Below are 57,671 nucleotides of genomic sequence, written 5' to 3'. Positions count from 1 at the left end.
CCGTTGGCAGGATTCTCATATTCCACTCTCGCTTCCTGTGTTCGATCCAGCTTTACAAATAACCCATTTCGATTGATCCGAATAATATCCTGCTTCAATAGCTTGTACTTCCGGCTCAGTAATCCGTGAATTTTGAGAAAACACCAGTATTCATAAAGCTGCGCCATATCCTTCATAGACAAATGAAACAAGTCACTCTGGATCGACAATCCCTTCATTAACATCAGGTACATACGGTAGGCATCCCGATAGCCCGGCGCCATCTGAAGCACCAACGAAACCGACATTTGTCGCATCGTACCCACGTCACGGAGGAAATCGATTTGTAACAAGCGCCTCAATTGACCTTGCATATTAATCATACGGTCCAATAAAACAGAGTCCTTCTTGTGATCCATTCCATTCAGTTGAGCGTGTACTTGCTTCAGCTTGGTTTCGATCCGTAGAAGCACCCATCGTAAAAACCGATTTTCCCCCGTATCATAATCCAGTTTTCGCTTCGTCTCAATCAAACGCTGGGGTCTATACATAGTACCCTTAACTTCAAGGAAACCTCGCCCATCATCTTTAATAAGGTAATGAGGGTTTCTAGTTAAAAATGCAATGTTTTCCCGCCCTGCCCGCTTCACTTTGGCCGCATCGGTAACTTTGTGTTCACTAAAAAGTCGAGTGTGTGGAGCATCTTTAATTCTTTCAATGGCATCCACCAACTGCTGAAACACATGCTGCAAAATCGCGAAAAATTCCGTCAAGCTCTGATTGTTGGTTTCCTTCAAGCCTGTTAAATGATACGTCTTCCGCATAAAATCAAAGGAAAGATTATAAATCTGTTGATTAACATCCTGCAATATGGCCTGATAGTCTGATTTGTAATCCAGTTTCGTTGGGAAAATCTCCAGTTGAACCTTCAGACACTCAGCTCCATCCAAAAGTATCGCAAGATCCGTATAGCCAATCTCATTTTGAAAATTGAGCATACCCGACAAAATATGACGACCCAGAGGTTTAATAGCTTGCCGCAAATGTATATGATCATGAAAAAACTCCAGCGTATGTGAGCTCTTGTTCTCGATTACTAGCTGGTAGGTTTGTGTCTCATAAAAGCAGGGTAGTATTCTTTCGCTATTGGCATCCATCATCTCACCTGTTACAGGAGAAAACACCTGGATAGCGTGAATCCGCAACAAATGATGGCGGGAGACAACATTTAGCGTTGCATCCACCCAGTCCTCCGCAGCATCCCGATGCAGCTTCAAGGTTTCCACAGTAGGATGAAACGGTTTGCCAAGAATATAAAGATCAAATAGATTCGTCTTGACACGCAGCAACTCAACCGCTTGATTAAGAAAGCCAGAAGGATGTAAAGCCATCTTCTTCTAACCTCCGTAGCATATAGGCTAATTTGCGGGCACTTTGCGGGTATACAGCTATAGGACTGGATGAACTGGAAGTTTTCCAAGGTTTATAGAGTTCCGATGGATCGTTCATCAGATCCTCAACTTTACCCTGTCTACCCAAACAAAATAACATAAGCTCCACAAGTACACGCTTCACTGAACTGCTGCTTCCTTGTACCCGCGGCAAAATCTTTTGTAGCAGCTGAAGGTCAAAGGCCTGTTGTTCCTCCATGAGCCCAAAACGTTGATTATAGATCATATAAAAGCTGACCGCATCTCTCACCCGAAACCCGATATGAGAATGATTTTCTTCCAAAATGGTATTGATCTTCACTAGCTTATCCGTTGTCCGTTTGATCAAATCCGCATATTCGGCAAAAGCATCCTGAAGCTGTAAATAGTCACTACTAAGGAAAGTATACGGAAGTGCTGCTTGATCTACGAGCTCTATATCACCATTTATAGATGGATACTCATCCAGCTTCACATAGTTAAATTCCAGTGTATTTGCTCGATCCAGTACCTTTTTGCTAAACGGATGTGTCGTCTCATCCATATTCACCGTTCCAATCAGGAACACATTACTCGGAATGCCCAAATCCTCCACAAAAGCACCATAGTCACTCGTGTTTAATGTATCTTTGAAAATAGCAGCATCAGTGATAATACGGCCATCTTTCCATTTTTGTGTTTCCAAAATACTTAGCATATCGCTGAAATAATGCTCTACCCGCGCTAGATTCATTTCATCAAGGCACACAAAATAGGGCTTATTACGGTTTTCCGTCCTGGAGGCTTCAAGTAAAACCTCTGTTAGCTTTCCTGCACGAAACGTGCCGGATAAATCCTTGTAGCCTAGCAAATCCGATGGATCGCTCCAGTCTGGACGCACAGGGATGAAAGTGAACTGATGGTTAGAGTCTGTTGCCCCCAGTGCTTCCGCAAACAGTTTCACCAGCTTCGTTTTTCCAGTTCCAGAGATACCTGCCAGGATGACAAATGGCTTTGTTTTTAAGGAAAGATAGAAGTTTTCTATCAAGAGCTCCGGGTATGTGAAGCCTCTTTGTTGGATATAAGTTTGGATTGCAGCAACCGCGGGTTTAATTTCAATGTCATTCATGGACGTATACTCCTCAACAAAAGCAATCGTTTTGGACTCTGCAATTTTTAAGTCATTATAATGAGAATCAGTATTTGAAAGATGCATTTGGTCCCAAATAGGACGAAATAACTCAAAATAACTATAGATCTTTTCTTCAAGGTTAAAGCCATCAGAAAGTAACTCATCTTTTTTGAAATATCTGGTAATACCTGATTTGGCCCCAGTCTTTTTGCGAACTCGATCAATATAGTTATCAATACTAGAAATTTCCTGACCTTCTTTTGCATTTAACCATTCAGCTGTTAAAACAAAACCCTCATGTGAAAGCATCCGCTCAACTATGTCACGATGAGTTGAATTTGAAAGTATTTCAAGGAATCTGTTTTCCATTGTTCTCATATTACTTTCTTTCTCTAATTTCTTTTTCTCCTCGATATTACCTGATGATGACCCCCCAGAGCCGAAACAAAAAGTAACTTCAAGCTCATCCTTTTGGAAAACCCATGAATATTGAAAACTAAATGACTTATCCTTATCAATAGAAATACCTGACCAAAGGTAGTCTTTCGGTTGGTTTCCATAATGAGTAGGACTACCGATTCTTGCGGTGATTACATGATCAGTTAGTTTATAATGTTCCATAAATGAGTTGGCGAAGCTAGAGGCTATTCCGTTATATTCTGTTAGAGTATTTTCATACTGATGTCTCAATTCTTTCATCAAGCTCTTTTTATCTTCAAGTGGCTTCTCGCTTCGTTGAATTTCATTAATACTTAATGATATGAGCTTGTATGTTTCGAACATTTCTTCTTTCAAAAGCTTATTTATGCTCACTTTGTCACACCTTCTTTTGATAATATGAATAAAACTCAAATAACCTACAAAAGAGAGTCACTTTTTTTTCAAAGTGTATTTCTTGCGGGTCGCAGTTCAATATATATTGCGAGCTGTTTTTTTTCTTAATTTACATTTTGAAATTCCCTTGTTTCTATTGCTTTATTCGTTATTTTAACTTCGGATTTAATGAGATTTATTTCTTTTATTATGTTACTGGCAAAAGCTAAACCCATCTTTACAGGTACTGCATTTCCTATCTGCATTGCTATCTGTTCTTTGGTTCCATTGAATACGTAGTTGATTGGAAATGTCTGAATGATGGCCGCTTCTCTAGCAGAGATAGCCCTGTTTTGGTCGGGATGGGCAAATCTTCCTTTTGCTACACTTAAACATCCCCCCGTTAAGGTCGGGGATACTAAGTCATAGTTCATTCTGCCATATACATCGCCATACCCTACATTCTCTTTATCTGGCTTATGACATGTTAGCCACAGGCTCTCTGGCCAATCTTTCCTCCCCCCGCCGTTATGAGGTGTATGCTCAAGTCTAATTTTGTTATCAAGTGATATTCTTTTAGAAAAATGTAATGGATCTGCAGCATGTGTCTCACCAGCTTGAATTTGTGGCAGATGCCCAATTACCTCCCTGAGAGAGACCCAAGGATTTCTACCTTCAGACTCATTTGTCTTTTTAGGATTACAGTGTGTAGCCCTTGGGTATATGTTTTCAATACGTTCACCATCATGTAGGTCCCTCCGCTTGCCGATTAATACGAACCTTTTTCTTCGCTGAGGAACACCATAGTCAGCCGCATTGATTGTATTAAATTGTATATAATATCCAGGGTAATTCTGTTGTTTGCGTTTTAATTTCGCAATAAAATCATTAAAAATCTGAGGATGTGATAGTATTCCAGGAACATTTTCAAAAAGTATATACTTAGGGGAAAAGTAACGCACAAACCTCAGGTATTCAAATACTAGTAGATTCCGTTCATCTTCCTTTTTCTCTCTTCTCTCATCTGCTTCTATTTCTGTAAAGAGGGCATTTTCTTCGTTCTTTTTGTTATTTTTATAACTGAATTGCTTTGAGAATCCCTGACAAGGAGAGCAACCCGCTAATAAATCTAGTTCTCTTGGTATTATTTTATACTTCTCTCCAAATTCAGCACAACTTACCTTGCGGATATCGTCTATCCACACATGATGCCCATGATTCTTTTCATATGTCGAAGCAAATACTTTGTCATATTCAATAGCACCCTGTACATCAAATCCAGCCGTCTTTAGTGCCTCGCTCATTCCACCAGCACCCGCAAACAAATCAATCGCAATTGGTTTTGTATTCGTAATTCTGTCTTTTTCATTCATATTGCTAAAAATCTCAAGGTGTAGCATATTCGAATCCTTCCCTATCTAGTATTTCTTCACTAGAAACTGTTGAACTTATTATTGTTATATATACTAACAGGTTTGGCTATCAAAGCACGAATATATTCCTCAGTAATTTGATAAAACGGCTCCTCTTCTGCAATTAGACCATTATATTGATTAAGCATATATGAATAAAGCTCATCTGCTCTTGTATATGTTACTTCACTATACTTGTAAGAATCTGACCTTTGATGATACTCCCAAAAAGGAAGTCTTTTAAACTCCAAACTATTTTTTAATGTAAAGAAATCAATAATCGGGATATGCGTACTATCCAACTCTTCAAAATTAAAACTAAGTTCCTGGTACCCATTAAAAAAGTAATGATTCATCAATAAAAATGGAGCTACTTTCTTCTCGTTGAGATTGATTCCGATCTTCTTACCAATGATGTCTCTTTGTTCGATATTTAATAATACTTGAGTACGTAATTCTAATTGTTTATATCCCTCATAAACCTTTCCCTTGAGATTATTGTAGGCCTCCATTATATTGGCTGGTTTAATCGTTGCTTTTGCCTCGAATATAAATATATATTCGTCCAATACAAACAAACCGTCTATCTCAGGGATACCATATTTATCATCCTTAGCAATCTGGTAAAGATTAATATTTAACTTTTCAAAATAGGATTTAATTTGGCTCTCAAATAAATAGCCTTTTGCATCATTATTATTCGTGATTAATTCAACTTCGGTAGAAAGGATTTTATCAATGCAAGACTCAACAGAAATATTTTCAATAAAATACGGGATAATATAATATATCTGGCCTACTCGAATTAAGGGCTTAGAGTGAACCACATGTGATGGGACTCGACGATCATCAATATTAAATGAAAAAAGCTCCAGTAGGTCTTTTTCTTGATTGGCCAAACCCAATCTCCGGAGTAGACCTTTTGCTCCATACTTTAATAGAATGTTTTTTTGACCATCCTCAAATTTTAATTGTTGTTGAAGTACTAGCTTTAATATTTTTTTGTACACATCCAGTAGCTCTTCCACATTATATGATCTTTTATTGTAAATAAAATTATTGCTTAGATCACCATATAGAGGTTGTAAAATTTGTTTCACCTTGTACTGTTCTATTTCTACATAAACATCTATATCCTTTGACTCATCCATATAAAGCAATTCCTTAGACAGTTCTTTAATAAATCCACTTTCCTTATATAGGTGGATCTCTTTTTCTTCAGCAATTTCATTATATTGACGCTGATAATTTAAATCTCGATATATCTCTAATTTCCTCCAGTAGTGGATGTTGTGTGATTTATTAAAGACTTGATCGACAATAATTTCTTCATGCTTGTAGTTTTCAATTCTTTTTATTCTTATCAGTTCCATCATCAAGGTGTTGAGATTACTTTTAATCGCCCCTTTTTTTGAAATCCTTTTACAAAGCTCTTCACTCGCTTTTGAGTAAGTATTACTTATTTCACCTTGTGGAATGTTATATGCCCGGATAACATCAATGAACTCATTCATACAATCAAGCACATGCTCGAAATGTGAGTTTAGTATTTCTGGTGGATATTTTTGCCCGTACAATTCATCGTAGCTATCTATCCCATATTTTAAATGATCGATATAGCCAAACAGTTTTTCTATGCTTAATCCCTTTTTATTACCTTTATATATTTGTTCAATTTCTGCATCATATAAGTTTCTTTTCTCCATCAAGTAGTGAATAAATACTAAATCCTCGATAATCTGATCATCGTAATTATCCTTGCTGAGAATTGAACTTATTAGTTCGAGAATCTGTTGCAGACTCATTGCATTTATAAAGCCGGATTTCATAATCAAAAGGTGAAATTTCAAACCATTTTTTAAATAATTTGCCACTATGTAATCGATGAAATAACTATCACCTTTTTTCAATTCTTTTTTTAGATTACTTTCTAGTTCTTTAAGTATTTGTCTATCAATAACTCTCATAGTAGTCACCCTTTATGGTCTGTTGAAAAAATTCATGAACTCATGTAAGATACAGAAATACGACATTTAAGACTTATATCCTGTACCAAGTGCTATTATCAATAAATACAGATATATCGTGAATCCAAAGCTTTTAAGGTATACTGCACAAACTATTAGGAGTACAATTATTTAAGCAACCAATCATTATAGAATCCTATCTCTTTATTCTCAAAAGTGCCTATAACAAGTGCTCTATCAAGAAATACGTTGAAGTCCTCACAACTTGTTTCAGGAAGCAATCCACAAGTATGACAAGCTGCAAGATTTAAAGCTTCACGCCCTTGACCTACACTGGAAATGCAAACCGGATCATTTGAACATAGTTCCGCATATTGCATGGCCTTTTTGAAAGTTCGAGGCAAACAATCCCAATAACCTTGTCGAACTAGCCCTCCAAGTGTCCCTTCTGAGTCGCCGCTCGCAGTATAAATCAGAATCCCAGACATCTCGTATTCATTATTGTCAATGTCACAATAAATTCGTTCACGTAGAGAAGCGGCCGTATAGCCGCACTCAAAACTAAGTTGTCTTATTAATAAATGAGAAATGGTATGAAGTAACACATACTTGGGCGTTATTTGCCGAGTGGTAACACTGCCTTGATACGATTTCTCAAAATTGTGATTTAATATATCTGCCCTATGATTAACTTGAGGATACTGCCTAACCCATTGATCAATCTCTTTGTTATCAAATTCGAAAAAGATTCCTTCTCCTCTTACCTCATAGGCAGGATACCATCTGGTTTCCTGCTCTTTAATTGAGATAAAACCAGGTATTTGTTCTCCTGATTGTTGAGAATCTGGAGGGTTAATTCGTGTAAAACCTGTAAGCGCCCGAACTTCTCGGATTTTATGAATAAGTGAAACGCTTTTTAGATACGGAATGTCATATTTTTGTATATCAGTCTCTTCTCTCAAAAAATCATTTCCATCAAGATCGTTACTTGTGATTCGACCAGTTAATGCCTCATATTCTTCAATACGATATTGCATACTATTTGCTTCAATATTGGTTGCTCCATCTTCCTTATTGAGCAACCGCCTTGTAATAATATGATTGATAACATTGACATCAGCATAAATTTCTAAAGCCATATCTTTAGACCATTTGTCTAATCGAGCTTTAATTAAATGATCAATCTCCTCCCCCTCAAATTGAGCAATGAAAACCAAACAATCTTTATATACCTTAGATTGTTCAATTTGGGCATTGATCTTATCTGAATAGGGAGGGATGACAAGCGAACTAACAATTTTAGGGAAGTATATAGAGGAGGCACCTCTTTGCATTGCCCTTGGGAAGGTGCCACAATCCACTTGTTTGTTTTTCCATGGCATATTTCCTGTGCATTCATAGCTACCTTTATGCTTTTTTTCCATCTTTTCCATTGCATCTTTGTTAAAGGCATTTGAAAGGGTTGCTTTTGCTTTACAGTTGCTGCATTCAATTACAAGTCCTTCGAGACCAGCTGAAGCCGTCGCCCCTGTTTTAAACAGCATACGGGGGTTTGAACAGATAGACTTGGTGCCAACGAAACTATTGTGGTGGGCCCAGTTCACCCAGGGAAAGTCATCTACATGGCCTTTTTCACATGCGATCACAATACGTGTTGGCACGAGACTTTGCTTACACTCCATGCATCTCGGCCTCTTCATATATGGATCTCTTTCTTTCTGTTTTTGAGAAGCTTTGTTTTTATATTCCTTCACCCACTGTGTTAATGGTTCAAATCTCCGACATTTTGGACAGAAATACCATTGGGGAAATCTAGTATACGCAATTCCCCAATGGTACTCATCACCCCCTGGCAAACCGAAGTAATCTACCTCCAATGCCTTCTCAAGCCGTTCATCATGAATTTGAATTACTCTAGCTCCCCAGTATTCTGGAGCAGCAGTCATAAGAGTTTGATCTGGAAAATCAACCATTGCCCCTACACCATACTGTAAAATTGCTTGAGCACTACGAACGCTATGAGTAATCTTGTTTAGATCGAGAATATCACGTTGTTGTTTTAATTCTGCCATTCAAATCACTCCCAGATTATTAATCCCGCCCTCACACTTCTGTCGACATTCCTCATTGAAGTCAAAGTCTCTTTCGCAGCATCGGAACTCTCTTGTCCAAAGGCCTTCATAAGCCTCTTGCTGTCGGATGGCGGTTCACTTGCGATATATCTATCACCATAGTAAAAGTTCTTACCCTCGGTAATTTCAACCTTTAATTTCCAATCACTCCAAAATTCACTCATTTCTTTCAATATTTCGTTAGTTTTATCCGTAAAATCAAAATCCAATCTATCATTAATTTCTTTTATTCTGCTTAATATATAGCTCTCGATATCTTTAATACCGTCCATGCCTTGTACGAACATTGCTGCATCAGTATCTCTCGATATCCCGTATTTGTGACGCATTAATGACACGATAATTGCATGTAATGCTCGGTCTCTTGCAGGTTTGGAGAACGGTGTTACACCAGTCGGCTCCACATATTTATAAAAAGATTCGTGGTAGGCCTTAAATTGTTCATAATGTGATCGATCCCGACTTTTTGATCCATCATACAATGTAAATGCAACACCTGGGTAAGTTCTCCCGATCCTACTTGATGCTTGAATATATTCGCTTGTCAACTTAGGTTGACCGACCAGCAACATAACATTGAGACGAGCCACGTCTACACCTACAGATATCATATTTGTCGCTAGCAAAACATTAATCGGATATTTTTTCTCCTCTTGATTGGATTTACTGTATTCCAGTTGTTCTAATTTTTCTAATGTCTCATTCAACTGAGAAGTTGATATTCTACTGGTAAGTTCGTCTGCTGAACCAATTGGTCTTGCCGAATTTGATCTTCCAAATCTTTGTGCTGTTCTTCTGATGAAATCTTTAACATCATCGTCGACCAACGTCATACATTTACTTAGGTCACGCAAGCTGTTGAAATATACCGCTAAGGTCCAAAACTTATCTTTGATTTCATATGGGAGATTCATCATATGCACGCGTTGTAGCAACGCTGCAATTGTACGGACTTCCATCATCGCTTTTGTTTTCCCGGAAGGCATAATTCCAACGTACATCCTACCTGGCTTTTCAATTTTATCTGCTTCATATGCGAAAAAGGAATCATTCGCATCAATACCAGGGGAAGGAAATTGCTTAACCTCCCTATTATAAAGACTTGAAACTTGATCCTTTGCCCTTCTTATCGTAGCTGTGGAAGCTATTATTTTAGGTTTCAAACCTTTTGAGCTACATAACGCGTCAATTGCCGTTTCATATAAACCTATAATTGTTCCTAAAGGACCAGATATTAGATGAAGTTCATCTTGTATAATAAGCTCGGGCGTTCTATTAAGGGATGAAGTAGCAAAAAAACTACCTGCGTCGTTCTTCCAAGGTAACATGGCAAACTTATCTACTGTTCCGAACAATAATGTCGGTGGATTATTATAAAGTTCTTCATCAACGACTTGAATTGGCAGTGCCGTTTCAAATTCACAACCCTCTTGACAACAAAACATCCGAAAACGTTTTTCGTTTTGCATCAGGTAGCCCCACTCACCTATTAACTTTCCAGTGGTTGAATCAACGTCTTTGACAAGTTTAGTTCCACACCATGGGCATTTTAATATTTGAAACTTATTATGTCTATCTTTCATTTCTCTTAAATCATTTTTATTAACTGCGAGTAAACTCTTTAAATGTTTTCTAGCATCTTCATTTTTATTAGGAGTATGCGTTCCACCGATCCATAAACCAATTGTTATTCTTTCTTTTCCTAACTTGTACGATGGATACTCCCTTCTTTTCTCACAATCTTTACGGATCGATTCACAGGCACATATTAGTGTCCCCGCTCTCAAAAATTGCTGCGCCGCTAACAATCTTAACGTATATCGCATAATAACTGTCGTACCACCAGATTTCTCAAGATCAGTAAGTCGACGATAAAATATTGTGACTGCTGTCAAACCGAGATAAGCCTCGGTTTTACCTCCACCAGTGGGAAACCAGATTAGATCAACCAAATCCCTCTCTTTGCACTCTGGTTCTACGATGGACCGAAGGCTCAAAAGCAAAAACGCTAACTGAAACGGTCTCCACTGGTGTTCTTTATCGTCACAGTCATAATAATTTAATGAGGCCATAGTATTCTGTAATTCCGAATCATCGGGATAGTAGTCGTTTTTTTGTATCCTAGCATGAATTCGTTGCATAAACATAGCACGATTAGCCAGTTGGAACGATACGTAAGCTTCCTCATTCTTTTCAAGTAAATCTAACCCATAGTACATCCTATTGCAAGAATCCAGACAATCTAAGATATGCCCTCTTGCGGTATCCTTGTATCGGTCATCAATTCTCTTACTCTCTTCCTGAATATCCGAAATCCATGAGGCATATGCATCTACTAATGTTCGCATGCTTATTATTTTGTCCTTCTTATCGGTGTTATCCAGATCAGATAAGAATTTCATAGAAAAAGCTTTATTATCAACTTTTTTACGACTAATATCAAAATCCATTTGAGGGACCTCATAAGTCGGCATATACTCTGTCGTAATACTTCCATGACCCGTATCATCTACATTCCAATTTACGGAGACACCGTGACCTGTAGCATAGATCTTTTTATCCCGGTATAATAACTCCAACGATTTTTCCTCAGAATCGTTGTTATTGGCATGTTCTCTATTTGAATATACTTCAAAATGTATATCTGGGTTTTCAACGGTGGATATTTCTATTACTGGTTGCATAATTGAGTTCCTACCGTTATATCCTCCTTGATGAGTATTCACCAACAAGGCTGTAATAGATTGTATACCTCCAATATGTTTTTTTCTAAGTATAACCATCTTAATTTCTTTATCATCAATTCCGGGCTTTTCGTAAACATCCTTATCACTAAGTGCCACATTAACTTGTAATTGATGTGGTTCTCGAACAAAACCCTTTTCAAATTGATTGCTTAGTCTATAAAGACAATCGATAAGATAAGGATCATCCATTTCTTCATCCTTAGTAATTTGACCAACGTCTTTACGCTTCAGTCTACTCTTTAGAGTCAACACGCCTATTTCTTTGGAATATTTCACTATTTCCGCAACCTTGTATGGGATAGCATAATCATCAGGATTTTCAGGGTGAAAAGGCAACATACAGTCTTCTAATATAGCGTTTCTATATGTACCAAACGAAACAGTAAAACGTAGTCTATTGACGTTTCCTTTCACAAAAAAGGTGAACCCCATTGATGAAGGCATGTTTTGCATAGATAGACCAATATCCTCATCCAATGTTCCCACATCGGTATCCTCGGCTACACTACCCGAATATCTTTTTTTCTCTACAATTTCGTCCTTAGTTTCATTTTCAATTATTTCCTCGTCTTCTAAGTCCTCAGGAGAGCTATTCATTTTTTCGGGAAGCTCGTTGTTGTCTGAACTTATAGGGTTTTTTTGAGGAAAAAGAACTCCAGTACTGTATCGAATTTCAGGTAAGTCAGTAATAATTTCATGGTCTTTATCCGGGATAGAGTACTCCGACCCTGGACCTAATAGTTCCCTTTTTAAATCTTCAATCAATTCAGCACGAACATTTAGAAGTTCAGTTTTGTTTTCCATATGACATACTCCAATCCTGTTTAGATATTAAGGGGTCTGTTTGCAAAATGGGATGGGACTGACATATCAGTTACGTCTAAAATATTCTCAATCTGCCCTAAAATGGACATTTTTGAGATATCCTCTGATAAATTCAAAAAAAGTTCGTCGGATAAAGATTCATTTCTTCCATATGACCTTTTGATGCTGGTTGCAATAAATCTGAGGATTCTAATTCGCATTGAACGAACTTCTTTAGAAGCGTTGTGATATGAATCTGGATCTTCCAGCATTTTTTGATCACATGTAAGTCGAGCAACTGCTGAATAGGACTCATTATCACGAGGGCCGACTATATGACTATCTTCATCTAGCCACGTCCGCAAAGTCACTTCATGTTTACCAGTTCCCAGTTCATGCATTTTATTTGAAAGATCTTTGAAGGATAGTCCGTGAACATGCATATATTCTCTAAGAATGCATTTCCAGTAAATAGACTTTTGGTGCCACTCTTTAAATTGCTCGTCACATTTATTTTCTTTTATCATCTTCTCCATAATTCGTTCCACAATATCTTGTGTCCCGGAATCATAATTAGTAAAAATAATCATATCTCCAGGATTCAGTGATGAAACATCCGATTCAATTACAATCTGTTTTTCGCTCTCAAAAACATAGGGTGTATAATGTCTTGTAAAATAAACACGTTCGCCTGTTTCTAGCGTGGCTACTCTGACGATTTCAGCAATTTGATTTCCGCTTGATTCTATTGTCTTCAGTGTTGATATAGCACCCACGCTATTACTCATTAAAGTTTCAAGTTCAATCCCTACATTTAACTCATCACTTTCATAAACGGCAGGCTCATTAGTTAAGGACGTCACAGTTTTAATCTTAGGGGCGATTAAACTGATACCTTCTAATTTTATCAAGTTGCTATCACTTAATGACCTAACCTGTCTGAATAGATTTTTTTCGTTCTTATAGATAATTATATTGACACTTCGAGCATTACTTAATGCATAAGGCTCTAATGTCTTCCAATCAAAGACTCCCACAAAATAAACTCGGTCATAAAGCTTTTCAGAATTGTATTTATGTGGTGTGAGAAAATCTATTTCCCCAAAAATTCCCTTCACTGACTCAGGCATTGATTCACGAAAGACTTGGGCGTAATAATTTTTAGGGACTACAATTGCTATAAGTTTCTGATAGTCTAAATTCTCTGACAAAACTTGTTTCAAAAAATCAAACTTGGGATTACTTGAATAGAATGCATTCATCATGTTCGATAAACTAGCTACAACGTAAGACATATCATTAACGACCTCAGAAATAACTTGTTTGTTTATTTCCTCTTTAAGTTCCGATAGAATTGAAGTAGGCGATAAGGCGTTAATTTTCCCGTTTGTAATAAGACTATTCATAATCTCTATTGGGAATATAGATCTTTGCAACAGATTAAGCAAAGAAAAACCCTTAGTAATAAAATTTTCAATTTCATTATTGCCGTTGGATTTAGATATTCTGAACAAAGCTTTTTTACATTCTAGGAAGACTCCTTCTTCCAATTTATCATCAATTTCTGAAACTTCCACGTTTCCATTAACAAAGTTATTTACAAATTCATACAACCTTTTGCTTTCATCTGAAAAGTAGTCCCTTACGGACTCATTGATATCTGGTATCTCTTCAAGGATTGAGCTCTTTGTCCAACCGTATACATCAACGTTTTCATATGTTTCGTAGTTTAACGAATTTATTCCTTTCGATAATTCCCCCATCATTATTATGTTTTGAAGTGATTTTCTGTTGTATATGCTACTCATCTCTGACGAATCATTTCCAAAGTAGTTTACTCCGTTCACTAATAAAGTCGTTATATTCTTATCGTCTATAATCAATTCTCTGGCTGTTGATAATTTACCAACAAATTTGACAACTGGATCTTGTTTTGAAGAATTACCAGAGTAATACACAGGTTCGCCTGAAGATGGATAATAGGCAGTCGGAAATAGTTCTCCAAAATTGAATGTTTTCTGACTTTCAAGACTAATTTTGAAATTGTCCATAAATCTATCCGCATCAGCTTTTTCACAAACTATGAGAATAGATTTTTTATATGTATTTTTCAATTCATCAAGTGAAAGACTAAATACATCTGCTAAAAAATTATATTTTGCTAGAGAACCTCTTTTCATGCCTCTACCATCTAAGGTTTTTGCATTTCCATTGTATGGTTTTAGCTTAAAGAATAATATCTTGGGAATATGAGTAGTATAAGGATTTTTCCTTTCTATTGTTTCAATAACTACTCTTCCTTCATTATCTATTTCAATAAACTTAGATCTCCTATCGCCATAAATGACTAAATCTTCTTTTTTAAGATCATTCAAAAATGAATAACTATCATTAACGTCTTTTAGAAAGACATTATATGTCGATATTGCTATTGCTAAGTATAGAGCTATGTTGGTCCCATGATGGAGAATAATACCTCTACCATTGTTATTTCCATTTAATATGTCTATGATTATTCTAGTATTTTTATTATGAAAATCGAACTTCCCTAATGGGTTTTCAATTAGCTTGAATATAGATTCTGTGTATGCATCCATTAATGATTCTGAAATACTTAAACCCACCTATACCCACTCCCGAATGTATCTAATAACCTTATAAATTCTTAGTATAATTCCCGTTCTTATCTAAATATTAGTTCAAAGTGTCTATATTGATATTCGACACAAAAAGCCCCCTATCCTTTCACATTTATCTAAATTGCCCTGATTTTGTCATATATTTGTTTGATTTGAAATTTAAAAATGCTCAGTGAGGGAAGATAATTTTGCGTAAAAATAATAACCATTACGTTCCCTATAAAATACAGATAACTAAATAAGCATCCCCCAGATCTTAACAAGACATTTTCATTTTCAAATGACTATCTGGTAGCCAAATAGAGCTAGCTCTCCATGAAAAGAAAAAGCACCCGTCCATTGGATGCTTAACTGAATTGATTAAGTTGATTCCACATTGCCAACGTCATCAGATCCGATATAATGTAATATAAAGATGCCCAACAACAGTGACGTTATCAGGCCCATCATCATTTTGTTAATCGTAGCACGCTTTTAGCTATATACAGCTTATATCTACCTGGGTAGCGCTTGAGGCTAAAATACTTTTTTCTAATCTCAAGTGCAATAGCTCTGTATGGAAATAACTACCTATATTGTGTATCAATGTAAGTATTTCTTCGGTTGTAATAGCATGGAAACCATCTCCATTCTGAACAATAGCATCAAGAACTGCTACAACACATGATTCACAGGTCTTAATTTTTTCAATTAACGTCTCTTCTTCTGTTATTAATAGTTCATACTGAGCTGTAAAACCACTATCCATATTTCTCCTCCCAGACATTAGTACATTTAATAGAATATCGTATTATACGTTTGCGCATAATGTGTAAATACATTCCAAAAAAGTTGTATAAACTGCTTGGAGGATCTTTTTGATGATGAAATTATCGGTAAAATTAAAGGAAGTTTTAAAACAACGAAATATGACACAGCTAGAACTATCCAAAAAAGCTAATGTTAGACAAGCGGCTATATCCGAGCTCTGTAGAAATGAAAGACAAGAAATCAATCTTGAACAGATGGAACGTATTGCCGATGCATTGGGAATTTCTGATATAGGTGAATTATTACAATTTGAGAAATCATAGCATTCAATCCTTATCGCATAACTTCATTCCTCGACGCTCCCAACCCTTTCCCCACTCTCAGCTCTACATACATAGTCAGCACAATCAAACAAATAATCCCTACAACAACAAAACTCGTCATCCATCCCCCTGTAAACCGACCCACTTCCATAAAAAGACCCATGAACAGGCTCGGAATCAAAGGCTCCCCGTAAGCCTTCCACCAATTGAGCGTGAAATTTTCCAAGTAAAAGAACCAGATCATACAGATGGCAGAGATGGACCAGCCGCCCGTATAGATCCATACCGCCAAGACAGGACGACTCGCGGCTGTAGTAGGAACCAGCGTGATCACGAAAATACCTGCTGCTTGAACAAGTTTTATTAGCTCAAATCGACCAGCAAGTTCATGTATTTGTCAATTTGAAAACAAACAACTGAGCTCCATACTTAACTTGTCTGCGTTTGATTTACCTCAATAAATCAAACGCTCACGGCACGATTGTTCAAGACACCATCTTAGATCCGGGTCGGCTTTATCCTTTAATGATCCCACCAGCACATTTTTGCTGACCAGCTTATTCTGGTAATAATCGCCTGAGCCGCGTGGACGGGTTGAACGTTCAAAAGCCTTTTCAGGACTATCCATAATGAGCTCATCCAGGAACTGCTCCATCAAACTCGTAGCATTCGGCAGAAACGGAAATGCCCCGATGTTTTCCCGCACACGCTCTATATTTTAAAACTCTATTCCATATATGAATTGGCGTTGATAAATACTCTCTATTGATGACATGAGAATATCGATTTTGGTCAGCAAATTAAGCATTTGCTGTTCAGAGGGTTGACGAATGAAAATGCTATCGTAGTGAATGGAAAGATATCCAATAGAATATAATAACAATTCTGCATCCATGTCCAATAAGTGTTTCATCCGTGAGTAATTCAACAACGCTTCGAAAGGAATATCAATTGGCAGCAGTTCATTGGTTTCATTAACATGGCAAGCTTTGAGCATTGCTGTTACAGCTAAATATGCTAAAGATATACATGATTCATACATACCTTGATTCAGAAAAATTCGCGACAGTTCCATTCGCTTATGAGCCATTTCATGACAGTACCGACAATATGACAATAATTCATAGGACTGATTCTGAATACACGCTTACCTCCATTCGGTCAAAAGTATGGCGTGAAGTCTCGATCAGATTGCTTCGATCAAATGACCCTTGAACCCATCTTTCCCCTGTTCTCTTGTACTTCAAAATCAATATCCTCGGAAATAACCGACGACTATAGTCACATAAATTTTAACACATTTTACCTTATGTGACCATAGTCCGTAGACCATTTGTCTCAAGAATGGAAATAATGGCCTCAAGGAGTTGGTAGCTTGTGAATATTGAGGCCTGTTTTGGAAGGCATTTGAGGAAAATTAGAGAAGAAAAGAGATTAAGCCAAGAAGAATTAGCTTTTCGCAGCAATCTTGATCGAACTTATATTAGTCTTCTGGAACGTGGCAAGCGCCGTCCTACTATTAATACGATTTTTGCTTTAGCGAAGCCACTAGATATTGCTCCTTCAGACATGGTTAAATTGATCGAATCCGACTTGGCGACCGATGTAGCAGAAATAAAGCAGTAGCGTGGATCGAATCGATCAATTAATCCTTCCATCTTTATAGGAAAAGAAAAAAGCACCCGTCAATTGGGTGCCTAATTAATTTAATTTAATTTAATTAAATTAAGTTGATTGCACATTGCCTACATCGTCAAATGCGATATAATGTAATGTAAAAATGCCCAGCAACAGTGAAGTTGCATTCTAACAAAAAAATGGTAAGGCCTGCTTGGAGGCTCATTTTTATGATGAAATTATCGGTAAAATTAAAGGATGTTTTGAAACAACGGAATATGACACAGCTAGAGCTATCTAAAAAAGCTAATGTTAGACAAGCGGCTATATCCGAGCTCTGTAGAAATGAAAGACAAGAAATCAATCTTGAACAGATGGAACGTATTGCCGATGCATTGGGAATTTCTGATATAGGTGAATTATTACAATTTGAAAAATCATAAAATTTAATTGAATACCATGTTCTATGGATTGTCCTGCTGGATATAGCAAGTTTATCTTACCTCAATTGCGCCTTGGTTCTCTACTCTTGGCACCACAGCGATTACATAGCTTCATCAGTCGGCAGCTTCACACGGTTCCCCTACTTTCTTTTCTATATAAAGTCAGGTTGATCAAACAGACAATGCCTATGATAACAAAGCTTGTTACAAATGCCCCTGTAATTCAACCCACTTCCATAAAAAGACCTCTACCCATTCTTAAATCAACAATTTGAGGCAAATGCTCAACCGCTTCTGATAATTCATCAAATCTTTGTAGTAGTATCTTCTTCAACCAGTCGCAGCACTTAGCGAACTCTCTAATGGCAAACGGGAGAACATTAACTTCTCTCATATCGAGAAAATCGCCGATGCATTAAGCATCAGCGACATTCGCAATCTGATTGATTTAGTTGAGGTTGAAGACGACGGGGTCTAGTATAATTCATCAAACCAGTATCTCGACGTCCATTATACAAATGATGCTATTTTCAACTCTTATAAGGTACTGCCTTAATGATGACTGGAGGCGATCCGCTCTTCAGCCGCAACGTATAGTACGAAGGACCGAACGGCGAAGGCTGCATCTCCTCACCGCATATCGTGCATGAGCGCACCCAATCAGGCAGCTTGACAACCGTGTCCGTATCTCTGTCCGCAATCAGTTCAGCTTGAAACTTGCCCGCTTCCCTATCCCACTCTAAGGAAACCTTACCCGTGTGGAATCTCCAGTCGGCCAGTCGGCCTCGCTTCCATCGTCCAGGCAGCGCAGGCAACAGCTTGACGAGACTCGGCGACACTTGAAGCAGCATCTCTTGGACAGCGTTCACCCAACCCATATTGGCATCGAGCTGAACCGGGGCCGTTGGCATATTCATCGAAACACCCATCCCCCGCCAGTCATTGTGCAGCGTGAACAGATTGGGCAGAAGACTAGATCTTGACAAAATGTTAAGACAATCCAGGGAGCTGTCACCGTCGTCCAGCCGGGCATAGATTGAAGCCATATGAGCTAGAGACCAGCCGCTTTGTGCCCCAATCTCTCGCCTGCGCACCGCCGATTCGAATGCGCCGAACAAGCTCCGATTGCTCTCGCGCGTCACTTCGTGCCCAGGAAAAACTGGATACAGATGCGACAGATGTCGATGGGCGTAGCGGTCCTCAAAGGCCGGATGAATCCATTCGCAGACAGCGCCGTCCTTATTCACCCGATACGTTGGCAGACGCTCCAGCATTCGGCTCCATTTCTGCGCATCCTCATGATAGCCGTCGATCGTCCGGTTCGCTTCGATCAGATGCTGCAGCAGTTCCTTCAGGATGGCCACATCCATCGTCGCATTAATCGCTGTAGGCATCGGGTGTGCCAAAGGCTTGCCGTCCATTGGCATGAAGTTCAGCGGTGTATTCTCGGGCGATACGGACGGGTACATTTTGTACAATCCGTCCTCGTCCGTCACGAGGAAATCCTCATAGAACTGCAGAGCCTCTCGCATGAACGGGATCGCCATTTCCTGCAGAAACCGCAGGTCGCCGGTAAATCGAAAGTGCTCGTCATAATGACGCGCCAGCCAACCTGCTGCTCCTGTCCAATTCAAGATCACCGGCACAATCTGATTGGGCACGCCGATGCCTGGTGTGGAGCCAGCCGGAATATAGATGCCCCGGCAGCCGTACAGCTTGCGCGCGTTGTCACGAAAGTCGTCCATCAAACCCTCGTAATAGCGGAACAAGGTTGGAACCAATTCGCCCAAACCGCCAACGTGCGCATGCCAGTACATCATCTGGATGTTCTCATTCGCCATGTTATGGCTCCATACCAGCCTATAATCCCCTCCCCACAGTCCATACAGGCCGAAGGGCTCGGCCTCCTCCGCAGCAGCGGTGCCGCTCAGGAACAAATATCGGCCATACGCCCACATCTTGCGTACCAGTGCCAAAGGCGCCTCTCCCTCATACGCATCCAGCAGCAGTCGTTCATTGGAACGCAGATCCTCCTGCTCGTCGTCCAAAATCAGAGAAGCGGAACGATAAAGCGGCCGATGTAACGCGGTATGCCGCTCCAGCAGCTGTTCGTAGGAGGTGCAGGCAGCAAGTTCGGCCAGTTCAAGCTTCAGCCGGGCCCAATCCCGTGACCGTTCACCGAGGACAAACACCTTTACTAGCACTTGTACACGTCTGGCCCCCTCGATCCGGATCATGCCTTCTGCCGCTTCGACGCGGCCTCCTTCTGGAATCACCCGCATTACCGCACCGAAATCGTTCCCATCGTCGTTAGTTCCAGCGTACCAGGCATAAGCTTCGTCGGCGCCTGTTTCTACCGACCGCTCCAGTTCCTTGAATTCTGGCGTATCGGCCCAGCGGTCGCTTGGGTGGAGAATCAAGCCGATCTCGCCCGTTACAACTGCTTCATCGCGGCCTTCAATCTCGTAGACAACCGCATCATCGGCACGCGAGACGAACAGCTTCCGCTGATACCGGTGAGCTCCGTCCAGCCATCCGACTGTTATTTCACCGCTGTCCATATCCAGCGTCCGGCTGTATTGGCGAAATGCGCTGCCACAGGGCATGACCAGCTTGATTGCAGCCAACGGGAATCGGGAGGCAAGCCGCGTCTCGTAGCCTCGTCCTTTCAATGCATCAGCCAGCTGCCAGCTGGCCTCGGAATAACGCTCCTCGTCCATCAACCGGCGGGTCTGGGCAAGCGTATCGCTCACATCCGGCAGTTCATCCTTTCGCCCCCAATGCCACAACCGAGCATGGTTGAGCAGCACTGTTTCCTCCTGTACGCCGCCGAATACGGACGCGCCCAGTATGCCGTTGCCCGAAGGCAGGGCTTCGCGCCACATATTCCGCCACCATGAAGCGGGGTAGTTCATCACGAGCTTATCTCTGTGCAGTCCATCCATGTGCTCTGGCATCTCTTCGTGTCTCCTTCTCCTGTTCAAGGCGTGAACAGTGGCAAAGCGGTGAAATCGTCCGGGATATCAACCAAGTAGAGGTTCCCATAACCGTTCTTATCGCTCGTGAACAGCAGTCGCTTTCCGTCCGCGTCAAAACGCGGGTGGGCATGCACCTTCTGTGAATGAAAGCTGCAGCGCAGCTCACACAGCATGCGGGGGCCATCATACACACCATCGATCATGCGCCACATACTTAGCGTCTTGACTGCACCTTTGCCATCTACAACCACCTGTCCCAAGCCATCCGCGTACCCATGCCAAGTATCGAAGGCGAATTCCGTCTCTTGCATCCCCGTATTGTCATAACGGATGCTGCCAAAGAAATTGGTACCGTTAGCACGGAAGCCGTGATAACCGATTGTCACCCCATCCGGATAGAAAAATTCATGTCCGACCTTCTCTCCAGGCTCCAGTCGCTCCCGTATTTTCCACACACTCCCTGTTCGTAGGTTCAGAACCCATATGCGGTGGTCGACCAGCTGCCACGGACCTTCGTGGCAGAACGTCATGAGCCATGGCTTTGTCAGCGACGCATTGATATGAGTGATAAAACGGTTCGTCTCGTATACAATCTCCGAAGTGCCCCCGCGAGCATCAATACGTACGATCCTACTATTGGGAGCAGCCTCCATTAGCTCCCGGTGGCCGACATAACCGTTACCCAGATCAAGCTGAATGCGGTGCGACATATCCTCCTGTACACAGGTTAAGACGGACAAGCTATCGGCCGTCGCACTGCAATTTCCAAGATGATAGCCCTCCGGCGCTTCATACCATAGCTCCTCCTCCAACGACTGCAGATCCAGCCGGATGAGGCGGCTCCCGATTTTGACAAACACAGCGCTCCCATCCGGCAGCAGGCAGGCATCCAGATAATCGTTGTCCGGGTAATCGGTTAATTGCGTCATAAGGCCGCTTTCCAGGTGCATGCTATACAGATTTGTGCTGTTGCCCCTGTCCGAGATAAACAATAGACGCTGTCCGTCGTCATACCACCCGCTCTCTGTAAAATAAAGATGATAGCTATGCGCTTTATAATCCGTCAGCTGTGTAACCTCAAGCCCTGTCAGCCGATCGATAATCCTCTTCCGTTCTGAGGGCCAGACTGTTCCTTTGGTCATGCTCTCGCCTCCTCTGGCATATTTTGCGTACCTAACTTCTCCATTTTCTACAGCCAGGGCTTCAGGCCTTCCCACTTCACCGACCATCTTCCATTCTGGGGAAAACCAGGGTTATATCCTTGCTGACTGCCGTTCCAGCCGCAAGCCATCATCGCAACGGCAGTCAGCAGCCCGCCGTTGCCCGGCAAGTAAGCCGATAAGCCTGGACGTTGATAATTATGACCATTGGTCAAATAAGTGTTCTTCGTAGCATCCAGCAGCAGGAAATCCACCGCAAGATCAGGCTCCCCGAGCCTTGCAGCCGTCATCGCGCACATCGGGAAGTCCCAACCCCAAGCTGAATCCCAATTCCATACGTCCTTGACCTTCAACAGGGTGTTCAGCATGACCTTACGGTCGATCAGCGTACCCGGCAGGATACCGAGCGCACCCAGCATAGACGGATGGTCGTGATTTTTGGCTGTGAAGGTGTCCTCACACCGCTCATGGGCAAGATAAACACCGTCCGCTTGCGGGGGCTCGGCTATTGCTTGGGCAACTTCTGCCCATAGCGGATTGGCCGCTACCTGCAGACGCTCCGCCCAGCGTGCAGCGATTTCCAGGCCGTACTTCCAATATTCCAGCTCATACGGCGGGTTTATACTGTCCTGCATAGAATGGCATTCCTGCGCCGGGATCAGCGGCGGCCCCAGATTATAGACGCGCTTCTCTTTATCCGGATGCGCATACGACACCATGAAATTAGCTGCTTCGAACACCAGGTCGCGGAATCGCTCCAGTGTCACGCGCGTCGGATCGGCTTGATAGCACAGCTCAGCAAGCGCCATCGGATGCGGCTGCTGCCAGATCAGGCCGGGAGCGACTGGTGACGGACAAGGCTGACCGTCAAAACCGACCATCTTGGGCCAGCGCGCTCCTTCATAGCCTTGGGATTGTGCCAGATCACGGGCGATCGGCAAAATCTCACAATACCAATTCATGCTTTTCAACAGGTAGCTCTCTCGGCCCCATAGTGGAAAATGTGCAGCATGCCACCAATGCATCTCCAGATGGGACTTACCGAACCAGCTGTTATACATGAGCCCCGTCTCCTGCGGCGGCAGCGAACCGCCACTATGTACAGCGCACAGATATTGCGACAGCACCACACGACGCTCCAGCTCATACGCTCTGGGATCGGCGCTTCCGGCGAAATCGATCGCCGCGCCGCTCATCCAGAACCTCTCCCAATGGCTCCTGCTTGCAGCCACGATATTGTCAACAGGTTTCGTCTGCGGTGTCCGAGGGGCAAAGCCGACGGAAAATTCAAGCACCTCGCTCTGTGTGTCAGGCAGCAGCGTGAATTCATGAACACCGGTTCTCTCTATCCGGCCTGCGCTCCATTCCCAGCCTACTTCATAGCTATCCTCGTCCATGCTCCTCTCCAGCAAAGCCCGCTGATCACCCGACTCGCGTAGCACCGTCCGATGCCTATCGTCATGGCCCCAATCCGGAAACACGGCCTTGGACCATTCGGTATGGGTCATATCGGGCGCAGGGAATTGGATGAACACCAGCAGCCGTCCCTGCCTGATCAACGGCGATTCCACACGTACACCTATGACGTCAGATACCGGATGGGATGCTGTCATCACGCGGATCGGCACATCCTGAACGCAGAATTCGCTGTTAAGAATTCCGGTCCATAAATTCATTTGCTGGCGGATATTCGTTACATCGCCCGCTTGTGCCTCTGCCCCTGATTCCAGCAATATCCGAAAGGAAATACGGCCAAGCTGCAGGCGATGAGGGTTCTGCCGAAGCCAGTGATAAGCCTCGGCCTTGTCCCCCGGTTTCATTGGATACCCAACCGGGCGGCCATACGTATCCAACATCTGATAGGCGGCATCACTAGCAGTGAACCGTCCGTGCCCACCCGTGTAATGCCAGCCCCAATTCGATTGTGTGCCGAGCGGTACCTCATACTGTTCCGGGAACGTCTGCAGGCCGGTAATGTCGGCGCTAAAAGCAAACTCCCCGTTACCTACAGAGAAAGGGGACCACGGGTCCCATTTATTCAGTTCCGGTTGATGTCGTTCCACGATCCGTCGTCTGTCCATGGCTCCTCCTTCGAGCTTGAATCGGAGGCTCCTCCTTGCTATTTACTCAAGCAAGGAGTCCATCCGGGTTCTCATCATCTCCCGGTACTTGCCCGGGGTAATATCCTTGAATTTGCGGAAACTGCGGATAAAACTGTTCTCATGCTGATAACCGACCATAACCGCAATTTCTGATATGCGCCATTCTGTCTTTAGCAGCAGCTCGGCCGCCCGTTCCATCCGCAGCTGAGTCAAATAGTTATAGATGGTCTCGCCCATTTCCTGCTTGAACACCTGACTTGCCAAACTACTGCTGATCCCGATCGATTCAACAATCTCGGGAATACCGATTGGCTCACTCAAATGCTGCTTCATATAGTCGATCATGCGCTGGCACACAATAAAATCCTTGCTCTCGATCAACCTGCGGAACCGCTGCGCCAATGGTATGACCCTGGTATTCAGCTCATTTTGAATATCCTGTATATGAAGTGTATCAAAACGCTCGTACATCTGTTCGGTAACGCCTTCTTCGGCTGGCCGAACCTGCGCGATACGCTCCGCAGTCGCCTGAAGGAAGGAAATTGCCGCTGAAGGATACTCATACTGACTGCGTATATGTGTGATGATTCGATCGACGGCTTCCAAGGAGGCAGTCTCATCGCCTGCCTCAATCGCGTGGGTCAATTCATTAAGCACAGACTCCATTGGCAGCGACTCCGTGACTTCGTGCCCCGACACCTCATGGAATAGGATCACCTGCCCATAACCTTGGTATAATCGGTAAGTAAGTGCATTCTCCGCTTCGAGCATGGCCTGCTTCAATCGGGTGATATCCGTTTGCGCTGTGCTAACCCCTACCGACACGCAGAATTTCAGCAGGCGGGACACGACTTCGATCGCTTCGACCAGTTTCCCCTTCAGCTGTGAGCCAGCAACGTGCGGCTGCAGTAGAATCGCTGTCTTGTCTTTGCCAAAATCGGCACAGACGATCCGACACTGCGGCTCGAAAAGCTCGGCGACAATGTTCGCGACTGCAAATTTCAGGAGCGACCGGTCACCATCAGAAAATGTCTGCGACCATGCTTCATAACGGTCGATTGACAGAATAGCAACAGTCACCGGTGTCGTTGACCATTCCCCAAAGTACCGGCTCCATTTCTCCTTGATATCCCGCTTCCCGGTCAGGTTGCCCGTATATATATCATGGAGCAGCTTGGAGGACGCTTCGGACATGGACTCCTGAACGAGTTGGGCCAGATGAGCGTGATTGCTTAGCAGCTCTCCGGCCAGCTTCTCCAAATCAATGCGCTCCGAGCTGCTGGACTTGCCGTCATAAGCCGAGAATAGCTGCCTCAGCCGGCGGACCGGACGGAATGCAGCGGCATTGATATAGAAGATCGTTACCCCACCCAGCCCGAGTGCGGCGATGGACACTAATAATACGGTATTTCGCACTTTCTTGGACTTTGCCAGCAGGCTGTCCTGCACGACGATGGACACATACTTCCAACCCGTCACCGGTGACTTGAGCTGATTGACGAGCAGCTCTCGGTTCTGATACGTAATGTCGCTGCTGCCATCCTCCTTCAATGCACTAAGCGCCTGCCGGATCCCCTCCTGATCGAAGGCATAATTCGAGACGGAGTACAGCACCTCGTCATGTTCATCAATGATATAGCGCATACGGTTCAAATTGTTCATGACCGGCGGATTCAGCTTCGCGAACAAATCCTCGTCCTTGAGATTGACAGCGATGATCCCCTTGAACTCACCCTGGATCACGATCTTGCGAAACAACGTAATATCAGATCCCTTGCCGCCAGCCCCTTCGGGCACCTGACGTTTCTTGATCAGTGTCATCTTATCGCCGAATTCGCCTGCTACGCTGACCCACTCGGAATCGACGAACATCAGCTTGCTGGAGCTGTACCCTTGTGGAAGAGCGACGAAGCTGCTCCGCGCAATATCGTAGACATAGATGCTTTTGACATACTTGGAACTGCCGATTAGAGTCGACAGCAGTTGATACAGCTCCGAGATGTTTGCATAAGAGTTTTGGACCTCGTTCGTCAAAAATTTGTAAATGTTGCCGTTCACCGCGACTTTGATCGCAATCTGATCGCTCTCTTTGATGGAATCATCAATCACATTCATATTGAGCTGCAGCATCTGGTGCTGCGGCTCGCTTAGCTCTTCCTGCAGCACCGACTTCGACGTATAGTAGGAAGTCAGGCTGACGGCCAGAATAATAAGGAAAACCGATACGGTTAGAATCAATATGAGCCGGATTTGTGTATTGGCCAAATTATATTTCAGCCATTTCTTGAGGGATTGTATCACGTTAGAGCCCCACCTTATGGAAGTATCTTCCCATTATATCTCGGTCCGGCCCTCATGACACCTTCGCCCGGTTTCCCCCTATCGTCAGTCTTCCACTTTCTTCCTTAATTCCATTTCCGCTACTTCTTCACCTTGGCGTACCATTCCTGAACACGCTTGGTGACGGTTTCGCCCCCTGCTTTTTTCCACCGGTCTACAAACTCATCAAACTTCTCAATCGGCCAGTCGCCGATAACTATTTTGGTTAAGTACTCCTGAAAGAGCTTATGAGATTGAATATCCGGAAAGCCTTCATACACCGTATTCGGCAGTCCATCTCCAGCGATTCGACGCGCATCAGCTGTGCTGACAGCAAAAATGTCCTGGACCATCTTCTGCATGTTCTCAGGGATTGTCTCCCTGATCCTGATGTCCATATCGGCCTTGGTCGTCAGATTACGCATACCCAGTGCCAGCGGTCGGCTATCCTCCGGCGGCAACAATATCTTCTTACCATTCACAATCTTATGCTGAAGCCCCTCTATACCGAAACGAATGAATTCGTCGTTGCTTTGATCGTAGAAGAAGTCCAACAACTTCAGCGAAGCCTCCGCTTTATTTTTGGCAGAGGCCGGGATAACCCACTCCGGTTCTCCCATGCTTTTTTGCGTGACAAAGCCTTGAAAGCCGTTCACCTTGGGTATCGGCATTCCGACGATATAGGCGTTCGGCGCCCCCTTCAGCATCGCGTTGTAGCGATCGACAACGTTAGCAGGAAGATGGTACCAGCTGCCGACCAGATTGTTGTTGATTTTGGCCTGCCAGACATCCCCCTTGTTCAGGAAAGTCTCGTTATCCAGCAGCTTCTCCACATACAGCTCACGGATATTCCCAATGGCGGCCTTCATGTTCGGGGTAACTCCCGCGTATTGAATCTTTCCATCATACTCATCCCACTCCGGGCTGCCTTCCCACATGGCAATACCGTACATGCCGAACAGATGATCCATCCACTTGCCGAATTCGCGTCCCGAGGTCGGCAGCTCGTCTTTGACACCGTTGCCGTTCGGGTCCTTGTCGCGAAAGGCCCGCAGAACGTCCTTATATTCCTCCATTGTCTTCGGCATAGGCAGACCGACCTTATCGAGCCAATCCTTGCGGATCATGGGTGCCCGTTCAGGGACGAGAAACACCTTCGGTATATAGTAGATGTGCCCATCCGGGGAAGCCGAGCGCACGATGTCCCACGCTTCCTTCGGAATGTTCTTCCATACATTAGGTGCATACTTGGGCAGCAGGTCATCCAGCGGCAAAGCTCCGCCCTGCTTGATCAGCGTCTGTTCGATGCCCCCGATCGGGCGGAGAATATCCGGCATATCGTTGGAGGCGATCATCAGATTGAGGAATTCGGTCGGTTCCGAGCCCGGAGGCGTCGTAATCAGCTTATATTCCACGCCTGTCTTCTCTGCCACATATTTGACATGCGGGTTGCTGCTATCCGGAATAGAGCCGGCGCCCATATGACTTTTGAATACTTTAACGGTAACGGCCTTGCCGTCCTTTCCGCTAGTATCTGAGGATGACGAGCTGTCTCCCGTATTGGTGCAGCCAGTCAGCGTGGCGATCGCCAGCAGCGAAGCCAGAGCCGACATTCTTGTCGGTTTCCGAAATAAACGTTTCTTCATCTGTTAATTCCTCCCTTTTTATAAAAAACTATCTATCCAACTTCATATCCGAAACCGCTCTTGCTTTAATACCGCTACTCTTTAACTGACCCGAGCATGGAGCCTTTGACAAAATATTTTTGTAAATAAGGATATACCAAAATTATCGGGACTGTTGCAAAAATAATGGTTGCCGCTTTCAACGTTGTCGTATTGAAATCGTAATCGCCCAGGGCCATGTTCACTGCAGCAAGCTCCTCCGGCGAAGTCAGATAAGCGCGAAGCTTCATTTGCAGTGGCCATTTGTTCGGATCTCGAATGAACAACACCGCCCGCTGGAACGTATTCCAATAGCCTACAGCATAGAACAAGCTGACTGTCGCCAGCACTGGTTTGGAGAGGGGCAGGTAGATGCGGAACAAGATCCCAGCATCATTGCAGCCGTCCATACGAGCCGAATCGTAGAGCTCCGACGGAATACCCATCAAAAAAGTCCGGATAATAATCATATTGAATGTGCTGATAAGTCCGGGCAGAATCAGAGCCCATACTGAATTCATCATGCCCAGCTCGCGAACCGTCAGGAAGAACGGAATTAGCGGTGCATTGAAAATCATCGTAATAATGATTCCGAACATGATTGGCTTGCGCACGAGAAATTCTTTATGGGACAACGGATAAGCCGTCAACACCGAGAACAGCATGCTCAGCAGAGTACCCATCACCGTAATATAAACAGTAATGCCAAACGAACCCCACAGCCCCTTGTTCTGAAGAATATGCTCCCATGATGCCACCGTAAACTCGATGGGAATCAGAAATACCTGCTTGGAATCCGCCGCAATGGGCGAGCTTAAGGATACGGCCAACAGGTGCACCAGCGGCATCAGCATGGTGACGGCCGCACCCGCCAAGCATACATAGTTCAATATGGAAAATATCTTGTCTCCATAGGTTTGCTTCATTTACCACAACCCCTGTTCTGTTTTTCGGGCCATTCGGTTGAAAATCCACAGCAAAGCGAACCCGATAATCGACTGAAATAAACCGATCGCGGTCGAAACACTATACTGCCCCTGCAGCACCCCGGCCCGATATACATACGTCTCGATGATGTCACCGACGGAATACGTCATCGGCGTCAACAGATTAAATATCTGGTCAAAGCCGAGCTCCAGGAAATTGCCGATGTTAAGCAGGAACAGTACCAGGATCGTCGGGAACATGGTGGGTAATGTGATATGAATCGTCTGCTTCCACCGATTAGCTCCGTCCATGACAGCCGCTTCGTACAGATTCGGATTAATGCCTGCGATAGCAGCCAGGTATATGATCGTTCCCCATCCAACTTCTTTCCAGATCCCGGACAGCACGACGATCAACCGGAAAAACTTTTGCTCCTGCATGAACAGGATCGGGTCAAGTCCAAACCAACTCCGTACCATGTTGGCCACGCCCTGAGTCGATAGCAGCTCGAACACAATACCGCCAACGACGACCCACGATAAAAAGTGCGGGAGGTAGAACAAGCTCTGCACCACCCGTTTGGCTAACATCAGCCTCACTTCATTTAACAGGAGCGCCAGGATGATCGGCGCCGGGAAGCCGAATAACAGCTTATACAGAGCGATGATCGCCGTGTTTCTCAATACATAGTAAAAATCTTGGTATGTAAAGATAAACTTGAAGTTATCCAGACCGACCCAGGAGCTTCCCATCATGCCCTTGAAAATCTGATAATTCTGAAACGCGATTACGCTTCCCGCCAGCGGTACGTATTTAAAAACAAGAAAATAAAGCACGCCGGGCAGGATCATCACATACAACATCCAGTGTTTTTGGATATTGGCGAGATACGGGTTCTCGTTAGATCTTAGCTTTCCCGCCGATGCTTTGGTGGTTCCGGGTTCCAATTGAGTATGCTGTTTTGCCACCACCTCGAACCTCCTTTGCTTCAGTTAACGTCATGTTACCTGCTTCAAAACGCTAATTCAATTGTTCAATCCTCCACGGAATGCGCAATAACGCGATACCGCCTAGTTGGACGGTTCGCGTATTCGATTAACAATAGGTTGATGGACACGCAGCTGCTCCAGTGCTACCCGGCAGTTCCTCGTGACAAGCCCAAAACAGCCAGAGCCACAGAATGGCGGAATTGTTGATGCAGTGGAGCATCGGTTCATCAGAGAAAGAACACATCGGAAAAACGTTAAAACAGATCCTGTTTTTGCTTAGTGAATGAATACTTAAGTAAGTTAGAGGCCTAAACATACTAAAGTATCTGTTTTATCTTACCTTTCCCTGTTATTTTATTATAAAGTGTAGGTATTATAAGGAGGTTAATCGTGTTGAGGAAGAGCACAAATTCAGGTAGAAGGTCTGCAGTAATTACTGGGGTGTTATTAATAGCCGGGTTGGTTACAGGTATATTTAGTGTTGTTCCTGTTATAGATGGAGCAGACTACCTTGTCAAGGCTTCTACAAATGGAAATCAGGTACTGACAGGAGCGTTTTTCCAGTTGTTAATGGTTGTTGCATATGTTGGTATTCCTATTTGGATGTATCCGATTTTAAGTAAGCATAATAATGGTTTAGCTCTTGGATCTGTTGCTTTCGGCATCATTGCGGGTGTGTTCATTATTATTGGTGTAATCATTCTTCTGTTGCTATTGACATTAAGCCACGAATTTGCAAAAGTTGGAACTCTGAATGTATCGTATTTTCAGACCCTGGGTGGATTGTTACGGGAAGGACGTGATTTGGTGAACCATGTGGCAACGACACTGGCATTTGTTTTGGCTATGTTCTTGTTTAACTGCATATTTTACCAAACAAAATTAGTTCCACGTTGGTTGTCAGTTTCGGGTCTTATTGGGTCAACATTGTCCATATTGGCAAGCTTATTATTTATGATTCGCTTCATCGGTCTGGATGCAACCTACATGATGTTGAACATTCCAATAGCCTTTCAACAATTGGTTTTGGCTATATGGCTAATCGTTAAAGGATTCAACCGGACGGAACAGGATTCTATATCCAATTAGATTATTTTATGAAGCTATTTTGTTCTCTTAAAGGCGTACAGTACAGGTTGCGGTTGCGACATCACATAACCTCATTCCTCGTCGCTCCCAACCCTTTCCCCACTCTCAGCTCTACATACATAGTCAGCACAATCAAACAAATAATCCCTACAACAACAAAGCTGGTCATCCATCCCCCTGTAAACCGACCGACTTCCATAAACAGGCCCATGAGCAGGCTTGGAATCAAAGGCTCTCCGTAAGCCTTCCACCAATTGAGCGTGAAATTTTCCAAATAAAAGAACCAGATCATACAGATGGCAGAGATGGCCCAGCCGCCCGTATAGATCCATACCGCCAAGACAGGATGGCTCGCGGCAATAGTGGGAACCAGCGTGATCACAAAAATACCGGCCACGATCATCACCCAGAAATTCGCTTTGGTTTTGCCAATCCCCGCTAATATATTGCCGCCTAATCGGCCAACTGACGAGAAGAACACCCCGAGCGCCAGCAGCCGGATATAAGTGGCCGAGTCCTCGCTCGTATAGCCTTCACCGAATAAATATCCATTAATCTGATCTGGATACAAACAAATCACAACCGTTAGAGGGTACAAGATCAGGTTGTTATATCGGATACACAAGGTCCCCCGCCTTTTGCTTTCCAGAGGGTCCTGATAGCTCGCCGCGACAAACGGAAAGGTCACAATCATGAACGCCCAAGTCACAATTCCAATAAATCCCGTTATACGAAAAGCGTTGCTGATATGTCCAACAGCAATGACCGAGCTGGAGCCAATGATCATTGTCACAAAAGGCTGTTGAAACGCCTTCGCGATATTACCAGCCCACAGCGGAACGCCATACTGCATCATCTTCCAGATTTCAGAAATAGACACGCTGCCCAACCATTTCGGATGATGCACTTTTTCTACCTTCCAACAAATGAACAGCGCAGCCAGTACCGATCCCATACCCATCCCAATGGACACTCCCCACAGGAAGCCATCCTCACCTACAGGCCATAGCACGCCTAATACCGTACCCACAGTGGAAAGCGTCGTTGTAATGACCATAAACAACGCCTGCGTGCCAAAATTGCGATTACCGGAGAAGGAGGATACCCCGATATTAATGATCGAATTGAACACCAGCATGATCGAGCTTATGAGGAGAGCACCTTGTAAAGAGGGCAGTGCATACGTCTGAGCGAGTAGCGGCGACAAGGCTGCAAGCAGGATGCAGACAACCACTCCAAAAAATACACTGCCCAGCATGGCCAACCGAAACTTATTTTCAATTGCGTCCTTCGAGTTCGTTGAAAACGTATACACCAATGAAGAATTAAATCCCAAATTGAGAAAAAGGTTCACCATCCCGAAAACCTGCAGCAATAAATTCACTTCACCAAATTTGCCAGGGTCATTCAATACACGCGCCACTACGATGCTCCCCACCGTCTGCAGCAGTTGATTGATAAAAAGACCCAGCACGATAATAGAGACACTTCGTATAAGAAACCGCTGATTGTCATTCAATTGCATTTTAGTATTTAGCATGTGACATCACCTTAGGCAAGCTGGATTATTTGGAAAAGAACATGTCAATACAACAATCATTGTGATTATATGCGATATCGTCATAGACAACAAATACTATCTTGTTACACAACAAATACTATCTTGCGAATTCATCATGAGAGAACAATGAAAACAAAAAATACCCCCTGCATCGCGGTACATCACGATTTGCTGGAGGTATGGGTTTATTTATCTATTCGGTTTACTACCTTTTTTGAACCACTCAGACCTGGGCTTGAGCTTCGGATTAGCCTTAGGGCTAGTCTTGGGCTTAGCTGGTTTGGAGACTGCCGGTTTCGATGGTTGTGCCGCCTTGGAGGGAGGGGCTGTATTCAGCATCGGATACGGATGATCCTTCACTTCAGGAATGGTCTTGCCGATTAATTTCTCGATATCCTTGAGATACGGAATTTCTTCATGCTCGCAAAAAGAGATGGCGATCCCGCTCAGTCCCGCTCTACCGGTACGGCCAATTCGATGAACGTAGGTTTCCGGAATATTAGGCAGGTTGAAATTGATTACATGCGAAAGCTCATCGATATCTATGCCTCTTGCTGCAATATCTGTCGCTACCAACACTCGCGTGACGCCACTTTTGAAATTGCTAAGTGCATTTTGACGGGCATTTTGAGACTTGTCCCCGTGAATGGCCTGAGCGGTAATATGCACCTTGGTCAGTGCTTTCACAACCCGATCTGCACCATGTTTTGTCCGGGTAAATACGAGCGCTGAAGCAATCGATTTATCCTGCAAAAGGTAGCTCAACAATGACTGTTTGTTTTCCTTATCTACCCAGTATACGGATTGTTGGATGCGGTCTGCCGTAGAAGAGACCGGCGTGATTTCAACTTTCACTGGATCTTTCAGCAGGTCTTTGACCATTTTGGATATTTCCGGAGGCATCGTGGCCGAGAAGAAAAGTGTTTGTCTTTTGGCTGGCATTTTGGAGATGATTTTCTTCACATCATGAATAAAACCCATATCCAGCATGCGGTCCGCTTCATCCAATACTAAGATTTGGACATGCTGCAAATCGATATGCTTTTGATTGATGAGATCGAGGAGTCTGCCCGGAGTGGCGATCACGATATCCGCACCCAAATGCAGCGCCCGCTCCTGCGCTTTTTGTGAAACACCACCTACGATAGCCGTGCAGCGCAGCTGGGTGTATTGGCTGTAAGCCACAATGTTATCTGAAATCTGTAAAGCGAGCTCTCTTGTTGGTGTCAAAATCAGGGAGCGAACTCGGCGCTGCGTATTGGGTCTGCCCTGCTGTTCACTTAACAGCTGGATAATCGGCACCGCAAACGCGGCCGTCTTCCCGGTTCCGGTTTGAGCGCAGCCCAGCAAATCTCTGCCAGCCAATACAGCCGGAATCGCCTGCTCCTGTATCGGTGTAGGCTTTGTATAGTTCTCCTTGGCTAGAGCTTTTAAAATCGTGGGTGTAATATTCAAGTCATTAAATGTCATGTTGTCTCCTTAATTGTATACCATGTATATTTGTATTCACGTATCTTTAACATATCTAGTACTGTCTCCACAAACCGTCCCTTTATGTCATAACACGTAAGGATAACACAAATATACGCACAAAAGAAGCGAGATTTTCAAACAAAATAACCCGACGCTACCAACTATCGGCAGAATCGGGCGGTTTTCCTCGTATTTCTTTTAGCCTAACCAATGGAATACCTTGTTTTTTGCAGATTCATTCGGAAGTCTGGTGCCCAAGGGAACGAATACTTGCGGATTCCACTGAGCGGTAGCGGCTGTCAGACCTGTATGATTGTTATCACGGATGAACACAACGGTTCCCTTGGGAATAAAAGGATATAGCTCCTCAATATCGGCATTTGTCATACGGATGCAGCCCAATGACAGATTGCTTCCGATGGAAGCAGGATCGTTCGTGCCATGCAAGGCGATCGCGCCCATTCCGAGGGCAGAGCTGCCGTACACGTTGGGATGCTTGCCTTGTGGCTCCTTCACCCTGTCCAATACGGAAAAACTACCTACCGGTGTCGCATCATCTGCCCCCAGTCCTACCTGCTTCTCCATCAGCAGCGTTGAGCCAGCTAACAATTGCAGAGAATGGTCGCTTTTCCCCACCACTACCCGGTAACGCTCAAAATTTGCCCGATGCGAATTCGGGTTCTCTACAGTATTAGGATAAAACATATCGCTATACTGCTTGGCCAACGGATCAAACACCCATCCGCCATCACCATCGTACTTCCCCACAATTTGATTAGAGCCCGACTGTATTTCCTGGGGGATGAAGCTTAAATAGTTTTGCGGGTAATCGGCTACCAGCTTGTCCAGCTTGTCTGGTGGAGTGCCGTTATCGGAAATATAAGCCTCCAGTGCAGTACGTACAAGATTAGCCCCTGCCTCCGCAAGCGTAAGCTTTCCAAAATCCGTATTGATAAAGCGAATTTTTACTGTTTGATCCTGGGCTGAATTGTATTGCGCCACTACGAATGCCTTAACCTTTTGAGTCTCATCCGTTAAAGGAACTAGTTTCTTATCGGGATTTTGACCATTGCTCGCGATTCCGTACAGCCAAATATTTTGTCCAGGATTGGTTTTGGCCAGGTCCAGAGCTTTGTTGTACAAATCATTCTCGATTTCTTTGTGAGGCTTGTCCTTTGTTAAATAAATAATATAAGGCATGTCCACGACCTCATAAGTAATCTCTTTCCCTACACCCCACAGCTGAAAAGCGGATACCGTTCTGGTAATCGAATCTTTTCCCCATAGGAGTCCCCATAGAAACACACTCAGCAGCAAAATCATGAATAGTATGATTTTCCACAAACGTGGAGACGTAGAACTGCTCTTGTAGATGATAGGGAAATCAGAAACCGGAAGCGATTCAGCCCCCTTTCCGTTACCTTCCAAACCTCGTATGGCGCTGGCCGAAGCAAAGTAAAAGGGTGATGGATAGGTCTTCCTGCATTCCTTGTAATGAAAAATCGCCTTATCCACGATGCCTTTTGCTTCAAACTTTTGACCTAGCTTATAATGCGCTTCAGGTGAACGGGGGTCCAAATAACGAATAACCTTTTCATAATACATCGGGTCACTGCGGTTGATATACAGATTTTTATGAAGATGCACCATCTCCTCATCCAAATGATTTTTAAAACGACCCTTGATGGGATTCATGTGAAAACCTCCTTTCTTTGAATCGGAATTTTGAAAAACGCTGGAAAAGAAGAAATAAGTATCCAGGCTGATCACGCAATTGATACATTTTGTATCATTAAATACATGGTTTTCCCTATAAATTTTTCCTCCTCCCTGCGAATTCACCTAAAATAGGCCAAACCTCTCAAATATAGCGTAAATATATCAGGCATATAAAAATATTACGATACATTTTGTAACTAGTCAATATTTCTTATATAGAGGTATCTGACATGCCCCTGTAAACCCATAGATCACTTCCATGTAACTTACTGAATATGAAGATAGCTCTTAAATATTACGTTGATCTTCGATATACTAAGAATATGAATGAGAACATAATCATAACGAGAAGGTGATAGTCTTGAACGTTCTTCTATTAGGTGGAACCGGTGTGATTAGCAGACAAATTGTATCGCAGCTGCTGCTCGCTGGTCATGAAGTCGTTATATTTAACCGGGGTTCCCGAAAGCTGCCATTTGCCGGTGACGTGGAATGGATAACAGGTGATAAATCAGATGCCCAGCGCTTTGAGGCATCTATGAGCAAGCGCACGTTCGATGTCGTGATCGATATGATCAGCTTTAATGAAGCTGACGCCCGTTCAACGGTTAACACCTTTAACCATCGTGCCGGACAACTTATCATGTGCTCCAGCATAGCTGCGTACAAACGGCCATACAAGACCAATCCGATTAAAGAGGATGCCGAGGAGCTTTTCGATAACCCGGAATTTGCCTATGCTTACGAAAAGGCCGAAATGGAGCGGTATTTGCAGCGTATTGCCGGGGAACAGCAGCTTCCGATCACGATTATCCGGCCATCGTTAACCTACGGAATCGGTGGCAGTAATCTGGGTGTGCTGAGACAAAATTACAACATAGTTCAGCGAATTCGCCAAGGCAAGCCGCTTGTGATGTTCGGGGATGGAACAACGCCATGGGCTTTTACCTTTGCCCCTGATTTGGCCAAAGCCTTTGTTGGCGCTGTTGGAAATACACGGACCTACAACAAGGCTTATCATGCCACTCATGAGAGTGTACACATCTGGAACGATTTGTATGTGGAGTTCGGCAGCATTATCGGGATCGAGCCGCAAATCGTCCATATCCCCTCAGAGCTTTTGGCAAAAGCAAACCCTGGTTTGTTTGCCCATCTAGTATTCGAGAAAAGCTATTCCGGGCTGTTCGACAATTCTCTTATTAAATCAGATATTCCCGGCTTCGAAGCTACTATATCGTTAAACGAAGGTCTTCGTATGATGCTCGATTGGTATGAGAGCGAAGCCAACACCGTAGATGCGGATAAGGACCTGCTGGAGGATCGATTGACGGAACTTTATTTCGAATGGAGCAGGCAGATGGAGGCTTTTCAGGTTTAGTACAATAGCTTCCTGACTTCCAAGATAACGAAAAATGACCATCGCATAAGATGGTCATTTTTCATTGAAGCATACACAGTGGGACGCGGATGCAAGTAGCTGCTTCACTTATGATTCGGACGGTACCACTTCATAATGGCAGAGCACTTCGATACGGGCAAACCGTACAACTCAAACTGAGCGCCCGCCAGTCGGGAAGCAACGGAGATGCCGATTGTCGCCAGCCCCCAACGCCGTTCCAAAGGTCCATGTTCCATCCGGCATGATTGGATCCGGTTACGCGGTACCCTGACAGTGGTTAACGCAAGCCGACGCATGCGAAGCACAAGCATGTCGTTGGTCAGCATACTTCCTGCATCCTTAAAGCTCCTATAACCGAGAAGAGCTGACCCCAAGCAAAGTATCGACCCGAGCCAGCCCCAATTTGTAAACCATACCGTCACCGCAGTCGCTATCGCAAAAATAACCGTCCAGGGCAGGACATAACTTCTCCAGGCTTTATGTGGCAGTGCTTCGAAGGCTAGTGTCGATTGTACAGCAAACCTGGGTGCCATTCGCTGCAGGAACCTTTCGATTTCAGTGCGCCGCAGCAGCGGGAACAGCAAGGTTGTCTCCCCTTTCTCATTACCGTATCCAACGCTTTCTACATGAATAGCAGCAAACCCGAACGGCTGCCACAGAAGATCCTCCACGATACGAATCGCCTGAATTCGGGCTAGGGGCAGCGTGACCTGCCTTCGCTCCAACAGTCCCCGCGAGATAACCAGCTCATCCCCCAAGCGAATAATAGTAAAATTAGCAAACTTAATAATCGATAGACACACTCCCAGAACCCAGGCAATCAACAAACCAGCCGCGACGATCAACGGGATAGCCGCAAATTCAAACATATCTACGACCATTTGAAACACCTTCAAGTCAGGAAAAATCTCATCCACTTTGGACATCAGGGCAAGAACTAACGCAATCGCGAGTCCCATACTGCCTGAGCTCATCCCCGCAATAAACAAGCTGCCCAGAGAGCTCTTGTACATAGGCTTCTGCTCATCCACTTCTGGCTTCGTCTGCCCTGTCCAATCCCCCGACAGATTCCCAACCTTGCCTGCCTCAAGGCTATCGGTCTCAGCAATGCCTTCATCCTGAGCATTGGTTTTGTGTGCACGCAGCTGCTCCCTCAGATGATGAGCCTCCTTCCGCGTTACCGCGGAGAGTACGACTTCAGGTTTATTGCCTCCAGCAGTCTGCACCTGAACCCGGGTAACCCGGAATATACGATGCAGCAGCCCTTCCGTCAAGTCAATCGTCTGAATACGTTCAATCGGAATGAACTGTCGCTTGGTCACCCAAATACCCTGTTCCACTTTGAGTTGCCCGTCGGATACCTCATAGCGGTAACGAAGCCAGGACAAGATACCGAACCCGAGCATGCAGACTACAATCGCAGCGATCACGATGATTCTCCAGTACCCTGCTCCGCTAGTCCCTTCCCCACGAAAAAACCACGTCGTTAACAGAACGACTAATGGAATCAACGCTTCTTTTATGAGCCCCATCGAAGAGAGAAGTGCTGTTAGTGGATGCAGTCTTTTACCGTTGTGAATAGACTCAGATGTCTTCATTATTCACCCTCGCGAGTTCAGCAATTCGGTTACGTACAAGCGCAGCCGTCTCGTCAGCAAGAGCAGGAATATGATGCTTGCCCGCAGCTGTGGAAAAGGTTACGCTTGTCAAACCGTATTTGCGTAGTATCGGTCCCTGATGTGTATCGACATGCTGGATTCGGACCATCGGAATCACCGTTCTTTTAACAAGAACAACGCCATGCAGCAGATCGATCTCCTCTTCCCTGATTTCATAACGCCACCGTTTCCATCTGAGCGGCGGGATGACGATAATATCCAGGTACATTTCCAGTATAATGGCAGCCCCTATGAGCACCGTAACCCAGCCGGGCCAATTATATTTAATGGCAATAATTATAATAACGGCACCAACCGCCGCGATACATAAGCTGGTAATCGCTGCACCCCACTGCCACGCTGTGATCGCACGCCGGTCTATGGTTTCATTGGGTTGTATATCCATCGTCAACAGACCTCCTTCATACTAACAACGGCTAACCTAGCTAGCCTGTTCGGGTTACATGGAGCTTAACTCCATCCTATTTGTGCGCTCCACAACCTCTTCCAGAGGGATATCGGGATTTTGAACGATCAAGGAATATCTTAAACCCTCCTCATCCCATACGAGCGCATGAATTTCGGCAAGATACTTTCCTTTCGATTCACGAATGTTGATAGTTCCGGCATCGTGTTCCAAACTTGTATCTTTCGGCGTTTTGAAAACACTTAACAGAAAAGAAGGCTCGTTATTTCGCGCATAATAGGCGGTGATTTCCGTATGCTTCAGCTCCCCCTGCAACTCGTGCATTTCTACTTTTGTCAGGGTCACATTGTTGTCATGTAACACTCGAAACGGTTGACCAAGAGCACGCTCCCCCTCTTCAAGCGTCACTTCCCTGATCGGATTGATATCCTGAAGCGATTGAATAATGACATGCTTAGGAATTTCCAGCCAAAAGGTTGCATCTGTATATTTCGGAGAAAAATCCACTTTCGTATAGGTGGACTCAATGGCAAAATCACCACTGGACGCGATTGATTTCAAGATAAACCATGTTTTCTGGTCGACCCAAAATTCCATGTCGCCTAGCATCGTATTAGCTGAATCGGCAGACACCTTCATATGATATGTGTTCATGCCGAGTATGCTCTCTTCCCCGACAACCTCAGATTTATGCGTCGATTGCATGGCTCTCAACATATTCATCAATTGCTCCCGCTGTGTCATTGAAGTGATTCCCATATCATTGGTAATATTCATCGAAAATGCGCTATCTTTCGTCCGATCGTAGACAATGACTTGCTTGCCATCATTAACAGACGTGACAGTCTCTTGTCCGCTGCTTCTGATGTCCACCCGTTTCTTTTTGCTGTCTGCATCATACCACTCTTTATACACAGACGCCTCGGTCTCCATATCTTTCTGCTTCACCAGCATCGTTCCTTCAGCGTAGTAGGAGTCGATTTTTTTCTGCGATTCCAAAACTTTGGAAACGATATCTGCAGGCGTAGCTTCTGTATGGTCCGTACAACCCGATACGACAAAAAGCAACGATATCCCGATTCCCAAACTGAGATAATTCCACTTCAAGCTTGATCCTCCTTCTTTCTCTGCAACCAACATACAACAAGGGTACCATACCCCGGCGCTGACCATAACTGAATCTTTCCATTATGCTTATCCATGATGATTTTTGCGATACTGAGTCCCAATCCCGATTGACCTGTTTTCGTTTTCGTACGGGATGCATCCACCTGATAAAATGGCTCAAACACTTTTTCCTGACTAGCGATCGGAATCGCCTCGCCTTCATTCTGAACCAGCAGGATAACGCCATCCGTACGCCACTCCGCTAACGCCTGTTGAAAAACAGGGAACACCCAATCCGGCAGCTTGAATGGATCAGATACAGCTCCAAGCCAAATCGTATCGTTCGGCAGCGTATGGCGAATTGCATTGTTCATTAGATTATCGATGATTCTGACCATTTGCGAAACATTAACGGCATATATCCCTTGAACGCAGCTTTCCTTATGTAGATCAATACTGTTTTGTGTGCACAACTCATCGTAGCCGGAGAGCAGCATGTCAAATAATTCGTCTCCATCCACGTCGACCCGCTCCATCTCATGATAAGACGATCGCAGCACGGTATACATCGTTAAATCGTCCAGCAGTTGTTTCATATAATCCATTTTCTCGAACAGCATGGAGAAGTACTCGATCCGTTCCTGCTCATGAAGCAGCTGCTTTCCTTGCATTAATTCGGTATAGGCACGGATCAAGGTCAAGGGAGTTTTCAGATCGTGTGATAATGAGGCGACGATATATTCTTTTTCCTGCTGCTCCTTCTTAATCGTTTCCCGTGATTGCATGATTTGTGACCGCATATGCATAAAATGGGTGATCAATTCGCCAATCTCGTCATGAGTCTTATGGAGAATGGGCTGAAAGGGTCGATCATAGGCAAACGAAGTCATCTGTTCCATTAATAAACGGATCGGCCTCGCGAATTTTCGATGGATAAAATAAATAACCGACGCATAGAGCACGATAAAAAAGAATACAAAACATAATCCAATCCATAATGTCCTGTACTGTACCCCTTGAAGCCACTGCTGCCGGGCCAGCTTGATTTCGTAAAAACCGAGCAGTTTCGATCCGTTAAAAACTGGTTTTTTGATTGAATATGTATAATAGCTTTTTTGCAATTCATACAAATGCGCATACAGGTTGTCTCTATTGATGCGAGGCAGGGAGGCAGCTAAGGAATCCGTTCCGGAAGTGAACAAAGTTACACCATCATACCGGTATAAACTAATTTTGACCGTACCACTCGCCAGCTCTTCGACGGCACCATATGGCTCTTTGGACTGAATTTCATAATATGAAGGGCTCTGCAACCTGGATTCAATCCCGCTGATTGTATTGGAAAATTCGATATACTCCAAAATATCCTGTCTTTGGTCATACTGACTTAACCATACATAGAAGGCGTACAGGGCTGCAACAGGTAGCAGCATGACAATCAAGAACACAAGCATTAACCAATATTTAAGCTTCATCGCAACGCTGCTCCCCTATAAACCGATAGCCGCTTCCCCACATGGTTTGAATAAACACAGGCTCCCTCGTCGTATCCTTCAGCTTGGTCCGTAGGCTTTTGATATGAACCGTTACGGTATTGTTGCCATCTACATCCGACTGCTGCCAGATTTGCTCGTAAAGCTCCTTCTTTGAAAATGTCCGATGCGGATGCTTGGCTAATAGCAGGATGAGCGCCAGTTCCTTAACTGTCAGCAGAACCTCTTCCCCACTCAGAAATATCCTTTGCGTCATCGAATCGATTGTTAAGCCGTACTGATAATCGATCTGATTGCCGCTATCTGCCAGCTCATTGCGAAATCGGCGATAGCGGCGGAGATGGGAGTGAATTCGAGCAGAAACCTCCACGAGACTGAACGGCTTGGTAATATAATCGTCCGCACCCAACTGCAGGCCGCTAACTTTATGATGATCTTCTTGATGGGCACTTACGATGATCATGGGAACGTCACTCGCTAAACGAATGTTACGGCATAAGGTAAACCCATCCATTTCGGGCAGCATCAGATCGACGAGCACAAGATGATACGTATCCCGGTTGAAATCCTCCCAACCCTCGAGTCCCGTAGAGGACCAGGTGACCCTGCACCCTTCTGTTGTCAAGTAATCACGGATTACGCGGGCGATTTCCGGCTCATCCTCTACGAGTAAAATATTGATTGTTTCCTTCAATAGCCCTCTCTCCATTCTCCTTCGCTATCATATCCTGTCAGCCGCCAGGCATCCCGGAACACGCTTATTGCTTACTGTCCTTGCCGCTTTCCTGCTCGAACTTCGCCTTCGTCATCTCCTGCTGTCCTTTGTCTTCGATTTCTTTTAAAGCATCCTCTATCGTTTTTTTCTGATCCAGCACCGATTTAAACTCTTGATTGACTATAGTATCAAAGGCTGTATAAAAGCTAAAAGGGATTGCTGTCAAAGTATTAAAATCGTTATAGCTTTTATCACCCGGCCGCAGCTTATAGAAGGCCTCCAGACTGCGGCCGTCCTTATCCTTCACGTAAGCAGTTCGGGTCAGAAGTTCAAACGTCGATTTCGATATGATTTTGGCGTATTCGTCACCGTTGAGATATTTGACCAGTTCCCATGCGGCAGCAGGGTCCGTGGTTTTGGAATTAATCGCCATAATCTGACTCAAAGCAAAGCTTGTGGCCGTATCCGGGTTGCTTCTGTCTATCGGCTCCGTGACCAATGCCCAATTAACAGGCTTCAGATCCTTGACAGTTTTTTGTGCCTCGGACATCAAAGCAATCATGTTGAAGCTATCTACGGTCATAGCAGCCTTACCCGATATAAAATGATTTTGGGTGAAGATGGAGTCCACTGCATTCATATTAGCTGCCGGATTGGAGGGCTCGGCGATAACGCCAGCTCTATACGCATCCACAGCGGATTGAACAATTTTTTTCCAGGGCTCACTGTTGATCTTGACAGCCATAGATTCCGAATCGACCATGCTCAGACCTTGCGTGTGACCCATATTATTCAACAGCTCATAGTACCCGCTTTGAAAGCTGCCCTGATGAAATCCATATATGCGATTGGGTCCCTCCCCACTCGTCGGGAATCGCTTGGCCAGTTGAAGCACCTCATCCCAGCTCATCCTGTCTGTAGGATAGGGCACACCATTTTGATCAAAAATATCTTTGTTATAATAAAGCGCCTTGGCGCTAAAACCCGATGCCAAACCGTACAGCATGCCATTTCCTTTTGTCTTCAACAATTGAGTGCTGGCTGGAAGCATGCTATCCAAATCGAATTTATCTTTTTTAATAATCGTTTCCAATTCAAGCAGCTTCCCATCTCCCGAAAGCTTTTCATACTGCTCCTGACTCAAGAACATGACATCCGGTGAGGTTTCCTCCAGCAGCTTGACCAGTTCTTTATTCTTATCCTTGTCTGGCAGCATCAATGAGGTCATAGGTATAACCTCTACCTCGATATTGGGGTATTTGGCGTTAAAGGTATTGCCATACAGCATGGCAAAGGCCTGCTCATTATAAAACAACACTTTGATTTTTGCCTTCGCATCCTTGCCCAGCGCTTTGAATCCGGTTGTACTTCCCTTCTCCTTGCTGCTAACGGATAATTCGCACCCTACTGTACCCACAAGCATAACCGCAATCAGCAACAAGCCAACTAACCATCTTTTCACATTTGTTACTCCTCACTATCTAATCTGGTGGAGTTTGCACCACTGTATGAAAAGTATAGCTTTGCTTATTTGGCTTTTTTCAGATTTAAGAAATACTTTATAATTTTTCATAATTTTTTAAAATCTTTAGCTGAAGCTTGAGCAGGATAGGATTGATCAATACCGCCATCAATAGAAATACTTACTTTGTCACCAATATGTATGGAATCGTTATCCGTATGTACCGTAATCCATATCGCATCCGGCTGAGCTTCCTTTAATAGCTGCGATACGGTTTTATTTTTGATTTCAGCGCTATTTGTATTTCGCACTACTAAATATTTATGATATTCTTTTGCAATTACGTAGCCTTCCCTATAGTCCCAAACCTTAGGATTCCCGTCATTTGGACTATTTGTTGAGCAGCCTGTCATACAAAGGAATATAGTCGCTACAAGCATCACATATTTCATCGGTACACCTCTACTTTTTTGCTAATCGTCACATCTACTTAACGACAACAAGCTCAATATGGTTGCAAAATAGTAAAATTATACCACGGCCATCTAAACATAGCTTGATTCCAACTTCTTATCATAAAAAAGGGTCACCCCACAAAGTCGCTTCTTCAACGCCCTGCAGAATAACCCTAATGAATAACCTATGTGGTATCCCATAGCTCTGTTTCAGTCGGCTGTCAGCGCACTCAGTACCTTGGCAATGCTCTCCGAGATGATATAGTTGGCTAATCCGTCCATAGGCGTGGCACTCTTATTAATTAACAGGAAGTGGTTCCCTTCATATAACCGAATTAACCCCGCTGCTGGCTGTACGGTAAGAGAAGTACCTGCGACGATCAATACATCAGCTTGTTGTATATATGCAGCCGCGCGTTCCAGTAGTTCCATGTCCAAGCTCTCTTGATATAAAACGACATCCGGCTTAACCAGTTCACCACACCGCTCACATAAAGGCACGGGGCCATGTGATCCAACGATCGACGCCAAAGGATATACCGCGTGGCAACCCATACAGCGATTCCTGTGAACAGATCCATGCAGCTCAAGCACATTCATACTTCCAGCAAGCTGATGGAGACCATCAATATTCTGTGTAATGATAGCCTTCAGCTGCCCTCTCTGCTCAAGCTTCACCAATGCTTCGTGAGCCGGATTAGGCCTTGCATCTGGATAAAGCATTTTTGATTTATAAAAATGATAAAACATCTCCGTCCGCTCCAAGAAAAAATCACGGCTTAACATTTCTTCCGGCGTATACCTCTCGTCCGTTCCTTCATTATATAATCCATCAGCAGAGCGGAAATCGGGAATTCCACTCTCGGTTGAGGTACCAGCACCTCCGAAAAAAACGATGTTGCTGCTCTCACCCACGATTTTCTTGATTTCATTAAAGTTCATGCCTATGACCTCTTTCCTCTGGTACGGGTACTGGTGTTTTTTACTTGTTTCATATTTTCGTCAGCTCTGAATTTAACTATCCGACATACTAATTCGTAAGGCAGCGGCTTGTCTAAAGGAAATTGTATAGACCCTTTTGCCCATTTGTATGGTGATAATTCATGCTTGAACGCATCAACCCCACTTGGAGCTGGATAAAATCCTATATGATTTTTGTAAGCAGCAAAATGCACCAAATTTCCATGCAGATCAAATGTAGGCATTTGATAACTTATCTTTTCCTTAGCTTCTGGCGCCGACTCTTGTATAACCTTTCTTAACGTATTAAGAATTTCCTGAACCTCTGGAGGGAATTTTGATATGTATGCATCAATTGAATCCGAAGTATTATGGGTTCCTTCCATAATTTCTCCTTTCATAAGCCCTTATAGGTAGCCGTCTTAATATCTCATTATTTACTTTCGACCATACCCGATAACTTCCTGCTTCTGGATCCATATTCAAGCTCTCCATAAAAGCAAAAGCACCCATCGCGCCCTTGCTCAGGCACAATCTGGTGCTGTCTCAATGGTAAATATGGCTTATCTAACAGTCCATGTACACTGTTCCGTGCATGTCTCCTATGAGGAATAGATGACCCCTGCAAGTTCGATTCGTTCCATCAAGAGATAAAAAACCTTGGTCCTACACGTTACCGTTATCGAATAGGCAGCCTAACAACCACTGTTGTACCTTGGCCGACCTGACTTTTCATTTCGATGCTTCCGTGATGAAGATCCACGATTTTCTTGGCGATGGCAAGCCCGAGACCATTCCCCCCAATGTCGCGGTTCCGCGATAGGTCCGTTTTGTAAAACCGCTCAAATACATAATCAAGCTGCTCCGGTGCTATTCCAATCCCTGAATCGGTTATCACGAAGCAAATTTCATTCACTGAATGCGTAACGCGTATTTCGATATGCCCACCTGCGGGTGTAAATTTGATGCTGTTGCCGAGTACATTCATCCACACCTGGTTAAGCTGGTCCCGATCAGCCGTTATTTTGACAGCAGCAGCTAATTCCAAATCGATACGAATGCCCTTCACCGACCACTGAGGTTCGCAAGTAACGACGATTTGTCTGATTTGCTCGTCGAGATTATACGTAGACGCCTCGAATGGATGATGCTCCGAATCCAGGGAAGCAAGCTTCAGCAAATTATCGCTAAGTCTGGATAATCGTCCGCTCTCCGCGATAATGATATCCAGGTAATAAAACCGGTCGCTTTCCGCTACCAAGCTGCTGTTTTTCATCGCCATAGCAAAACCGGAAATAGACGTTAGCGGGGTTTGAATTTCGTGAGAAACGTTCGAAACAAAATCCTGCCTCATCAGCTCCAGCTGCTTCAGCTCGCTCGCCATTTCATTAAAGCTTTGCGTCAAGGCTCCCATTTCGTCCATGCGTTTCGTTTTGATTTCCACGTTAAAATCGCCCTTCGCAAGTCGTTTGGTCGCTTGTGTCAATGCCTGGATCGGCTTTACCAAATATCTGGCCGCAATCAGGATACATAAGCTTCCAATCAACAAGGCGAGCAGCAATACGAGCAGGACCATCCGATTAATAATATTTTCGTTTTGCGAGGAAAACTGCATAAACATCGCATGTGGCGCCCCTTCAAATGGAAAGGGTATACCGATGAAGGTTTGCTCCACCTCGCCAGGAGAACGGTAATATTGTCCCCGCAGCACCTGCTGAACGGCTTCCGGCGCGATTTGGACGTTACTCGTATTGTTTAAGCCATAGATCGTTACGTTACCCGAAGCATCATAAATGTGAACCGGATAGGCAGAGACGTTTACCATGCGCTTGATGAACGTATCCCGATCGTCGGGCTTTGTTTGTTCATAGAGACGGATAATTTCCTCACCTACTGCAATCATGTCGTTCTGTCCAATATGGTTGATTTCCTTCTTGAACAAAAAGAATCCAATAAAGAATGCGGATAGCAAACTGAAAATAATGACGGCCAGAAACGTGCAAACAATACGGACGTATAAGGTTTTGATCATGTAATCACTAACCGGTATCCCAGACTACGAGCCGTTTCAATTTGAAAATGGTGCGTATCGTCAGCAAATCTTTCCCTTAGCCGCTTAATGTGAACATCGACGGTTCGGTCATCACCTTCGTAATTCATCCCCCAGATATGCGCGATCAATTGTTCACGGGTAAAGATTTGCCCGGGATGATTCGCCAGCTTGAACAGCAGCTCGAACTCCTTTAACGGCAGATTCAGCGTCTCCTCTCCCCTAATCACTTGAAAGCTGCGGCGATTCAGCACAATGCCACCCAGCTGTATCGTTTGCGAGGAGACAATCATGTAGCGCTTCAGCAGCGCTTTTACTCTCATCACGAGCTCCAATGGATCAAACGGTTTCGTTAAGTAATCGTCCGTTCCAAGCTGAAAACCCTTCACCTTTTGTGCTGACTCTCCTTTGACCGTGACCATTAATAGAGGGATATTCGAATCGATCCGTCTGATCTCTCTGCACAATTCCCAACCGTCTAATTGGGGCATCATAATATCGAGAATAACCAGATCGACTCGAACATTTTCCACAATCGACAGCGCTTCTGCACCGTCTCTTGCCTCCACGATCTCGAAGCCTTCGTTCCGCAAAAATAAGGTGATCAGCTCGCGAATATGAGCATCGTCATCTGCGATAAGGATTTTGGCCATAAACATACCTTCCTCCAATCTTTAGCGTATTCCACCGACAAGGGCAGATTGTTGTTTTAACCAAATTGCCATCCCAATAGATTCCAATGATAGTAAAACAAACTCATCACCACTGCCGATAGCGCCACGAGCGTGTAATGCACGCGCTTCAGCACTGTCCAATATTGGTTTTTCCATGCCATTACGCTTAAAGCCAATATCGCTACGGTCAATCCAACCAGTATGACGGGCATGAACAGATAAAGATTTAACGATGCTGTGATGCGGCTAAGCCTGTCCAACTGATCCATGTTCAACACTACGACGTACGTCGCGATGAGCGTCACTAACGCCCATGCAGAGGTTGCCGCGGACAGCCGAACTGCCCACTTCTGCGCTTTCGGCAGCTCTTTGATTTCGCGTCTGCGATAAGCCAATCCAATCAATACGGTGATGAACAGAATGGCCGAGATTCCGAGTAAGGGAAGCCAAAACTTCGGTTGATCAAGCAGCGGTGTCGGTTCGAGCGGCATTTCTGGGAGAATATCCAGAAGCAGATGAGTGACCTTTCCCGATGCATTGGTGCGAAATCCGATCTGATGTGTGCCTCCAACCTCTTGAAATAAATTCGGTTCGATGGGAGCATATATTTGCTGTTCAGCTCCACTTCCAATGGACAGACGGTTGTCGGAAACCGAAACACTGATCTGCGATAAAAAACTGAAAAACTTATCTATCTCCGAGTGGTTACGACGCGTAAATTGATAGGAGCCGGCATATTTCGGCACGGCATTCTCAAGCTCGGCCGACACAGCAGGCAGTTTGCCTACTTGTGCTGGATAGTATCGATCGAAAAAGGCTTTGGCCAAACCTGCCGCTGCTGTTCCACCTTCGCCTCCGCTATAGGAAACAAAAATACCGATTTGTTTATCAGGTACAAGATAAAGCTCCGTATTGAACAGCGTGTCAGCGCCCCCGTGGGCAATAACGCGCAGTCCATTCATCCGCAGCTCGTAAAAGCCAAGATCCATAGCAGGCAGCCGTTTGTCAAACTTGAAAGCTGGCGCATGCATCAATTTGGCGGTTTCCGGCTTAAGAATTTGTTGGTCTCCATAACGCCCGTTCTGAAGATGGGCGATCATGAAATGAGCCATATCGACCGCGGAGACTGATCCCGATCCCGCAGGGCGGAAACCTCCCTCGAACGTAAGCGGCTTGGTGACGAATTGACCGTTCTCGCGAGCATAGCCGAGCACCACATAGGGCTCTAAAGAAGCCGGAACAGGCTCATGAACGGTTGCATATTTCATGTCGAGCGGATTGAAAATGTTGTTCTGAATAAAGTCATTATAATCGATGCCGCTAATTTCCTCGACAATAAGTCCCGCCAACGCAGCCCCATAGTTGGAATAAGACATCATCTCGCCCGGAGGCCGAACAAGCGCCAGCCTATGCTTGGATAGCGTATCAGAAATCGACACCGGGAGTTTGGTTGGATCCGTGGTTATTTGATAGCCAACGCCCCCTTCCTCAAACCCGGCGGTATGGGTCAATAGATGACGCATAGTAACCGGCTGCGGATAGGTTTTTGGTATTTTCACTGTTTTCAGGTAGGTGTTGACGTCGGTATCGAGATCAAGCTTCCCCTGCTCAACCAATTGCATCACTGCCGTCCAAGTAAACAACTTCGTTGTCGAAGCAATCCGAAACAGGTTCGTCCTGGGGTCAACCAGCTTGCCTTCTTCCAGATTGGAGTGCCCATAGCCCTTGGCGAGCAGGACCTGTCCATCCTTTACTATCGAGATGACCGCCCCTGGAATTTTGAAATTGTCCAAATGTACGTTCATGATACCATCGATGAATGCTGTTAGCTGGGCAGTGTCGTTCAAATCGGCCGCTGCTCCCTCCGATTTATCGGATAACGATGTAGAAGCGGGAAGTGCTGCCGATACGGGCGTCTGAATCTCTAACAAACTCACACCCACCGTAACGGCCAGTAACGCTGATACAATCATTTTGCAAGATATCTTTCTCATAAACGATGGCATAGTAAGCCTCCAACACTCCACAAATTTTGATAACTACGTCTCTACTTCATTGGAGAGCATAGCACAAAAGTATGAACGGAGAGTGAACCTCGCTGGTATTCGCTATAACGGGGAGTCATTTAATTGAAGGTATGATCGCGGCCTAAATTTCTGATCGTTTACTAGAAAGCGACCTTTCAATAAGGATAACGAGCCTTCCTTCTCAGATAATCGTTATATTTTCTTTGAAAAATAGATGACAAAAACCGTCCATGATAACAAATACACCCCGAGAAGAGAGCTGAGGACGATCTTCACCGTGAGTCCTTCAACAAAAGGAGTGATCGCCAATAATATTATGATTCCAATGAGTGTGAATTGCCCACTTTCTGACGTAGCGCGGGTTCTTATGAGTTGGTTACGTTCGTCTAAGCCACGATTCTTCTTCACCACTTTGTAAATACTTCCTAAGAGAACAATAGCCGTCAACAGTGCAAGAGTCATAACAATAATTCCAATCCATTGATTTAAATCCATCGTTATTCATTCCCATCTATGAATATTTCTTCAATTGCACATTCAAATGTCCTTGCAATTTTAAATGCTAACGATAAGGAAGGACTGTATCTACCATTTTCGAGAGATATGACTGTTTGCCTTGAAACTCCAATTTTTTCTGACAGCTCTTCTTGAGTCCAACCTCTATTATTTCTTAATATTTTTAAACGGTTTTCCATGTTAGCCCCCAACCATGAAACATTAAGATGTAAAGCAACCTTTACGTAAAGCTTACTTTACATTTTAATCGTTGTCAACTAGGGTTCACGCCTAATTCCCGTGGTACGATACCTCTGCAAATCTATCGTCAGTCGATATTACCTTGATAGCAAGAACGAATCTTTAACTGAAAAAAGCGCAGGCCGATCCCCTTAAGCGAGCAAATAAAGCAAACAAAACGAAAGCCCATGAGCGCCTTATAGGCATCATGGGCTTTAACGTTTTAACGCTTCTTTTGCTTATTAATGGTTCGGTGTTACGTACACACTACCATCAGACAACAGCTTCACCGTGCCGGAAGCCGACTCAATTTCCTGTATTGCCCAATGGTCCTGCGGTACGTCTGGCCAACTTGAAGATTTCACGTTCGCCAACGGCCGTTCAAACAATCTGTTCAATACCTTAACCGCTTCTGCGCGATTCAGCTTGTTTTCCGGCTGGAAGGTACCATCCGGATAACCCTGCAAAATACCTGCCTGTGATGCCTGCTTGATCACTTCGGAAGCCCAGTGATTGCGAGTATCACTGTAATCGACAGTCGGTGCATTGCCAGTCGCAGTTGCCGGAAGCAATCTGGCAGCGATGCTGGCCACCTCTCCGCGGGTAATAGCGTCGTCAGGGCGGAACAGCCCGTTGTTATCGCCAAGCATCAGTCCCGAGCGCTGCATGTCGGCAATTGCTTTGGCCGCCCAATGTCCTTCAGATACATCAGGATAACCCGCCGCTGGTGCCGATGCCGTTGTGCTTGTGGTGCTGCGTGCCCCGATGCGCTGCAAAATCGTTGCCAATTCTGCACGCGTGATCGCTTGCGATGGACGGAAGGTGCCGTCCGGGTAGCCGGACAAATAAGGTTGCAGCACCTTCAGCGCATCTGTTCCATTCTTTTGAATGGTTGTGAATGTGCTGAACTTATTGATTTCAATAGCAATACCAACCAGCTTGCCTTCTGCATCATAACGGATTTCTCCTTGCGAAAGCGCCTTGTCTCCGTCGCTATGCTCAATATAAACAGCCAGCTCCGATAAAATTTGCTTGGCGGCAGCCTCATTTTCAGGCAGCGTCAAGTTATTGAGCGGGAACAAGAGCTCTGTCTTGTATCCAGAGAAATTAGTTTCAATTTTGATCGGTTGGCCGATCACGATGACCGGTTGACCTCCTGCTGCGTTTTGTACCAGCTCGGCTGCCTGAACCCGCGATGTAACCTCGCTGCGCTCGGCATCAGCGCGAATTGGAACAACTCTGAAATAAGCATCCTTACCGTCTTTACCCATCTGTTGCAGCGAAGCTTCCGCTAAAGTGAACTGCACGTCTGGCAGTACGATTTGCAACGATATGCCGCCCTCTGCAAGCACGGTCAAGAAATCAGTGCTCAAGCTTACAAACCGCTCATCTGCAGGTGCATCAGGCACGTCAGTCACATAAATGCGAGCGATATTATCCTTGTTCTGAACCGCTCTTTCCAATATGGCACGCGCTGCTTGCGCATCCAGCTTCACCGAATCGACCGTTTTTCCGCCTTCTGCGGTCCGAACGATTGAGGTTTGATACGTCCATCCTCCGGAGCTGCCAGAAATCGTCGTTTGACGCTCGTTCTGGTCCGGCTTACTAGAAGAATTACGTACACGCTTCATATCAATGGAGTAAGTCTGCGACACGGTTCGATCAGTCGACTCGACACTTACAATGATGGTATTATCCCCAATGCTGAGATCAGGAGTGAAGATGCCCCCACCCTTCAGTGATACGCCTTTTACCGTCACCGCTGCCTGCGGATCATTGGCAATTGCCGTTATGTTGGCTTTACCACTAGTGGTCGTAAAACTACTACCGTAGTTAAGCTTATAAGGGTTGAAGACACTATCCAAGGTTGTATTCACCTGCAAGCTCGACAGCAAAGGCGGCTGTACAGGCAGTGTCTTCTGACGCAGAACGGAAACATTATACGTGAGCTTGGTTCCGTCCTGTGCACTTACCTCGATCGCCAATGGTTGAGCATCCTTGGTAATCGGAATCGATAGGGCTGCTCCATTCGTTACGGCTTGACCCTCGATGCGAATTGTTGCATCAGACTGTTCCGCAGCAGGCAGAAGCGTAATCGCACCTGTCGCATTAGGTACAAGCACCTGATAATTCAAGGTAGCCGGATGGAACTCAGACACCAGCTTGGCTCCGTCCGTAGCCAGTCCCAGCTGCTTCAGCTGTGCGTTACTGCTCGGTTCCCGCCATACGGCAACCTTATAGCTGCGCGTTTCCGACTTATCCGGTGAAGTAACAGTTACAGGAATTTGATTTTCTCCTACTTGCAGCTGAATCGTTTGGGAAGCTTGCCCGCTTGGAACCACTTGTCCCTTAACCTTAATGTCTGATCCCGCCTTCAGGGCGCCAGGTGTCAAGTTAACTTGGTCCACTGTATTATTCACATAAACGGCATAGCTTTCTTCCGCTCCTGTAAAAGCCTGCGCAGCGAGCTCATCACCCGTTTGCGAAGTCGTGGCGTTATTCAGCTTCAACATACGCAGTACCGCTACGCTGGAGCCCGTTCCGTTAATTTGCAGCGTATATTGCTTGTCTGCTGCATTATCAGGATGAACCAGTATTTGCACGGTACGTCCAGCAGCAGGCACATCTACATCTACATAGCCGTTTTCCGGAAGCGTCTGTCCGTCTACTTTCACCACGGAGGATACAACCATCGGAACCGCGTAGACACGAACCTTATCCGCGTAAGCTAACGCTTGATACGAGTTTGTACCAAATTTATAAGGTGTGCTCATCTTAGCACTTCCTGTCGTCAATGCAGCAAGATCACCAGGGTAAGTTGGGATCGTTCCTACCAAATCACGCAGTACCTCAAAGCCATATTCCGTCTTATTGCCGATCTCATCGGATGCCGTGATCTTGATCTGGTTCCGATCTACCTGTGTCACCCAATCGAGCGGTGCATAATATACGAAGCGACCTTCATCATTAAGAGGAACACTTATTCCATTAATGACAAGCTTCGCTCCGGCATCCGTTTGACCGGTAATATAAACCTTGCTGTCATTGGTTACAGTACCGTTCAACGAAATCGGTTTGCCTTGCGCATCATCACCTCCGGACGCGATAAGCAGCGGACCGGTACGATCAACAAACAGCTTGCGGTACGCCACGCTGCGGTCGCCGCGCTCATTGACCGCTTCGATCAGCAGATTGTATTCCCGCTCTTTCAGCACACTTACATTAAGCAGAGAATGCAGTGCAAACCCATAAGTGCCATCTGCAGCTACTTGCCCACTGCCCAACTGCTGCCCATTAACCGTCAGTGTAAGCGATGCGTTTTGATTCGCCGTTACCTGCAAGGTAGCTTGCTCAGCCGCTGTAAGAAGCAGCTTTTCCTCATTTCCGTCAAACGCCGTATAGGCGCGCTCGATCGCATGTGAAGCTGCATCCAGCGAAACCGCCAGAGTAGCCGGTTGAGGAACAGGAAGCTCCGATGTCACGCTCGAAGAAAGAGGACTCAATACAAATCTTCCTTGCTCTTGCCCGATAGCCGATACCGCAAAGGTATAAGAAGCTCCGGCAGTCAAACCGGAAATAATCGCATACTGCCAATCTCCCGTCTGCGGATTAAAGTCCATAATCGGAACAGCAGTCTGGCCGTTTGTGCCTCCGCTGACCCAAATCCGATAAGCCTTCACATCTCCCGATATGGAAGTAAAGCGCAGCGATACTTCTCCGTTGCCTGTAGAAAGCACCTCAGGCTGTGCTGGCGCATTAAGCGTATAAGGAGCAGTTACCTCAACCGTTCCTACCGCAGTTGCGTACACAGGCACTTTGCCTGCGCTCACGCCCGCTACGGACACATAATAAGTCCCAGGCATCGTTGAGGCGGGTATATCGATGGTTGTGCTGCCAGAAGCAGATAAGCCACTCGCGATCACTTCCCCGATGGATTGATCGGCGCTGTCGGTAAGCATAACCGTCACTTCCGCATCAGACGCTGCATTTTCCATCGACCACGTCACTCGAATACGGTTTTCTGCACCGGAAACAGGTGATACCGACGCCTTAATTGCAGGCGTTGGGATTAGCTTCTGGATTTGCAGATTAACCCTTTTCGCATTTTGGATCATCCATTGGCCTACAGGCGCTCCCAGCAGCGAAACATACAACGTATCCCGTCCGTCCTGCACAGGGTTTGGTGTATCAACCTGCGTCTGCTTAAGCGGATCTACGCCCGTGTTTGCACTTAATACCCGGTCTGCAGCAGGCTGCAGGTAGGCATTGCCGTTTGGAGTTTCAAAGTTCAAAGTATACGGCGTTCCGTCCGGAGCCGTGATTACCGTGTCAGCAGTTCCACCGCTGATCGTCAGCATATAATCTCCAGGCTCACCCAATTCGAAGTTCTTGGAAAAGCGCCCTTCCGCCAGCAGTGGTTTGATCGATTTGAACTTCCTTGTGGATGTGTAGGCAACAACACTCGTAAAGCTGCTGCTTATTGCTGTCCACTTCCCGCTCAGATCAGCCCCGTTAAGCAAAATGGTCAGCTTTTGCTGTGATTCATCATAAATGGCGTCCATGCCCGCTTGGTTCGGATCAAGCTGCAGTGTATAAAGCTCGCCTTTTGGCGTATACAGCTTCGTCTGCGCATTGGCCCCGTAAATCTCGACAATCGCCTGGCCATTGTTCGTTGCGCTCATTTGAAATGCCGTAGGATAGGCTTGAGCTTGCACCCATTGTGCTACATCGCTGATTTTCGACTGCGACGGTACAATGTTCAAGGCTGCTGTCGGACTAGTGCCGGCGCTGATAATCCAAGTTCCAGCCTCCACCGCATCCAGTAGTGCGTACAAATTGCCGTTTGCATCACGGTAGGCATTCCAATCTGGCTGATTCTGCACGGCTTGCAGGCCGTAAGGCCTTCCATCAGGTTTATAAATAATAACCTCACCCTGTGCTGCCCCAACCTTCAGTACGTAGGCTCCGCGTTCCTTCATCGTAAGTGATGTAACTGACCGCTCAGGCGTTTGCGCCCATAAATTCACCAATGCATCAAGCGTCAGTGTTTCGTTCGCAAACAGCAATTCATGTATGCTAATACGGCTGTTGCTGTTCGTCACCAGCTTCCAGTTTCCTGCGTATAACGACACACGCATAAAAGTTGTATCGCTAGCTGCATGATAAAATACTTTCGGCTGTACGAATGGCTCAGACGCTGGGTCCGTTACTGCAGGAGCGTTCAGAACGGCTGATCGCTGATCCCCCTTCAAGGCGATGAACGCATTGTAAGTACGATCTACTGCAAAACCGTTAGTCACCTGTCCACTCGAAGCGTTCACCTCTGATGTCATCAGCGACGTCAGATCCAGTGTAGTAAGCTGTCCATCGACTAGGCGCGCCTTAACGTCTGTGCGCACCGTATCCTCTGGTTGGAAGGACTGGCTCACCGGTGTCAAATCATATACTCTCTGCATCTCATCGTTAGAAGCAATGGTTACCTTTTTACGCGAATCCGAATTCGAACCCGGGCTCATCAGGAACAATTCTTCTGCTATATCCAGCCATGGTTGGGGCTTTTCCATGAAGTCCATCACCGAATTGCCGAGCTTTTCCCACCACGATTGCTTCGGAGGCTCAGCTTCCACCTCAAACAGAATCGTGTTGTTGTTAAAGGTATACTTTATATTAGCACCAATCTTGTTATGCTTGAACGTACCATATATGCCAGTTTCAGTAACATAGAGTGCTACGTTATTTACCGTCGCCCCACCGATACGCGGGATTCCTTTAGGAACATATACGGTTCCCTTTATTGCACCGTTAAAGCCTTTTTTATTGAAGGAATAGTTGGTCATCGCTCCCTTAACCACTTCGAATAAGTTAATATCTCCCTTTGAAGCAAAGCCCGGAGAGGAGAACCCTTTTATTCCAGCTGTCGCTGGGTTTACCACAGTCTGCATGCTCATGTTATTCACAGGCAGCCAGTAATAATACTCGATTCCACTGGCGTTAAAGCCATAGGAGGATACATCCATATTCACCGAATCGGTTCCGATCAGGTTGAATTTGTAATTAACCTGTGGGTGCTTCAACTCAGGTACAATTAGATCCATCACTGAGCCTGTAACGTTAAATTTCTGGGGAATTTGCGTTTTTTCCGCCAGCTTGTCTACATTGCCAAACAAATAATTAACCTGAAGGCCTGTCGAAGCCAGCTGCGTCTTGTGATACATGCCAAAGTTCACACCATCCAGACGTCCCTGCTTGGTCTTCATGTTCAAATCAAAGCTAAGATCGGTATCAGGCAAGCTGCCCGTACCCCGAACGCCAACATAAGGAATGCGGCTGTCCACAACAAATTTGGTGTCGTTTGCGTTAA

The 57,671-nt window shown here is 44.8% G+C and carries 41 protein-coding genes and 1 pseudogene (2 of these 42 cut by a window edge); 6 read left to right on the top strand and 36 right to left on the bottom strand.

Features of this window, described 5'->3' with window-relative positions; genetic code table 11:
- The 8 genes from OB236_RS09990 to OB236_RS09955 form a co-directional block, all read right to left on the bottom strand.
- Positions 1 to 1,370: the 5' portion of a restriction endonuclease-like protein gene (locus tag OB236_RS09990; RefSeq protein WP_262683857.1), read on the bottom strand. Its footprint begins 1,057 nt before the window's first position; the window shows 1,370 of its 2,427 coding nt (coding positions 1-1,370); the start codon lies at positions 1,368 to 1,370; its stop codon lies beyond the left edge, outside the window.
- Positions 1,342 to 3,333 carry an McrB family protein gene (locus OB236_RS09985; protein ID WP_262683856.1) on the bottom strand — a complete coding sequence of 664 codons (1,992 nt, stop codon included), beginning with the start codon at positions 3,331 to 3,333 and terminating at the stop codon, positions 1,342 to 1,344. The genes OB236_RS09990 and OB236_RS09985 overlap by 29 nt, the downstream gene beginning before the upstream one ends.
- Positions 3,334 to 3,458: 125 nt before the next feature.
- On the bottom strand, positions 3,459 to 4,733 hold the full coding sequence (locus tag OB236_RS09980) for a DNA cytosine methyltransferase (RefSeq protein WP_262683855.1): 1,275 nt from the start codon (positions 4,731 to 4,733) through the stop codon (positions 3,459 to 3,461).
- A gap of 32 nt (positions 4,734 to 4,765) precedes the next feature.
- Complete coding sequence (locus OB236_RS09975) at positions 4,766 to 6,712, bottom strand: hypothetical protein (protein ID WP_262683854.1); 1,947 nt, start codon at positions 6,710 to 6,712, stop codon at positions 4,766 to 4,768.
- A 167-nt stretch (positions 6,713 to 6,879) separates the two neighbouring features.
- Positions 6,880 to 8,784 (bottom strand): DUF1998 domain-containing protein, encoded by a 1,905-nt coding sequence (gene drmB, locus OB236_RS09970; RefSeq protein WP_262683853.1) that lies wholly within the window; start codon positions 8,782 to 8,784, stop codon positions 6,880 to 6,882.
- A 5-nt stretch (positions 8,785 to 8,789) separates the two neighbouring features.
- Positions 8,790 to 12,395 (bottom strand): helicase-related protein, encoded by a 3,606-nt coding sequence (locus tag OB236_RS09965; RefSeq protein WP_262683852.1) that lies wholly within the window; start codon positions 12,393 to 12,395, stop codon positions 8,790 to 8,792.
- 20 nt (positions 12,396 to 12,415) lie between these two features.
- Positions 12,416 to 15,019: a DrmE family protein gene (locus OB236_RS09960; RefSeq protein WP_262683851.1), complete on the bottom strand. Its 2,604-nt coding sequence runs from the start codon at positions 15,017 to 15,019 to the stop codon at positions 12,416 to 12,418.
- A 493-nt stretch (positions 15,020 to 15,512) separates the two neighbouring features.
- On the bottom strand, positions 15,513 to 15,782 hold the full coding sequence (locus OB236_RS09955; RefSeq protein ID WP_262683850.1) for a hypothetical protein: 270 nt from the start codon (positions 15,780 to 15,782) through the stop codon (positions 15,513 to 15,515).
- Positions 15,783 to 15,894: 112 nt separating this feature from the next.
- Between OB236_RS09955 and OB236_RS09950 the strand changes: the two genes are divergently transcribed.
- The gene (locus OB236_RS09950; RefSeq protein WP_262683849.1) at positions 15,895 to 16,107 is read left to right on the top strand and encodes a helix-turn-helix domain-containing protein; all 213 of its coding nucleotides are present in this window, start codon (positions 15,895 to 15,897) and stop codon (positions 16,105 to 16,107) included.
- A gap of 10 nt (positions 16,108 to 16,117) precedes the next feature.
- Here OB236_RS09950 and OB236_RS09945 read toward each other — a convergent pair whose 3' ends face one another.
- From OB236_RS09945 to OB236_RS09935, 3 genes are all read right to left on the bottom strand, one after another.
- Positions 16,118 to 16,441 (bottom strand): hypothetical protein, encoded by a 324-nt coding sequence (locus OB236_RS09945; RefSeq protein ID WP_262683848.1) that lies wholly within the window; start codon positions 16,439 to 16,441, stop codon positions 16,118 to 16,120.
- 120 nt (positions 16,442 to 16,561) lie between these two features.
- On the bottom strand, positions 16,562 to 16,735 hold the full coding sequence (locus OB236_RS09940) for a hypothetical protein (RefSeq protein WP_262683847.1): 174 nt from the start codon (positions 16,733 to 16,735) through the stop codon (positions 16,562 to 16,564).
- Between the two features lie 90 nt (positions 16,736 to 16,825).
- The gene (locus OB236_RS09935) at positions 16,826 to 17,197 is read right to left on the bottom strand and encodes a hypothetical protein (protein WP_262683846.1); all 372 of its coding nucleotides are present in this window, start codon (positions 17,195 to 17,197) and stop codon (positions 16,826 to 16,828) included.
- A gap of 287 nt (positions 17,198 to 17,484) precedes the next feature.
- Between OB236_RS09935 and OB236_RS09930 the strand changes: the two genes are divergently transcribed.
- The 3 genes and pseudogenes from OB236_RS09930 to OB236_RS09920 form a co-directional block, all read left to right on the top strand.
- Entirely contained in the window at positions 17,485 to 17,733 is a 249-nt protein-coding gene (locus OB236_RS09930; protein ID WP_262683845.1) for a helix-turn-helix domain-containing protein, read from the top strand.
- A 221-nt stretch (positions 17,734 to 17,954) separates the two neighbouring features.
- On the top strand, positions 17,955 to 18,167 hold the full coding sequence (locus tag OB236_RS09925; RefSeq protein WP_262683844.1) for a helix-turn-helix domain-containing protein: 213 nt from the start codon (positions 17,955 to 17,957) through the stop codon (positions 18,165 to 18,167).
- 340 nt (positions 18,168 to 18,507) lie between these two features.
- Positions 18,508 to 18,645 (top strand): annotated as a pseudogene (locus OB236_RS09920) (helix-turn-helix domain-containing protein); the annotation flags it as partial.
- A 52-nt stretch (positions 18,646 to 18,697) separates the two neighbouring features.
- Here the strand turns inward: OB236_RS09920 and OB236_RS09915 are convergent.
- The 7 genes from OB236_RS09915 to OB236_RS09885 all read right to left on the bottom strand — a co-directional run bounded on the left by OB236_RS09915 (position 18,698) and on the right by OB236_RS09885 (position 30,180).
- Positions 18,698 to 21,124 (bottom strand): glycoside hydrolase family 95 protein, encoded by a 2,427-nt coding sequence (locus OB236_RS09915; RefSeq protein WP_262683843.1) that lies wholly within the window; start codon positions 21,122 to 21,124, stop codon positions 18,698 to 18,700.
- 23 nt (positions 21,125 to 21,147) lie between these two features.
- On the bottom strand, positions 21,148 to 22,287 hold the full coding sequence (locus OB236_RS09910; protein ID WP_262683842.1) for an oligogalacturonate lyase family protein: 1,140 nt from the start codon (positions 22,285 to 22,287) through the stop codon (positions 21,148 to 21,150).
- Between the two features lie 47 nt (positions 22,288 to 22,334).
- On the bottom strand, positions 22,335 to 24,386 hold the full coding sequence (locus tag OB236_RS09905; RefSeq protein WP_262683841.1) for a glycoside hydrolase family 65: 2,052 nt from the start codon (positions 24,384 to 24,386) through the stop codon (positions 22,335 to 22,337).
- Between the two features lie 42 nt (positions 24,387 to 24,428).
- Entirely contained in the window at positions 24,429 to 26,708 is a 2,280-nt protein-coding gene (locus OB236_RS09900) for an AraC family transcriptional regulator (RefSeq protein ID WP_262683840.1), read from the bottom strand.
- Positions 26,709 to 26,827: 119 nt separating this feature from the next.
- Positions 26,828 to 28,372 carry an extracellular solute-binding protein gene (locus OB236_RS09895; protein WP_262683839.1) on the bottom strand — a complete coding sequence of 515 codons (1,545 nt, stop codon included), beginning with the start codon at positions 28,370 to 28,372 and terminating at the stop codon, positions 26,828 to 26,830.
- Positions 28,373 to 28,446: 74 nt separating this feature from the next.
- On the bottom strand, positions 28,447 to 29,316 hold the full coding sequence (locus OB236_RS09890) for a carbohydrate ABC transporter permease (RefSeq protein ID WP_262683838.1): 870 nt from the start codon (positions 29,314 to 29,316) through the stop codon (positions 28,447 to 28,449).
- Complete coding sequence (locus OB236_RS09885; RefSeq protein ID WP_262683899.1) at positions 29,317 to 30,180, bottom strand: ABC transporter permease; 864 nt, start codon at positions 30,178 to 30,180, stop codon at positions 29,317 to 29,319.
- A gap of 516 nt (positions 30,181 to 30,696) precedes the next feature.
- On the opposite strand from OB236_RS09885, the gene OB236_RS09880 reads away from it, so the two are divergent.
- Positions 30,697 to 31,395, top strand: coding sequence for a DUF4386 domain-containing protein (locus OB236_RS09880; protein ID WP_262683837.1), 699 nt, complete (start codon positions 30,697 to 30,699; stop codon positions 31,393 to 31,395).
- A 61-nt stretch (positions 31,396 to 31,456) separates the two neighbouring features.
- Here the strand turns inward: OB236_RS09880 and OB236_RS09875 are convergent, their stop codons facing one another.
- The 3 genes from OB236_RS09875 to OB236_RS09865 form a co-directional block, all read right to left on the bottom strand.
- On the bottom strand, positions 31,457 to 32,935 hold the full coding sequence (locus tag OB236_RS09875; RefSeq protein WP_262683836.1) for an oligosaccharide flippase family protein: 1,479 nt from the start codon (positions 32,933 to 32,935) through the stop codon (positions 31,457 to 31,459).
- Between the two features lie 210 nt (positions 32,936 to 33,145).
- Positions 33,146 to 34,426, bottom strand: coding sequence for a DEAD/DEAH box helicase (locus tag OB236_RS09870; protein ID WP_262683835.1), 1,281 nt, complete (start codon positions 34,424 to 34,426; stop codon positions 33,146 to 33,148).
- A gap of 201 nt (positions 34,427 to 34,627) precedes the next feature.
- Positions 34,628 to 36,124 carry a L,D-transpeptidase gene (locus tag OB236_RS09865; RefSeq protein ID WP_262683834.1) on the bottom strand — a complete coding sequence of 499 codons (1,497 nt, stop codon included), beginning with the start codon at positions 36,122 to 36,124 and terminating at the stop codon, positions 34,628 to 34,630.
- 376 nt (positions 36,125 to 36,500) lie between these two features.
- On the opposite strand from OB236_RS09865, the gene OB236_RS09860 reads away from it, so the two are divergent.
- Positions 36,501 to 37,526 (top strand): NAD-dependent epimerase/dehydratase family protein, encoded by a 1,026-nt coding sequence (locus tag OB236_RS09860; RefSeq protein ID WP_262683833.1) that lies wholly within the window; start codon positions 36,501 to 36,503, stop codon positions 37,524 to 37,526.
- Between the two features lie 104 nt (positions 37,527 to 37,630).
- Here OB236_RS09860 and OB236_RS09855 read toward each other — a convergent pair whose 3' ends face one another.
- The 15 genes from OB236_RS09855 to OB236_RS09785 form a co-directional block, all read right to left on the bottom strand.
- On the bottom strand, positions 37,631 to 39,145 hold the full coding sequence (locus tag OB236_RS09855) for a PH domain-containing protein (RefSeq protein WP_262683832.1): 1,515 nt from the start codon (positions 39,143 to 39,145) through the stop codon (positions 37,631 to 37,633).
- A complete protein-coding gene (locus OB236_RS09850) occupies positions 39,132 to 39,611 on the bottom strand; it encodes a PH domain-containing protein (protein WP_262683831.1) in 480 nt (159 codons plus the stop codon). Before OB236_RS09850 ends, OB236_RS09855 begins: the two co-directional genes overlap by 14 nt.
- A gap of 54 nt (positions 39,612 to 39,665) precedes the next feature.
- On the bottom strand, positions 39,666 to 40,739 hold the full coding sequence (locus OB236_RS09845) for a LolA family protein (protein WP_262683830.1): 1,074 nt from the start codon (positions 40,737 to 40,739) through the stop codon (positions 39,666 to 39,668).
- Positions 40,736 to 42,214: a HAMP domain-containing sensor histidine kinase gene (locus tag OB236_RS09840; protein WP_262683829.1), complete on the bottom strand. Its 1,479-nt coding sequence runs from the start codon at positions 42,212 to 42,214 to the stop codon at positions 40,736 to 40,738. Before OB236_RS09840 ends, OB236_RS09845 begins: the two co-directional genes overlap by 4 nt.
- Positions 42,204 to 42,926 carry a response regulator transcription factor gene (locus OB236_RS09835; RefSeq protein WP_262683828.1) on the bottom strand — a complete coding sequence of 241 codons (723 nt, stop codon included), beginning with the start codon at positions 42,924 to 42,926 and terminating at the stop codon, positions 42,204 to 42,206. Before OB236_RS09835 ends, OB236_RS09840 begins: the two co-directional genes overlap by 11 nt.
- A 64-nt stretch (positions 42,927 to 42,990) precedes the next feature.
- Positions 42,991 to 44,409 (bottom strand): ABC transporter substrate-binding protein, encoded by a 1,419-nt coding sequence (locus OB236_RS09830; RefSeq protein ID WP_262683827.1) that lies wholly within the window; start codon positions 44,407 to 44,409, stop codon positions 42,991 to 42,993.
- 107 nt (positions 44,410 to 44,516) lie between these two features.
- Positions 44,517 to 44,861 carry a YobA family protein gene (locus OB236_RS09825; protein ID WP_262683826.1) on the bottom strand — a complete coding sequence of 115 codons (345 nt, stop codon included), beginning with the start codon at positions 44,859 to 44,861 and terminating at the stop codon, positions 44,517 to 44,519.
- A gap of 213 nt (positions 44,862 to 45,074) precedes the next feature.
- A complete protein-coding gene (locus tag OB236_RS09820; RefSeq protein ID WP_262683825.1) occupies positions 45,075 to 45,806 on the bottom strand; it encodes an NAD-dependent protein deacylase in 732 nt (243 codons plus the stop codon).
- Between the two features lie 2 nt (positions 45,807 to 45,808).
- Positions 45,809 to 46,210 (bottom strand): iron chaperone, encoded by a 402-nt coding sequence (locus OB236_RS09815; RefSeq protein WP_262683824.1) that lies wholly within the window; start codon positions 46,208 to 46,210, stop codon positions 45,809 to 45,811.
- Positions 46,211 to 46,503: 293 nt separating this feature from the next.
- Positions 46,504 to 47,856 carry a HAMP domain-containing sensor histidine kinase gene (locus OB236_RS09810; protein WP_262683823.1) on the bottom strand — a complete coding sequence of 451 codons (1,353 nt, stop codon included), beginning with the start codon at positions 47,854 to 47,856 and terminating at the stop codon, positions 46,504 to 46,506.
- A complete protein-coding gene (locus OB236_RS09805) occupies positions 47,853 to 48,527 on the bottom strand; it encodes a response regulator transcription factor (protein ID WP_076235647.1) in 675 nt (224 codons plus the stop codon). Before OB236_RS09805 ends, OB236_RS09810 begins: the two co-directional genes overlap by 4 nt.
- A gap of 56 nt (positions 48,528 to 48,583) precedes the next feature.
- The gene (locus OB236_RS09800) at positions 48,584 to 50,554 is read right to left on the bottom strand and encodes a serine hydrolase domain-containing protein (RefSeq protein WP_262683822.1); all 1,971 of its coding nucleotides are present in this window, start codon (positions 50,552 to 50,554) and stop codon (positions 48,584 to 48,586) included.
- Positions 50,555 to 50,767: 213 nt separating this feature from the next.
- Positions 50,768 to 51,070 carry a hypothetical protein gene (locus tag OB236_RS09795; RefSeq protein WP_262683821.1) on the bottom strand — a complete coding sequence of 101 codons (303 nt, stop codon included), beginning with the start codon at positions 51,068 to 51,070 and terminating at the stop codon, positions 50,768 to 50,770.
- 2 nt (positions 51,071 to 51,072) lie between these two features.
- Entirely contained in the window at positions 51,073 to 51,270 is a 198-nt protein-coding gene (locus tag OB236_RS09790; protein WP_262683820.1) for a helix-turn-helix transcriptional regulator, read from the bottom strand.
- Positions 51,271 to 51,552: 282 nt separating this feature from the next.
- Positions 51,553 to 57,671: the 3' portion of a cadherin-like beta sandwich domain-containing protein gene (locus tag OB236_RS09785; protein ID WP_262683819.1), read on the bottom strand. The gene runs 2,638 nt beyond the window's last position; 6,119 of the gene's 8,757 nt are visible here — the last part of the coding sequence; its start codon lies beyond the right edge, outside the window — the gene reads right to left on this strand; the stop codon is at positions 51,553 to 51,555.

This window comes from Paenibacillus baimaensis (assembly GCF_025567575.1).
This window is presented reverse-complemented; position numbering and strand designations above follow the sequence as displayed.

Bases quoted from the DNA above. Each gene is read 5' to 3' on its own strand.
- OB236_RS09895 (WP_262683839.1), bottom strand. From the start codon at position 28,372: ATGAAGAAACGTTTATTTCGGAAACCGACAAGAATGTCGGCTCTGGCT.
- OB236_RS09890 (WP_262683838.1), bottom strand. From the start codon at position 29,316: ATGAAGCAAACCTATGGAGACAAGATATTTTCCATATTGAACTATGTA.
- OB236_RS09875 (WP_262683836.1), bottom strand. From the start codon at position 32,935: ATGCTAAATACTAAAATGCAATTGAATGACAATCAGCGGTTTCTTATA.
- OB236_RS09940 (WP_262683847.1), bottom strand. From the start codon at position 16,735: ATGGATAGTCCTGAAAAGGCTTTTGAACGTTCAACCCGTCCACGCGGC.
- OB236_RS09810 (WP_262683823.1), bottom strand. From the start codon at position 47,856: ATGATCAAAACCTTATACGTCCGTATTGTTTGCACGTTTCTGGCCGTC.
- OB236_RS09935 (WP_262683846.1), bottom strand. From the start codon at position 17,197: ATGGCTCATAAGCGAATGGAACTGTCGCGAATTTTTCTGAATCAAGGT.
- OB236_RS09790 (WP_262683820.1), bottom strand. From the start codon at position 51,270: ATGGAAAACCGTTTAAAAATATTAAGAAATAATAGAGGTTGGACTCAA.
- OB236_RS09805 (WP_076235647.1), bottom strand. From the start codon at position 48,527: ATGGCCAAAATCCTTATCGCAGATGACGATGCTCATATTCGCGAGCTG.
- OB236_RS09950 (WP_262683849.1), top strand. From the start codon at position 15,895: ATGATGAAATTATCGGTAAAATTAAAGGAAGTTTTAAAACAACGAAAT.
- OB236_RS09925 (WP_262683844.1), top strand. From the start codon at position 17,955: ATGATGAAATTATCGGTAAAATTAAAGGATGTTTTGAAACAACGGAAT.
- OB236_RS09820 (WP_262683825.1), bottom strand. From the start codon at position 45,806: ATGAACTTTAATGAAATCAAGAAAATCGTGGGTGAGAGCAGCAACATC.
- OB236_RS09855 (WP_262683832.1), bottom strand. From the start codon at position 39,145: ATGAAGACATCTGAGTCTATTCACAACGGTAAAAGACTGCATCCACTA.
- OB236_RS09795 (WP_262683821.1), bottom strand. From the start codon at position 51,070: ATGGATTTAAATCAATGGATTGGAATTATTGTTATGACTCTTGCACTG.
- OB236_RS09840 (WP_262683829.1), bottom strand. From the start codon at position 42,214: ATGAAGCTTAAATATTGGTTAATGCTTGTGTTCTTGATTGTCATGCTG.
- OB236_RS09905 (WP_262683841.1), bottom strand. From the start codon at position 24,386: ATGGACAGACGACGGATCGTGGAACGACATCAACCGGAACTGAATAAA.
- OB236_RS09910 (WP_262683842.1), bottom strand. From the start codon at position 22,287: ATGACCAAAGGAACAGTCTGGCCCTCAGAACGGAAGAGGATTATCGAT.
- OB236_RS09965 (WP_262683852.1), bottom strand. From the start codon at position 12,395: ATGGAAAACAAAACTGAACTTCTAAATGTTCGTGCTGAATTGATTGAA.
- OB236_RS09870 (WP_262683835.1), bottom strand. From the start codon at position 34,426: ATGACATTTAATGACTTGAATATTACACCCACGATTTTAAAAGCTCTA.
- OB236_RS09885 (WP_262683899.1), bottom strand. From the start codon at position 30,180: ATGTTGTATGTGATGATCCTGCCCGGCGTGCTTTATTTTCTTGTTTTT.
- OB236_RS09975 (WP_262683854.1), bottom strand. From the start codon at position 6,712: ATGAGAGTTATTGATAGACAAATACTTAAAGAACTAGAAAGTAATCTA.
- OB236_RS09980 (WP_262683855.1), bottom strand. From the start codon at position 4,733: ATGCTACACCTTGAGATTTTTAGCAATATGAATGAAAAAGACAGAATT.
- OB236_RS09815 (WP_262683824.1), bottom strand. From the start codon at position 46,210: ATGGAAGGAACCCATAATACTTCGGATTCAATTGATGCATACATATCA.
- OB236_RS09825 (WP_262683826.1), bottom strand. From the start codon at position 44,861: ATGAAATATGTGATGCTTGTAGCGACTATATTCCTTTGTATGACAGGC.
- drmB (WP_262683853.1), bottom strand. From the start codon at position 8,784: ATGGCAGAATTAAAACAACAACGTGATATTCTCGATCTAAACAAGATT.
- OB236_RS09850 (WP_262683831.1), bottom strand. From the start codon at position 39,611: ATGGATATACAACCCAATGAAACCATAGACCGGCGTGCGATCACAGCG.
- OB236_RS09865 (WP_262683834.1), bottom strand. From the start codon at position 36,124: ATGAATCCCATCAAGGGTCGTTTTAAAAATCATTTGGATGAGGAGATG.
- OB236_RS09915 (WP_262683843.1), bottom strand. From the start codon at position 21,124: ATGCCAGAGCACATGGATGGACTGCACAGAGATAAGCTCGTGATGAAC.
- OB236_RS09800 (WP_262683822.1), bottom strand. From the start codon at position 50,554: ATGCCATCGTTTATGAGAAAGATATCTTGCAAAATGATTGTATCAGCG.
- OB236_RS09955 (WP_262683850.1), bottom strand. From the start codon at position 15,782: ATGGATAGTGGTTTTACAGCTCAGTATGAACTATTAATAACAGAAGAA.